52 protein-coding genes, 1 pseudogene and 1 riboswitch (2 of these 54 cut by a window edge) are annotated in these 57,262 nt (G+C 60.0%); of the genes and pseudogenes, 39 read left to right on the plus strand and 14 right to left on the minus strand.

Annotation, left to right across the window (positions count from 1 at the left end; translation table 11 throughout):
• Both ACSQ83_RS24680 and ACSQ83_RS24685 read right to left on the minus strand, forming a co-directional pair.
• Positions 1-252, minus strand: partial view of a Cof-type HAD-IIB family hydrolase gene (locus tag ACSQ83_RS24680; protein WP_414952361.1) — the start only. 582 nt of this gene lie to the left of the window's left edge; 252 of the gene's 834 nt are visible here — the first part of the coding sequence; it begins with the start codon at positions 250-252; the stop codon falls past the left edge of the window.
• Positions 253-291: 39 nt separating this feature from the next.
• Complete coding sequence (locus ACSQ83_RS24685; RefSeq protein WP_436229931.1) at positions 292-1,194, minus strand: BadF/BadG/BcrA/BcrD ATPase family protein; 903 nt, start codon at positions 1,192-1,194, stop codon at positions 292-294.
• Positions 1,195-1,493: 299 nt separating this feature from the next.
• Between ACSQ83_RS24685 and ACSQ83_RS24690 the strand changes: the two genes are divergently transcribed.
• Positions 1,494-2,135 carry a DNA-3-methyladenine glycosylase I gene (locus ACSQ83_RS24690; RefSeq protein ID WP_436229969.1) on the plus strand — a complete coding sequence of 214 codons (642 nt, stop codon included), beginning with the start codon at positions 1,494-1,496 and terminating at the stop codon, positions 2,133-2,135.
• 111 nt (positions 2,136-2,246) lie between these two features.
• On the opposite strand, the gene ACSQ83_RS24695 is transcribed toward ACSQ83_RS24690, so the two are convergent.
• Positions 2,247-2,444, minus strand: a complete 198-nt coding sequence (locus ACSQ83_RS24695; protein ID WP_436229932.1) for a hypothetical protein — start codon at positions 2,442-2,444, stop codon at positions 2,247-2,249.
• Positions 2,445-2,613: 169 nt separating this feature from the next.
• On the opposite strand from ACSQ83_RS24695, the gene ACSQ83_RS24700 reads away from it, so the two are divergent.
• Together ACSQ83_RS24700 and ACSQ83_RS24705 are read left to right on the plus strand one after the other, a co-directional pair.
• Positions 2,614-3,039 (plus strand): hypothetical protein, encoded by a 426-nt coding sequence (locus tag ACSQ83_RS24700; RefSeq protein ID WP_414952358.1) that lies wholly within the window; start codon positions 2,614-2,616, stop codon positions 3,037-3,039.
• Positions 3,040-3,210: 171 nt separating this feature from the next.
• On the plus strand, positions 3,211-3,570 hold the full coding sequence (locus tag ACSQ83_RS24705) for a hypothetical protein (RefSeq protein WP_414952357.1): 360 nt from the start codon (positions 3,211-3,213) through the stop codon (positions 3,568-3,570).
• Between the two features lie 196 nt (positions 3,571-3,766).
• Here ACSQ83_RS24705 and rpsU read toward each other — a convergent pair whose 3' ends face one another.
• Positions 3,767-3,979: a 30S ribosomal protein S21 gene (rpsU, locus tag ACSQ83_RS24710; RefSeq protein WP_031357080.1), complete on the minus strand. Its 213-nt coding sequence runs from the start codon at positions 3,977-3,979 to the stop codon at positions 3,767-3,769.
• 366 nt (positions 3,980-4,345) lie between these two features.
• On the minus strand, positions 4,346-5,293 hold the full coding sequence (locus ACSQ83_RS24715) for an aldo/keto reductase (RefSeq protein WP_436229933.1): 948 nt from the start codon (positions 5,291-5,293) through the stop codon (positions 4,346-4,348).
• A 256-nt stretch (positions 5,294-5,549) separates the two neighbouring features.
• Here ACSQ83_RS24715 and ACSQ83_RS24720 point away from each other — a divergent pair, with 256 nt between their 5' ends.
• The 3 genes from ACSQ83_RS24720 (at position 5,550) to fliT (ending at position 9,027) form a co-directional block, all read left to right on the plus strand.
• Positions 5,550-6,992 (plus strand): flagellin, encoded by a 1,443-nt coding sequence (locus ACSQ83_RS24720; protein WP_436229934.1) that lies wholly within the window; start codon positions 5,550-5,552, stop codon positions 6,990-6,992.
• Positions 6,993-7,131: 139 nt separating this feature from the next.
• Positions 7,132-8,697: a flagellar filament capping protein FliD gene (fliD, locus tag ACSQ83_RS24725; RefSeq protein WP_436229935.1), complete on the plus strand. Its 1,566-nt coding sequence runs from the start codon at positions 7,132-7,134 to the stop codon at positions 8,695-8,697.
• Between the two features lie 30 nt (positions 8,698-8,727).
• The gene (gene fliT, locus ACSQ83_RS24730) at positions 8,728-9,027 is read left to right on the plus strand and encodes a flagellar protein FliT (RefSeq protein ID WP_436229936.1); all 300 of its coding nucleotides are present in this window, start codon (positions 8,728-8,730) and stop codon (positions 9,025-9,027) included.
• A gap of 137 nt (positions 9,028-9,164) precedes the next feature.
• Here the strand turns inward: fliT and ACSQ83_RS24735 are convergent, their stop codons facing one another.
• Positions 9,165-10,175, minus strand: coding sequence for a sodium:calcium antiporter (locus ACSQ83_RS24735; protein WP_436229937.1), 1,011 nt, complete (start codon positions 10,173-10,175; stop codon positions 9,165-9,167).
• Positions 10,176-10,311: 136 nt separating this feature from the next.
• Positions 10,312-10,489: riboswitch (yybP-ykoY riboswitch) on the minus strand.
• Between the two features lie 267 nt (positions 10,490-10,756).
• Here ACSQ83_RS24735 and ACSQ83_RS24740 point away from each other — a divergent pair.
• A complete protein-coding gene (locus ACSQ83_RS24740; RefSeq protein ID WP_436229938.1) occupies positions 10,757-12,343 on the plus strand; it encodes an ABC transporter substrate-binding protein in 1,587 nt (528 codons plus the stop codon).
• Positions 12,344-12,398: 55 nt separating this feature from the next.
• Here ACSQ83_RS24740 and ACSQ83_RS24745 read toward each other — a convergent pair whose 3' ends face one another.
• Positions 12,399-13,478 carry an MBL fold metallo-hydrolase gene (locus ACSQ83_RS24745; RefSeq protein WP_436229939.1) on the minus strand — a complete coding sequence of 360 codons (1,080 nt, stop codon included), beginning with the start codon at positions 13,476-13,478 and terminating at the stop codon, positions 12,399-12,401.
• A 111-nt stretch (positions 13,479-13,589) separates the two neighbouring features.
• On the opposite strand from ACSQ83_RS24745, the gene ACSQ83_RS24750 reads away from it, so the two are divergent.
• From ACSQ83_RS24750 to ACSQ83_RS24815, 14 genes are all read left to right on the plus strand, one after another.
• Complete coding sequence (locus ACSQ83_RS24750) at positions 13,590-14,042, plus strand: MerR family transcriptional regulator (protein WP_436229940.1); 453 nt, start codon at positions 13,590-13,592, stop codon at positions 14,040-14,042.
• A gap of 144 nt (positions 14,043-14,186) precedes the next feature.
• Positions 14,187-15,986: a bifunctional isocitrate dehydrogenase kinase/phosphatase gene (gene aceK / locus ACSQ83_RS24755; protein WP_436229941.1), complete on the plus strand. Its 1,800-nt coding sequence runs from the start codon at positions 14,187-14,189 to the stop codon at positions 15,984-15,986.
• Positions 15,987-16,007: 21 nt separating this feature from the next.
• Positions 16,008-16,793: a carbonate dehydratase gene (gene can, locus ACSQ83_RS24760; RefSeq protein ID WP_414952347.1), complete on the plus strand. Its 786-nt coding sequence runs from the start codon at positions 16,008-16,010 to the stop codon at positions 16,791-16,793.
• Positions 16,786-17,979, plus strand: a complete 1,194-nt coding sequence (locus ACSQ83_RS24765; RefSeq protein WP_436229942.1) for an acetyl-CoA C-acetyltransferase — start codon at positions 16,786-16,788, stop codon at positions 17,977-17,979. Before can ends, ACSQ83_RS24765 begins: the two co-directional genes overlap by 8 nt.
• A gap of 19 nt (positions 17,980-17,998) precedes the next feature.
• Positions 17,999-18,676 carry an SDR family oxidoreductase gene (locus tag ACSQ83_RS24770; protein ID WP_436229943.1) on the plus strand — a complete coding sequence of 226 codons (678 nt, stop codon included), beginning with the start codon at positions 17,999-18,001 and terminating at the stop codon, positions 18,674-18,676.
• 55 nt (positions 18,677-18,731) lie between these two features.
• Positions 18,732-19,340: a glutathione S-transferase family protein gene (locus ACSQ83_RS24775; RefSeq protein WP_414952344.1), complete on the plus strand. Its 609-nt coding sequence runs from the start codon at positions 18,732-18,734 to the stop codon at positions 19,338-19,340.
• Positions 19,337-19,762 (plus strand): YchJ family protein, encoded by a 426-nt coding sequence (locus tag ACSQ83_RS24780; protein ID WP_436229944.1) that lies wholly within the window; start codon positions 19,337-19,339, stop codon positions 19,760-19,762. Before ACSQ83_RS24775 ends, ACSQ83_RS24780 begins: the two co-directional genes overlap by 4 nt.
• 372 nt (positions 19,763-20,134) lie before the next feature.
• The gene (locus ACSQ83_RS24785) at positions 20,135-21,376 is read left to right on the plus strand and encodes a dienelactone hydrolase family protein (RefSeq protein ID WP_436229945.1); all 1,242 of its coding nucleotides are present in this window, start codon (positions 20,135-20,137) and stop codon (positions 21,374-21,376) included.
• 1,281 nt (positions 21,377-22,657) lie between these two features.
• Positions 22,658-23,443 (plus strand): enoyl-CoA hydratase/isomerase family protein, encoded by a 786-nt coding sequence (locus ACSQ83_RS24790; RefSeq protein ID WP_436229970.1) that lies wholly within the window; start codon positions 22,658-22,660, stop codon positions 23,441-23,443.
• A 65-nt stretch (positions 23,444-23,508) separates the two neighbouring features.
• Positions 23,509-24,870, plus strand: a complete 1,362-nt coding sequence (gene bioA, locus ACSQ83_RS24795; RefSeq protein WP_436229946.1) for an adenosylmethionine--8-amino-7-oxononanoate transaminase — start codon at positions 23,509-23,511, stop codon at positions 24,868-24,870.
• A complete protein-coding gene (gene bioF / locus ACSQ83_RS24800) occupies positions 24,867-26,099 on the plus strand; it encodes an 8-amino-7-oxononanoate synthase (protein WP_436229947.1) in 1,233 nt (410 codons plus the stop codon). Before bioA ends, bioF begins: the two co-directional genes overlap by 4 nt.
• Positions 26,096-26,821, plus strand: a complete 726-nt coding sequence (gene bioD, locus ACSQ83_RS24805) for a dethiobiotin synthase (RefSeq protein WP_414967102.1) — start codon at positions 26,096-26,098, stop codon at positions 26,819-26,821. Before bioF ends, bioD begins: the two co-directional genes overlap by 4 nt.
• 35 nt (positions 26,822-26,856) lie before the next feature.
• Positions 26,857-27,918 carry a biotin synthase BioB gene (gene bioB, locus ACSQ83_RS24810; RefSeq protein ID WP_414947544.1) on the plus strand — a complete coding sequence of 354 codons (1,062 nt, stop codon included), beginning with the start codon at positions 26,857-26,859 and terminating at the stop codon, positions 27,916-27,918.
• Between the two features lie 164 nt (positions 27,919-28,082).
• On the plus strand, positions 28,083-28,316 hold the full coding sequence (locus tag ACSQ83_RS24815) for a hypothetical protein (protein ID WP_436229948.1): 234 nt from the start codon (positions 28,083-28,085) through the stop codon (positions 28,314-28,316).
• Positions 28,317-28,337: 21 nt separating this feature from the next.
• Here the strand turns inward: ACSQ83_RS24815 and ACSQ83_RS24820 are convergent, their stop codons facing one another.
• Entirely contained in the window at positions 28,338-29,354 is a 1,017-nt protein-coding gene (locus ACSQ83_RS24820; protein WP_436229949.1) for a sulfate ABC transporter substrate-binding protein, read from the minus strand.
• 84 nt (positions 29,355-29,438) lie between these two features.
• Positions 29,439-30,059, minus strand: coding sequence for an RBBP9/YdeN family alpha/beta hydrolase (locus tag ACSQ83_RS24825; RefSeq protein WP_436229950.1), 621 nt, complete (start codon positions 30,057-30,059; stop codon positions 29,439-29,441).
• Between the two features lie 268 nt (positions 30,060-30,327).
• On the opposite strand from ACSQ83_RS24825, the gene ACSQ83_RS24830 reads away from it, so the two are divergent.
• Genes ACSQ83_RS24830 through ACSQ83_RS24850 form a run of 5 tightly spaced genes read left to right on the plus strand, consistent with a single transcriptional unit; the run spans position 30,328 to position 34,269 of the window.
• Entirely contained in the window at positions 30,328-31,269 is a 942-nt protein-coding gene (locus tag ACSQ83_RS24830) for a 2-hydroxyacid dehydrogenase (RefSeq protein WP_436229951.1), read from the plus strand.
• 32 nt (positions 31,270-31,301) lie between these two features.
• The gene (locus ACSQ83_RS24835; RefSeq protein WP_436229952.1) at positions 31,302-32,225 is read left to right on the plus strand and encodes a hydroxymethylglutaryl-CoA lyase; all 924 of its coding nucleotides are present in this window, start codon (positions 31,302-31,304) and stop codon (positions 32,223-32,225) included.
• Positions 32,226-32,255: 30 nt separating this feature from the next.
• Positions 32,256-32,756 (plus strand): YbaK/EbsC family protein, encoded by a 501-nt coding sequence (locus tag ACSQ83_RS24840; protein ID WP_436229953.1) that lies wholly within the window; start codon positions 32,256-32,258, stop codon positions 32,754-32,756.
• 41 nt (positions 32,757-32,797) lie between these two features.
• Entirely contained in the window at positions 32,798-33,355 is a 558-nt protein-coding gene (locus ACSQ83_RS24845; protein WP_436229971.1) for a DUF1289 domain-containing protein, read from the plus strand.
• Entirely contained in the window at positions 33,352-34,269 is a 918-nt protein-coding gene (locus ACSQ83_RS24850; protein ID WP_436229954.1) for an MBL fold metallo-hydrolase, read from the plus strand. The genes ACSQ83_RS24845 and ACSQ83_RS24850 overlap by 4 nt, the downstream gene beginning before the upstream one ends.
• Before the next feature lie 210 nt (positions 34,270-34,479).
• Here the strand turns inward: ACSQ83_RS24850 and ACSQ83_RS24855 are convergent, their stop codons facing one another.
• The gene (locus ACSQ83_RS24855) at positions 34,480-35,373 is read right to left on the minus strand and encodes an alpha/beta fold hydrolase (protein ID WP_436229955.1); all 894 of its coding nucleotides are present in this window, start codon (positions 35,371-35,373) and stop codon (positions 34,480-34,482) included.
• A 297-nt stretch (positions 35,374-35,670) separates the two neighbouring features.
• On the opposite strand from ACSQ83_RS24855, the gene ACSQ83_RS24860 reads away from it, so the two are divergent.
• Complete coding sequence (locus ACSQ83_RS24860) at positions 35,671-36,645, plus strand: NAD(P)H-dependent flavin oxidoreductase (RefSeq protein WP_436229956.1); 975 nt, start codon at positions 35,671-35,673, stop codon at positions 36,643-36,645.
• Positions 36,646-36,755: 110 nt separating this feature from the next.
• On the opposite strand, the gene ACSQ83_RS24865 is transcribed toward ACSQ83_RS24860, so the two are convergent.
• Positions 36,756-37,778 (minus strand): porin, encoded by a 1,023-nt coding sequence (locus ACSQ83_RS24865; RefSeq protein WP_414947924.1) that lies wholly within the window; start codon positions 37,776-37,778, stop codon positions 36,756-36,758.
• 723 nt (positions 37,779-38,501) lie between these two features.
• A complete protein-coding gene (locus ACSQ83_RS24870) occupies positions 38,502-38,945 on the minus strand; it encodes a hypothetical protein (RefSeq protein WP_414967095.1) in 444 nt (147 codons plus the stop codon).
• Between the two features lie 534 nt (positions 38,946-39,479).
• Here ACSQ83_RS24870 and ACSQ83_RS24875 point away from each other — a divergent pair.
• The 9 genes from ACSQ83_RS24875 to ACSQ83_RS24915 all read left to right on the plus strand — a co-directional run bounded on the left by ACSQ83_RS24875 (position 39,480) and on the right by ACSQ83_RS24915 (position 47,517).
• Positions 39,480-40,502 (plus strand): bile acid:sodium symporter family protein, encoded by a 1,023-nt coding sequence (locus tag ACSQ83_RS24875; protein ID WP_436229957.1) that lies wholly within the window; start codon positions 39,480-39,482, stop codon positions 40,500-40,502.
• Positions 40,503-40,878: 376 nt separating this feature from the next.
• Positions 40,879-41,922 (plus strand): acyl-CoA dehydrogenase, encoded by a 1,044-nt coding sequence (locus ACSQ83_RS24880; RefSeq protein ID WP_436229958.1) that lies wholly within the window; start codon positions 40,879-40,881, stop codon positions 41,920-41,922.
• Positions 41,910-42,686 carry a PIG-L deacetylase family protein gene (locus tag ACSQ83_RS24885; RefSeq protein WP_436229959.1) on the plus strand — a complete coding sequence of 259 codons (777 nt, stop codon included), beginning with the start codon at positions 41,910-41,912 and terminating at the stop codon, positions 42,684-42,686. The genes ACSQ83_RS24880 and ACSQ83_RS24885 overlap by 13 nt, the downstream gene beginning before the upstream one ends.
• Positions 42,683-43,333 carry an SAM-dependent methyltransferase gene (locus tag ACSQ83_RS24890; protein WP_436229960.1) on the plus strand — a complete coding sequence of 217 codons (651 nt, stop codon included), beginning with the start codon at positions 42,683-42,685 and terminating at the stop codon, positions 43,331-43,333. The genes ACSQ83_RS24885 and ACSQ83_RS24890 overlap by 4 nt, the downstream gene beginning before the upstream one ends.
• A 257-nt stretch (positions 43,334-43,590) precedes the next feature.
• Entirely contained in the window at positions 43,591-44,616 is a 1,026-nt protein-coding gene (locus ACSQ83_RS24895) for a LacI family DNA-binding transcriptional regulator (RefSeq protein ID WP_414947560.1), read from the plus strand.
• A complete protein-coding gene (locus ACSQ83_RS24900; RefSeq protein WP_436229961.1) occupies positions 44,613-45,914 on the plus strand; it encodes an AGE family epimerase/isomerase in 1,302 nt (433 codons plus the stop codon). The genes ACSQ83_RS24895 and ACSQ83_RS24900 overlap by 4 nt, the downstream gene beginning before the upstream one ends.
• A 38-nt stretch (positions 45,915-45,952) precedes the next feature.
• Positions 45,953-46,876: a carbohydrate kinase family protein gene (locus tag ACSQ83_RS24905; protein ID WP_414947562.1), complete on the plus strand. Its 924-nt coding sequence runs from the start codon at positions 45,953-45,955 to the stop codon at positions 46,874-46,876.
• Positions 46,877-46,974: 98 nt separating this feature from the next.
• The gene (locus ACSQ83_RS24910; protein ID WP_414947563.1) at positions 46,975-47,205 is read left to right on the plus strand and encodes a hypothetical protein; all 231 of its coding nucleotides are present in this window, start codon (positions 46,975-46,977) and stop codon (positions 47,203-47,205) included.
• A 66-nt stretch (positions 47,206-47,271) separates the two neighbouring features.
• Complete coding sequence (locus tag ACSQ83_RS24915; protein WP_414947564.1) at positions 47,272-47,517, plus strand: hypothetical protein; 246 nt, start codon at positions 47,272-47,274, stop codon at positions 47,515-47,517.
• Between the two features lie 25 nt (positions 47,518-47,542).
• Here the strand turns inward: ACSQ83_RS24915 and ACSQ83_RS24920 are convergent, their stop codons facing one another.
• Positions 47,543-48,196, minus strand: a complete 654-nt coding sequence (locus tag ACSQ83_RS24920) for a glutathione S-transferase family protein (protein ID WP_436229962.1) — start codon at positions 48,194-48,196, stop codon at positions 47,543-47,545.
• 250 nt (positions 48,197-48,446) lie between these two features.
• Between ACSQ83_RS24920 and ACSQ83_RS24925 the strand changes: the two genes are divergently transcribed.
• Positions 48,447-52,016 carry an indolepyruvate ferredoxin oxidoreductase family protein gene (locus tag ACSQ83_RS24925; protein WP_436229963.1) on the plus strand — a complete coding sequence of 1,190 codons (3,570 nt, stop codon included), beginning with the start codon at positions 48,447-48,449 and terminating at the stop codon, positions 52,014-52,016.
• Positions 52,017-52,120: 104 nt separating this feature from the next.
• Here the strand turns inward: ACSQ83_RS24925 and ACSQ83_RS24930 are convergent, their stop codons facing one another.
• Complete coding sequence (locus ACSQ83_RS24930) at positions 52,121-53,440, minus strand: sensor domain-containing phosphodiesterase (RefSeq protein ID WP_436229964.1); 1,320 nt, start codon at positions 53,438-53,440, stop codon at positions 52,121-52,123.
• A gap of 438 nt (positions 53,441-53,878) precedes the next feature.
• Between ACSQ83_RS24930 and ACSQ83_RS24935 the strand changes: the two genes are divergently transcribed.
• Both ACSQ83_RS24935 and ACSQ83_RS24940 read left to right on the plus strand, forming a co-directional pair.
• On the plus strand, positions 53,879-55,558 hold the full coding sequence (locus ACSQ83_RS24935) for a Na+/H+ antiporter (protein ID WP_436229965.1): 1,680 nt from the start codon (positions 53,879-53,881) through the stop codon (positions 55,556-55,558).
• Between the two features lie 861 nt (positions 55,559-56,419).
• Positions 56,420-57,262: pseudogene (locus ACSQ83_RS24940) on the plus strand (transposase) (its annotated part continues 486 nt past the right edge of the window); the annotation flags it as partial.

Below are 57,262 nucleotides of genomic sequence, written 5' to 3' on the forward strand. Positions count from 1 at the left end.
CGCGAGGTCGCGAGCGTAGATACGCTCGTTGTCCGGAGCGTGAATACGCGCGCCATTCGATGTAATCAGATAAGCGTCAATGCCAAGCACTTTTCGGATTCCAACCACGTCGCGATAATGCCGCCCCGTCGCGATGATGAAACGCACACCGCGCGCTTCCAGTTCACGGACCGTTTCGACGGTGAACGGGTCGACCTGATGGTCGCTGTTGAGCAAAGTGCCGTCGAGATCGGTAGCGATAATGGAATACATGGGAAGCACTTTCCTTTAAGCCGTTAGGAACCTCGCATTTTAGCCCTCATGAGCCGATCTTCGGCTCGCGGCTTGGCGGGCCAGTTGCAGAGCGCCTGCAGCGGAGTCCGCGAGCGGCAGACGCAAGCGGCTACGCAGTTCGTCCGGAACAAACGGAGTCAGTGGCACGGCCAGCCCGCCACACAACGCGACCGGCAGCAACTGACCCGGGTCCAGCGCCGACACCATTTTCGCGATCTCAAGCCCCGCCTCCTCAAGAAGGCGCGCCGCGAACAGATGGTTTCTATGTTCGAAAACCGTTGGCGCCAGAGTTGCATAGGCCGTTTGATTCGCCGCGCTCAGCCATACGACGAGGCTGTCCCGATCAGTTGCTTCCGTACCCGCGAGCAACGCCGCGGACCAGTTGTCGGCGGGTGCCCGACCGTCCAGCACTTGCTGCAAATGCACGACCGCCCGCATGCCCAACCAGGCCCCGCTTGCCTCATCACCGCTCGGAAAACCGTAGCCACCCGCGATCGCCAGCCGCCCGCCCGCATCCAGCGATGCCGCTATGCTGCCTGTTCCAAGCGCCACGATCACACCCGGCGCGCCGCCATGGGCGCCGAGCAATGTGGTCAAGGCGTCGCTTTCGACGGCAAGCGCGCATCCGGCCGGCGCGGCTGCGTGGAACTGCGCCAGCCAGCCCGCGTGATTCACGCCAGCGAGGCCACAACCAAGCGCACAGGTGCTCCACTCGAACGGCAGGCCAGCTGCTTCGAACGCGCGCAAACACGCCGTTTCGATAGCCTCCCACGCGCGCTCGACGCCGAGCGCCAAGCCTGACGGGGCGCCCGTCGCGCGTGCCAGTTCGATGCCGTCCGTGTTCGCCAGAACGACGCGCGTGCCGCTGCCGCCGCCGTCGACGCCGATCAGGTACTTGTGTGTGTAGGTTGAAGTAGTCATGTGCGCAAGCTTAGCGGGACGACCGGCTCGCCGCCACTCGGCCGAACGGGCTACGCGTCCTGACCTGCCGAGGCGCATCGGGCAAGCTTCTACCTTGGTTCAGCTGCCATCGAGACCGGACGATACGCCGGTTCGTTATACCCATGCGTCCGGGACGCCGTGCTGTACCGGTCTCGCCGCTGGGGAAACCGTATATGGGCCGCGACTCGCCAGAGAAACAGGCCGATCGGCTGACTGTTCTCCCCCTGTCCTTCCGCCTATGCTGGTCGTACGCCAACCATGCACTCCCTGAATCCGACATGACAGATCCTAAGAAAAGCAGCGCCGACGACAACACCGAACCGCACCGTTGCGGCTGGGCAACCACCGAATCACTCGCCCGCTATCACGACGAGGAATGGGGCGTTGCGTCCCATGACGATCGCCATCTGTTCGAAATGCTTATACTGGAAGGCGCACAGGCAGGCCTTTCATGGTCGACGATTCTGAACAAGCGCGAGGGTTACCGGGATCTGTTCCACAACTTCGACATCGACCGGGTGGCAGCCTTCAGTGAAGACGACGCAGCCCGGTTGCTGCTTGACGCCCGCATCATCCGTAATCGCGCGAAGATCTCGGCGGCTGTTGCTAACGCCCGCGCCGTGCAGCGCATCCAGGCGGAACACGGTTCGCTTGCGGATTTCGTGTGGTCGTTCGTTGGCAATAAGCCTATCGACACCCCTCGCGCGACCTATGCACACGCCCCCGCCTCGACCGAAGTCTCTGACGCCATGAGCCGCGCTCTCAAGAAATACGGCTGCAAGTTTGTCGGAACGACCATCTGCTACGCGTTCATGCAGGCAACAGGCATGGTCAACGACCACGAGGCCGCGTGTTGCTGCCGGTTCCGCGACAGCGCATCCCACCCGAAGCGCGCAACGGCCAAACGCCGAACAAATTAGGCAATTTACTCCACCGATTTCCGATACGCGCATTGCGTTTTTCGCAACATTTTTCGCGGTTTACGCACCCGTCAGGGAAAATCCTAACAATCACCCCGCCCGCGGGGTGAATCACGCTCTGAAGCCTTTACTACAAAGCCTTGAGGGCACTCCTGGCCTGTGCAGGAAGTCAGACATCATGTCAAAATTGCGGCCAACCGCACACAGCGCCTCTTTTTTACCGGGAAGAACCGCTATAAATACGGTGTAGGCGGCTTTTCCGGTGAGCCAGTTGACCCTTGAAACGACTGCCGCTTCTTGCTGCTTCACCAGCGTATCCAGACCTTGCGACGATCGTAGCAAGGCCAGCAAGACGGTGAAGTTGCTGTTTTTATGTGGTCGACCGCGCTATGGCGACTGATTCCGCGTCCGATACTGATATCGCTGTTAGATGAACACCCACGAAGCACCGCAGTTGTCGGTGCAGGGGAGAACCAGAATGAAAAACCTCAACTTTTTAACGCACCAGGAAATCTTCGACCGTGCCGTGCTTCATCTGTTTGGCCAAGGCCAGGCAGCGTTGTTGCCCCACGGCGGCGGTGCATATCGCGGCTATTGCGGCGGTTGTCCTGTCGGCAGCTTCATCAAGGCGCGCGATTACATGACCGCCATGGAAGGCGTGCCTATTCGCTACGTCAGCAAAGGGCCGGAAATCGTGCCGGCATACATGGACGTCGGTGTGGCCGCACTGAAGCGCGCGCTCTTGCGATCGAACATCAACGTCTACGATCCCACGACCGTCGAACTGCTCAGTTGCCTGCAAAACGTGCACGACGTGTTCGGCAAATGGGAGTGGCGTGAACGCTTTGCGTCCATTGCCCGGCAGTTCAACTTGTCTGCGAATCGACTTAAGTCGGCAGCCTGAGAGCGGGTTTGGACAGGGTTTCGGGACTCTACCGAGCGGTCACGATTCTGAACCGGTTCTGAATCAATCCCCCTCGCACTGACCCACGAATAGACCGTATCCGCGCCGGTGAAGCACAAACAAATAAGCGCGCAAGCGAGCAACGCAATAGTCAAAGTAACGAGCGATGCCATGTTAACAGCGAGAGACATCTACGAACGCGTGAGCAACCATCTGCTGACGCAACGGGCTGTATCAGAAGATGAAAACGGATCATGCCGGCTGCGCAGCGGCAATGGGCGCAAGTGCGCTATCGGGTCGCTGATCGCCGACGAGCTGTATCGGCCGGAGATTGAAGGCGTCGGGATCTCGTACTACCGCCACGCGAAGGACGGCTCGTTGTTGCGCGTGCTGTACGCGTCGGAAGTCAATGCCTACGATCCGGACATTGTCGAATTGTTGATCGAACTGGAAGAAGTCCACGACGATTTCAGTGTGGACGAATGGCCCCAGCTTCTAGCGCGCGTGGGCGAACGGCACGCATTTGTCTAGGCCGCAAGCCGCAGTCGCCCGCCCCGCCAACTCGCGCCGAATCATCTGAACCGCGAGTCGATGTAACAGGGTTTGGAACAAGCAAATCCGATTATCGAATCAAACTATAAAAAGCAAAACGGCGATGCAACCCTTGCGGGCGGCATCGCCGTTTTGCATGGTGCAACCTAAACAATCAGGCTGCACCTGCCAAGATTTAATGAAGCTTCTTGGGCAACATCTGGCTGCGCAGACGCTTGCGCAGACGGCTGACTGCTGCCGCCTTCTTGCGCTTGCGTGCCGTCGTCGGCTTTTCATACGACTGACGTTCGCGAAGCTCGGCGATCAGGCCGTTCTTTTCGATGGTCCGGCGAAAGCGACGGATCGCGACGTCGAACGGCTCGTTTTCTTTCAAAACAATAGTGGTCATGGAAGTCCTAAATCGCTGATACGTTTTTCTGACTGCGCGGCGAAGCGTACTGCACAAGGCAACGCCGCGCGCCGGCACTCCGATCGTCCACCCAAACAACAGCGGACACGAGCAAAGCGGCCACGGAGGCCGGAAAAGAGAGAGGTGGGATTTCACCGCCGATCACGGCATGCGCAGTCTGTCGAAAAACGGAACAGCGCACTTCGGGCCGCCCGGCGTCGCTTAAAAATAGCTGCGCCATCGGGCAAAAATCTCGATTCGGGCGAGATGTTATCAGATCGTCGCCCCGTCGCCAACCCCGAAACACCGATTTGCGGAGGTTTGCAGCGAGGCAACCCCATGAAGATGCGTGCTTTTTCCCGATTTTCAGTCCGGATTGCTCGCTTCGTCGAGGAGCGCGATGTCCTCAGGCGCCAAGCTGATCCGGGTTGCGTGTGCCAAGGTTTCGAGTTGCTTGACCGATGTCGCGCTCGCGATCGGCGCGGTGACGCCAGGCCGCGCGATCAGCCATGCTAGCGCGATTGCCGCCGGCTCGGTGTCGTGACGTTCCGACACTTTAATGAGTGCCTTAACTATTCTCAAGCCCCGGTCGTCCAGGTAACTCGACACCTTTGCGCCGCGGGCACTATTCTCGGTATCGGCTTTGGATCGGTATTTTCCGCTCAGGAAACCGCTAGCCAGGCTGTAATACGTCACAACCGATACCTTGTGCGCCTTGATAACCGGTTCCAGATCGTTCTCATAGCCGGCGCGATCGTAAAGGTTGTATTCGGGCTGAAGCACCTGATAACCCGCAATACCCTCTTTCGCCGATATCTTCAGCGCCTCTTCCAGCCTTTCACCGATGTAGTTCGACGCACCGATCACGCGAACCTTTCCCGCCGTAATCAGCTTTTGATATGCGCCGAGTGTGTCGATGAGGGGCGTTTTATCGTCGTCTCGATGAGAAAAGTAGACGTCGATGTAATCCGTCTTCAGGCGTTTCAGCGAGTCGTTGACTGCCGCCTCGATATTCGCCGCCGTCAGCCCCGTCCGCGTGCTCAGCATGCCGACCTTGGTGGCCAGCACGATCTTGTCGCGCTTGCCGCTTTCCTTGAGCCACTTGCCGATGATCGTCTCCGACTCGCCGCCCTGGTGGCCGTCGACCCAAGCGGAATAAACGTCGGCGGTATCGATGAAATTAAGTCCGTGGTCAACGAAGGCATCCAGGATAGAGAACGACGTGCGTTCGTCGGCTGTCCAGCCGAATACATTTCCGCCGAAAACAAGCGGCGCGACTTTGAGGTCTGACGTACCAATAGTGCGGTGCTGCATGGTTGCTCCCGGGCTGTGATGGGCGAAGACGAAAAAGGATCGAAAAAGAATACCCGCGAATCCGCTTACTCGCAGGCGGCGCCTCGACAACTCCCGGCGACTATTCTCCCTACGAATTCTTACCTAAGTCCTCAAGTTTTTTTTTCATGGGCCGCTAACCCATGTAGGCGGCCGGCTACCACGCTCGGGAACCGCCAAGCAACAGGACCGCGCAGTAGCCATAACAGCCCTTTAAGTTCTTTCAGGAGAAATCCAAATGCTCGGCATTAATAGCAATCTCAACTCGCTGGTCGCTCAGCAAAACTTGAACACCTCGCAAAGCGCTCTGTCGCAAGCTATCACGCGTCTGTCGTCGGGTAAGCGCATCAACAGCGCGGCTGACGATGCAGCAGGTCTGGCGATCTCGAACCGTATGCAAACGCAGATCAACGGCCTGAACCAAGGCGTGTCGAACGCGAACGACGGTGTGTCGATGATCCAGACGGCATCGAGCGGCCTGGCACAGATCACCTCGAGCCTGCAAACCATTCGTACGCTGGCTGTTCAGGCGTCGAGCGGCTCGCTCTCGTCGAGCGACCAGGCAGCACTGCAACAAGAAGTTGCGCAGCAAATCGCTGAAGTGAACCGCGTTGCTTCGCAAACGACGTACAACGGCAAGAACGTACTGGACGGCTCGGCCGGTAACGTGAGCTTCCAGGTCGGCGCGAACGTTGGCCAGACGATCAGCTTGAACCTTACCAACAGCTTGTCGGCATCAGCGCTTGGAACGGGCAAAGTGCAAGCGGGTGCGACGCTTGGCACGATCGCCGTGTCGCTCGACTCGACCGGTGCTGCATGGAACGCCTCGTCAAGCACGGGTTCGGAAACAACCGCAATCAACGTCCTCTCGGACGGCAAGGGCGGCTTTACCTATACCGACCAAAACAACCAGACCCTGTCCAACACGATCGCCGCCGCCGTGCTTGACACGACGACCACGCCGGGCGTGCTTGCAGCCAAAACGGGTAGCCCGCTCGATCCGGCAACGGAGCTTGCAGCAATTTCCACCGCTAACAAAGCGAACCCGCCTACGGCGGCCGGGGTCGCTCTTGGCACGGTAGGCGGCATCAGCATTAGTGGGACCACGGGCCTGGATGTTGCAGCCGGCACATCAGGCGCCATCACGTCGCTTACATTCAAGTCGGACGGTAGTGGCAACCTGAACGTCTTTGATCAAAACGGTAACCAAGTGTCGTCCGCCGTATCTGCGGCCCTCTTCGGCGCTACTTCGCCTGGTAACGGCCAAGGTGGAGCACTTACCGCTACCAACGGCGCAACGATCAGCTTTACTGGCGGCACCGCTCCTACCAGCAACTTCGGCGCAATCAACGCTAACAACAACCCGCCGGCAGTTTCGAATATCGACGTCAGCACGGCAACGGGCGCGAACGCTGCGATGGAATCGATCGATAACGCACTCGCCACGGTGAACAACATCCAGGCAACCCTGGGTGCGGCTCAAAACCGTTTCACGTCGCTTTCGTCGGCACAGCAAGCACAGTCGACCGACCTGGCAGGCGCCCAGTCGCAAATCACGGACGCCGACTTCGCGCAAGAAACGGCTAACCTGAGCAAGGCGCAAGTGCTGCAACAAGCAGGTATCTCGGTGCTGGCACAAGCTAATTCGTTGCCGCAGCAAGTTCTGAAGCTTCTCCAGTAATAGCCTCAAGCAGTAATGGCAGACGCATCGAAAGACGCGTCTGCCAAATCCGTTTTCCGGGGAGGCATGCCTCCCCTACACGTTTTACAAACGTTTATCATTCAGGCTCGAAAGCAAAACCGACGTACGGAGCATCTCAATGTCGACGATTCCCAGCGCTTCCAGCACCGCCGCGGCCTCAGCAGCTGCCACTTTAGCCGCCACCCAGGCAGCCGAAGCGTCCGCCGCACAATCCATCATCAGCGGTTCCACGGGCAATTCGTCGCTGGATGTCTCGTCGCTCGTCACGAGCCTCGTCAATGCGAAGGTGGCAGGTCAGACCGCTACGCTTTCCGCACAACAGACGAACGACAACACCCAACTTTCGGCTATCGGCGCATTGCAAGCGGCACTGTCCGCGTTGCAGGCCGGTATCGCCTCGCTATCGAACGGCACCGCGCTCGGCCAGTTCACCGCGACCGCGGACGGTACCGGACTGACAGCAACCACCGACAGCACCGCGTCCGCGGGTTCTTATTCCGTCGCGGTCACGCAAATTGCCAGCGCCCAGACGCTGTCGTCGGCGGCGTTCGGCTCGACCGCGGCACTCGGCACCGGCACGATGAGTGTCTCCATCGGCGGCAAGTCGATGAACCTCGCCATCACGTCGGCGAACAACACGGTGAGCGGCATTGCCAGCGCGATCAACTCATCGGCAAGCAACCCCGGCGTCACGGCCACGGTCGTCACCGGCACGGACGGCGCGCATCTGGTCCTGCGCTCCACGGCCACGGGCGCGTCGAACACGATCAATGTTTCGGTGAGCAACGTGTCGGGCGATGCAGGCCTGTCCAGCCTCGGCGTTACGTCCAATGTCGGCGCCAATGGCGCCGCATCGACCTTTACGTCAGCGGTGGGCACGAGCGCGTGGTCACAGACCGTGCCCGCACAAGACGCCGAGTTCAAGATCGACGGGACAGCCGCGACAAGTTCCAGCAACACGGTGACCACTGCACTCCAGGGCGTCACGCTGAACCTGACGGCTGCTGCAATCGGCACACCGCCCGGCACGCCACAGAATCTGGTCGTGGCACAGAACACTACGTCTGCCTCCACCGCGATCAACAGCTTCGTCAGCCTCTATAACACCTTGGTCACCACGTACGGCCAGGTGGGCAACGACAATTCGCAGGCAGCGAGTACGCAAGGCGGCATCTTGTCGTCCAACCCGATGCTTGCCACTATCCAGAACACGCTGGCGGCTATTGTCGGCAGTGGTGTAAAGAACGGCAGCTCAACAATCTCGCTGGGTGCGCTTGGCATCTCGCTGCAGGGACAAGCCACCGCGACGCAGCCGGCCGGCTCACTGGTGGTCGATCCCACGAAGCTCGCCGCTGCGCTCCAGAGCAACCCGTCGGGGGTTGCAAATCTATTCAATTCGAAGACCGGCATCGCAGCGCAGATGACGAGCAGCCTGAACTCGTTCCTGAGCCCAGGCGGCTTGATTGCGAACAGCCAGAGTGCGGTGAATACCGACCTCAAGAGCATCACGTCGCAACAAGCCACGCTGGCCACCTACACGGCACAGCTGACGAGCCAGTATCAGGCGCAGTTCACGGCACTCAATACGTTGATGGCCACGATGAACAACAACTCACAGTACCTGACGCAATTGTTCGGCGGCGCCAACAGCGCGGGTGCACTCGCAACCGGAGCGAGCAGCTAAGCTTCTAAGGTCCGCTAAGGATAAATCGACATGGAACAGAACAGCCTGATAGACCGCCTGCTCAAGTTGACGCTCGCGATCCAGCACGCAGCGGCCATGGCCGACTGGCAGAAAGCCGCGCGCCTGACTGAAGAGCGGACTCCGCTTTTCATGGAATTGACGCCGGAGCAAGACGCCGCGGCAATGGAAGTGATCAACCGGATCCAGGCAATCGATGCCGCCATTGCCGTCGATGCAAAGACAACGCAATCGGAATTGCAGATTGAGTACAGTTCCGCGATGAAGAGGGTTCAGGCGGCCGGCAAATACCATCAGGCCGCGAAGTTCTGACCGGGGGAGCATCACCGAGGCGGGGTTACTCCGTCTCACCGGCTCGACAAAGACAACAACAAAAACCACGCGCTTCGCGCTTTGGCTGTTTTCAACACCCCGGCGCACTGCGTGCTTCCGGGGTGTTTTCTTATGGGCTAACGCCCGAGCGTCAGCCCCAGATACAGCGCATAAAGCCCGCCGTTCACGAGCAGCGCCCACAGCACGATCCCGCCCTTCTTCGCGTTGAAGCGCAGCCACGCGGCCGCCGCGAGCGTGATGAAAACGCCCGTCATCACTTCCACGCGCGGCTCCCACGGTGTCAACATGATGCCGATACCCGGCAGCAGCGTGCCCTGGAACACCATCGCTCCAGTGATGTTGCCGAACGCCAGCGTATCCTTGCCGCGCCGCGCCCAGATAATGCTGTTGACCTTCTCGGGCAGCTCGGTGGCGATCGGGATGATGATCAGCGACAGCAGCAGCGCCGATATCCCCAGCACTTGCGACACCCCTTCCACGCCGGCGATAAACCCCTTCGCACCGCCAACCAACAGCACCACGCCCAGAATCATCTGCAATACGATGGTGGAAAGCGAGGTCGGCAAGCCAACGCGCGAGATTAGCAGCCGTTCGGGAGCTTCCGTGCCATGGCCCTTCTCGACAAGACTCGCGGATGCTCGGAACGTCGACACCACATAGGTGACATACACGCCGACCAGCCCCACGGCGAACAGCGCTCGCACTTGCCACGCGTGATGCGGCACGAACATAGCGCCCGCCGCGATCAGGAACGCACACAGGAAGAAGTTGAGATCGCGGGTGAAGCCGCTATGTTCCGGCGCGACGACCCCCTTGAGCCCACGCGTCTTGAGCACCGCGATAGCCATCAGGCAGGTCGACAGTGTCGCGAGCATCAGCGGTGCGCCGAGGATCGCGCCGACGCCGATTTCCTCGTTCACCGCGCGACTGGCGGTGCCGCCCATCAATGCGATGATCGGCACCGTGGTTTCCGGGAGCGCCGTGCCGATAGCCGCGAACAGCGATCCGGTCACCCCTTCGGAGATGCCGAGTTTTTCGCCGAGATGTTCGAGCGCGTTGGTGAAGAGTTCCGATGCCGCGAGGATCACCACGAGCATCAGCGCAAGTTGCAGGAAAAGCATCGTCATGCGGCACCTCGCGATGAAGCCGGCGAGCAGGCGACGCAATGAGAAGGGCAGAACAACGGCAGAGAAACCGGCGAACGCGAGAGGTGACCTGGGGCAGGCCTGAGGTGTTTTTGTTTTGGAGACACGATAATTTCACGGTCGGACGTCAGCAAACCAGGATGCAATCCCGCGCCGTCCGACCGTGAACGACAAGATGCACCCATGGTCTCGCCAAACCTGACCGGTCGAACGCGCCACGGCTAGCAAGCCGAGTATGTTGACGCGTCCTCCTCCCATTGCGGAAGGAAGGCTACTCCCCAAAGACGGCCACGAGTTTAGCGTGCGTCCCCGGATTAGGCAACCGGCCTCGGGAATGTTCAAAAAACGGTCACCAATCCCGTCATTAACCCCATATGGATATCCCGAATCGGTCGTTGTAGCGGAAATAACGGTTCAGTAAGCTACGGCCGCAGAGGCTTTTTGGATGCTCTTTCGTTGCGCTGACGCATCGACGAAGCTCACCGTACAATAAGTTGCAACTACCGTAATAAGAAACATCTGACTGACTAACACTGACCGCCACGTCCGTAACGGGAGATCCCATGCGCTTCAGAATGCTCGCAACCGCTGTATTGGCCATCGTGCCGGTGCTCGCGATCGCGAAACCGCTCACTGTGTGCACCGAGTCGAGCCCGGATGGCTTCGACGTCGTGCAATTCAATTCGCTGGTGACGACCAACGCGTCGGCGGATGTGATTTTCAACACGCTCGTCTCCTACGATGAAGTCGCGAAAAAGGTCACGCCCGCGCTCGCCGAAAAGTGGGACGTGAGCGCCGACGGCCTGATCTACACGTTTCACCTGCGACCGAACGTGGCGTTCCAGACGACGGACTACTTCACGCCATCGAGGAAACTGAATGCCGATGACGTCGTGTTCTCGTTTGACCGCATGCTCTCCGACAGCAACCCGTGGCACAAAGTAGCCGGTGCGAGCGGTTTTCCGCACGCGCAGTCGATGGGTCTCGTCAAGCTGATCAAGTCCGTTTCCAAGGTCGATGACAACACCGTCAAGTTCGAGCTCAACACGCCGAACGCGACCTTCGTGCCAATCCTCACCATGGGTTTTGCATCGATTTATTCGGCCGAATACGCCGACAAGCTGCTCAAGGCCGGCCACGAAACCGACCTGAACGCGAAGCCGATTGGCACGGGTCCATTCGTGCTGAAAAGCTATACGAAAGACGCCGTGATCCGATATGACGTCAATCCGACGTATTGGGGCCCGAAGCCTAAAGTGGATCGGCTGATCTACGCCATCACGCCCGACTCTTCTGTGCGCGCACAGAAGATCAAGGCGGGTGAATGCCAGATCGCGTTGTCGCCGAAGCCACAAGACGTGGTCGATGCGAAGAAGGACAGTTCGTTGAAAGTGGTCGAGACACCGGCGTTCATGACGGCGTTCGTCGCGTTGAACACGCAGAAGAAGCCGCTCGATAACCCCAAGGTGCGCCAGGCGCTGAACATTGCATTCGATCGCACGACTTACCTGAAGACCGTCTTCGAAAACACGGCCACGGCCGCTGTGAATCCGTATCCGCCGAATACGTGGAGCTATGACAAGCAGATCACGGCGTATCCGTATTCCGTCGATCGCGCGAAGAAACTACTCGCCGAGGCAGGCTTCCCGAATGGCTTCGATACAACCATCTGGGTGCGTCCGAACGGCAGCGTATTGAATCCGAATCCGAAGGTCGGCGCGGAATTGCTGCAAGCGGATCTGGCGAAGATCGGCGTGAAGGCGCAGGTGAAGGTGATCGAATGGGGCGAACTGATCAAGGAAGCGAAGCAGGGTCAGCACGACATGTTGTTCATGGGCTGGGCCGGCGACAACGGCGATCCGGACAACTATCTGTCGCCGCTATTCAGTTGCGCCGCAGTGCGCTCGGGCATCAACTTCGCGCGTTTCTGCGACCCGACGCTGGACCGCATGATCGATGAAGGCAAGGAGACCGCGGACTTAGGCAAGCGGACCAAGTCTTATACCGAAGCTCAGCAGATTATTCATGATCAGGCGCTGTGGATTCCGCTCGGTTATCCGACGGCGTCAGCGCTGACACGCAGCAATGTCAGCGGGTATCGCGTGAGTCCGTTCGGACGGCAAAACTTCGCGAACGTCACGGTGCAGTAGCCTCAGTTGAGCTTTAGTTCACCGTCAAAGCCGGGCGCGCAAACGCCCGGCTTTTTTACTTCGGCGCGAAGCGGATCACGCCGTCGTCATCGTCGGTATGGCGCACCAGTTCACCCTCGAGCCATAGCAAATGCAAATGCGCCAGCGCTTCGCCGAGCGCGAACGTCATCTGGTGTACATCGAGCGGACGCTTGAACATGATCGGGACAATATCGGCGGCGCTTTGCGGCTTGATCGCGCAAGCCTCGCGCACCTCCCGCAAACGCGCTGCGTGATGATCGCGAAGCTGCCCGATGCGTGTATGCATGCCGCGAAACGGCTTGCCATGCGAAGGGAGCACGAGGGTATCGGCGGGAAGGGATTCGTAGCGGCCCAGTGAACCCAGGAACAGCGCGAGCGGATTGCCCTCCGGTTCAAGAGCAAACACCGAGACATTCGTCGATATGCGCGGCAGGACCATATCGCCGGAAATCAGCACATTCGTCTCCGCGCAGAAGAACGCGCAATGCTCAGGGGAATGACCGAACCCCGTCACCACTTCCCAATCGCGGCCGCCAATCTGCACCGTATCGCCATCACGCAGCCGACGATAAACCGGCGGGATGGACGGCACGAGCTTCGGGTAATACGTATCGCGCTTGCGCAGCGCTTCAAGCGATGCCGGGTCCGTCATGCCATGCCGCGCAAAGTGCCGTGCAGCGCGCTCGCCGCCTGCGTCGGAGCCATCGCCGGCGGACATCACGCGGCCCATTGCGTACTCACCAAGCGACATCCAGAGCCGCACCGGGTCCCATCGTTTCTGGTCGCCGCCATTGCAGATCCAGTCGGCAAGGCCCAGGTGATCGGGGTGGCAATGCGTGACGATCACGCGCAGTACCGGCAGGCCGTTGAGCAGCGAGTCAAAGGTGCGTTCCCAGTTTGCCCGGATGGTTTCGTCCGATATACCGCAATCGATAATGGTCCAGCCGGACACGCCGTCGATCTCGTCGCGCATGACCCAAACGTTAATGTGATCGAGCGCGAACGGCAGCGGCATGCGAACCCAGAAGACGCCGGGCGTGACTTCCATCGAGTGGCCGCTTTCAGGAAGACGGTCGGCGAAAACGTAATCGAGTTGCTGTTCGAGCGGGTTCATGCGGGTCGGCTCTCCGGGTTGTCAGTTGTTGCATTGCCGCCAAGTTGACGCTAACGTTAACCTGCATTTTAACGTCGGCTTAAGAAAAGCGCTCGCCACCTTGTAATTTCAATGACAGACACGCGCTACACCATCACCGAACTGGCCCGGGAATTCGACATCACGCCGCGCGCGATCCGGTTCTACGAGAACCAGGGCTTGCTCACGCCGGCGCGCGAAGGCACGAACGGCGTGCGTCGCGTGTATTCGTCGCGCGATCGCACGCGGCTCAAGCTGACACTGCGCGGCAAACGGCTCGGATTCACGTTGCTGGAGGTGAGCAGGCTGCTCGATCTCTACGATTCGCCGACCGGGACGGTTGCCCAGTTGCATGCGTTTCTTGACACCATCGCGGCACATCGCGCGGTGCTGGAGCGGCAATTGGAGGACTTGAACGCAACGCTCGCCGAACTCGCCGCGTACGAAAAGCAAGGGCGTGCACTCCTTTCAGCGAACGCTGAAAAACGCTTGCGGCGAGCGGCAGGAGCACCGGGCGCCAAGGAGCGAAGCGCAAAGGTGCCTTGAGCTGGAAATCGGCGGAAACGGCCAACGTCCAGGAAGCGGAATCGCCTGGCGATACAATATCGGCCGGATTTGAAGCCAGAATTGAAACCGGGCTGGACGCTTGATCACTAACGCAAAGACGGTGTCACGAAGCGCAGAGTCGATATGAATCACTTTCCCAAGTTACTGTCGTCGCAGATTGGCTTCGATGTCGCGGAAACGCTGCTCGAAGGCTTCGACCGTCACTATCGCGTGTTTCGCGATGCGGCCATCGCGGCGAAGGGGCTATTCGAAGCGGGCGACTGGCATGCGCTGCAGCGGCTTGCGCGCGATCGCATCGCGTCGTACGACGATCGGGTGCAAGAGTGCGTGATGCGTCTGGAAGACGAGTACGACGCCGAGCACATAGACGATGAAATCTGGCAGCAGATCAAGCTGCATTACATCGGCTTGCTGACGTCGCACCGGCAGCCTGAGTGCGCGGAGACGTTTTTCAACTCGGTGTGCTGCAAGATCCTGCATCGCTCGTACTTCAATAACGACTTCATTTTCGTGCGGCCCGCTATTTCGACGGAGTACATCGAGAACGATGAACCCGCGGCCAAGCCGACGTATCGCGCGTATTACCCAAGCAAGGACGGACTCGCCGCGACGCTCGAACGGATCGTGACGAACTTTCAGCTCGAGCCGCCGTTCGAGGATTTGCAGCGCGACGTTCAATGCCTGATGCGAGCGATTACGGAAGCGTTCGGCGAGTTCAAGGCCGCGCCCAATTTCCAGATTCACGTGCTGTCGTCGCTGTTCTTTCGCAACAAGGCGGCGTACATAGTGGGCCGGATCATCAATGGCGATCTGGTGATCCCGTTCGTGGTGCCGGTGCGTCACGCGCAACCCGGCCTGCTCGCGCTCGACACCGTCCTGCTGCAGCGCGAACAAGTGTTGATCATCTTCAGCTTCTCGCACTCGTATTTCCTCGTCGATATGGAAGTGCCGTCCGCGTATGTGCAGTTCCTGCGTTCGATCATGCCGGGTAAACCGAAGGCGGAAATCTATACGTCGGTGGGCTTGCAAAAGCAGGGTAAGAACCTGTTTTATCGTGACTTGCTGCATCATCTCTCGCATTCCAGCGATAAATTCGCTATTGCCCCGGGCATCAAGGGACTCGTGATGCTGGTGTTCACGCTGCCCTCGTTTCCGTACGTGTTCAAGCTGATCAAGGACACCTTCCCGCCGCCGAAGGAAACCACGCGCAAGAAGATCCAGGACAAATATCAGCTCGTCAAACGCCATGATCGCCTTGGGCGCATGGCCGATACGCTCGAGTATTCGAGCGTCGCATTGCCGCTGTCGCGCCTGGACGATGCGCTGCTCAAGGAGCTCACCAAGGAAGTGCCTTCAATGATCGAATATGAAGGCGATAAGCTCGTGATCAGGCATTTGTACATAGAGCGCCGCATGACGCCGCTGAACCTGTATTTGCAGAACGGCACGTTGCCAGAAATCGAGCATGGCATCAAGGAATATGGCAACGCGATCAAGGAACTGATCCAGGCGAACATCTTCCCCGGCGACATGCTCTACAAGAATTTCGGCGTCACGCGGCATGGCCGCGTGGTGTTCTACGACTACGACGAAATCGAATACCTGACCGATTGCAACGTCCGGCAAGTGCCGCAAGCGCGCAATGAGGAAGAAGAGATGTCGGGCGAGCCGTGGTACGCCGTCGGGCCGCATGACATCTTCCCCGAAACATACGGCACTTTCCTGCTCGGCGACCCGCGCGTGCGCGACGTGTTCATGAAACATCACGCCGATTTCTTCGACCCCGCTCTCTGGCAAAAGCACAAGGAACAGATCCTTAACGGCGAGCTCGCCGAGTTCTTCCCGTACGAACGCGGTATCCGTTTTTGCGTTCGTTATCCTGAGCGTTTTCTGTCCGGCACACCCGCAGCACGCGCCGCATGAAACCTATCCGCACTGAGCTCCATGTCCAATATCGACAACACTGAAAACCACGACAACAACCCGCTTTCGCACCTATTCGATAACAATCTGAAGTGGGTCGATCGCAAGCTCTCGGAAGACGCCGAGTATTTCTCGCGCCTCGCGCATCAGCAAGCGCCCGAATATCTGTGGATCGGCTGCTCGGACTCCCGCGTGCCGGCGAACCAGATCATTGGCCTGCCGCCGGGCGAGGTGTTCGTGCACAGGAATATCGCGAATGTGGTCGTTCACTCGGACCTCAATTGCTTGTCGGTGATCCAGTTCGCGGTCGACTTGCTGAAGGTCAAGCACATCATGGTGGTCGGGCACTACGGCTGTTCCGGCGTGGGCGCGGCGCTTATGAGCCGGCGCGTAGGCCTGGCCGATAACTGGCTGCGCCACGTGGAAGACGTGCGCGACAAACATTCCGCGCTGCTCGAAGAATGGCCGATGGGCGAGGCGCGAAATCGTCGGCTGGTGGAACTGAACACCATCGAACAAACCGTGAACGTGTGCCATACGACCATCCTGCGCGATGCGTGGGCGCGTGGTCAGGAGATCACGGTTCACGGCTGGACCTACGGCGTGCACGACGGCCGTGTGCGCAACATGGGCATGATGATCAACGGGTCGGAAGAGGTTGAGCCGACCTATCAGCATTGCATCGCGGCGCTGGCGCGCGGTGGCGCGCATTCATCGGAGAACGATGTGCTCGCCTCCGATGCCGCCCGTCTCGGCGATGTCCCGGCTATTGTGAAAGGTGTGATCAAGGAGCTGAAACATGACTGATTTTGCAGATGATCCGGTGGTGATCGTATCGGCGGTTCGTACGCCGATGGCCGCTTTTCAGGGCGACTTCGCCACGGTGACGGCGCCGCAACTCGGCTCGGCCGCGATCCGCGCTGCGGTCGAGCGCGCCGGCCTCAAGCCCGAGCAAATCGATGAAGCCGTGATAGGTTGCGTGCTGCCCGCAGGACTCGGTCAGGCGCCCGCCCGGCAAGCCGCGCTTGGCGCCGGATTGCCGCTGTCCGTTGGCAGCACGACGGTCAACAAGATGTGTGGTTCCGGCATGCGCGCCGCCATGTTCGCGCACGACATGTTGTTGGCCGGATCGGCGGACGTGATTGTCGCGGGCGGTATGGAAAGCATGACCAATGCGCCGTATTTGCTGCCCAAAGCGCGTGGCGGCATGCGCATGGGCCACGGCCAGGTGCTCGATCACATGTTCCTCGATGGCCTCGAAGACGCGTATGAAAAAGGCCGCTTAATGGGCGCGTTTGCCGAGCAATGCGCCGGGTCGTACAAGTTCTCGCGCGAAGCGCAGGACGCGTTTGCGGTGGAGTCGCTGCGTCGTGCGAAGCGGGCCAACGAAGACGGTTCCTTCGATTGGGAAATCGCGCCGGTCACCGTGGCAGGACGCAAGGGCGATACCGTTATCGATCACGACGAACAGCCGTTCAAGGCGAATATCGACAAGATTGCAACGCTCAAACCCGCGTTCGCCAAAGACGGCACGGTGACGGCTGCGAATGCATCGTCTATCTCCGACGGCGCCGCCGCGCTCGTCATGATGCGTGCATCCACGGCTAAACGCCTCGGCGTCACGCCGCTCGCGCGCGTCGTCGGACACAGCACGTTCGCGCAGGAACCGGCGTTGTTCACGACGGCGCCCGTCGGTGCGATCCGCAAGTTGCTCGATAAGAACGGCTGGCGCGCGAACGAAGTTGATCTCTTCGAGATCAACGAAGCATTCGCGGTTGTCGCGATGGCCGCCATGCGGGAACACGACTTGCCGCACGACAAGGTCAACGTCAATGGCGGCGCGTGTGCGCTGGGGCATCCGATTGGCGCGTCGGGCGCGCGGATTCTCGTGACCTTGATCGGCGCGTTGCGTCAGCGTGGATTGAAACGCGGCGTGGCGAGCTTGTGCATCGGCGGCGGAGAAGCGACAGCGATGGGGATCGAACTCGTTTAAAGCGTTGCAGGAGAACATCATGAAAACCGTATTGATCGTTGGCGCGTCGCGCGGGCTCGGCCACGAATTCGCCCGAGGATATTGTCGCGATGGCTGGCGCGTGCTCGCCACCGCGCGCGATGAAGCGTCATTGAAAGCACTCGAAGCCAGTGGCGCAAAAACCTTCTCGGTCGACACCACGCAACCCGATCAGATCGCGGCGCTGGGATGGCAACTCGATGGCGAGAAACTGGATGTCGCTATCATCGTGTCGGGCGTGTATGGTCCACGAACCGAACACGTGGAAACCGTGCTGCCTGAGGATTTCGATCACGTCATGCACACCAATGTCCGCGGCCCGATGCAACTGTTGCCCATTCTCTTGCCACTCGTTGACGCAGCGCACGGCGTGCTCGCCGTCGTGTCGAGCAAGATGGGCAGTATCGCGGAGATGAACGGGACAGCGGGCTGGTTGTATCGCGCGAGCAAGGCGTCTGTGAATGCCGCGTTGAAAGCGGCATCGCTGGAAGCGCGCGGCTCGACCTGCATCGCGTTGCATCCGGGATGGGTGCGCACCGAGATGGGCGGGGCATCGGCGGCAATTGATCCGGCTCACAGCATTTCCGGAATGCGCGCGGTGATCGCGTCGGCTGCGGCGAACCCCAAGAAATTCAACGGCACATTCGTGCAGTACGACGGCACGCCGCTCGAGTGGTGAGCGAGTGAGTGAGCGCCGCAGACAAACAATTTCAGACAACCGGAAAGGACATGAAGTGGCGTATCAAGTACATGGCGTGGCGTCGTCGGGGAATTGCTACAAGGTCAGGCTTGCGCTCGAGCAACTGAACAGGCCGTATGTCTGGCACGAAGTCGACATGATGAATGGCGCCACGCGCACCGCCGCGTTTCGCCAGTTGAATCCGAACGGCAAGGTGCCGGTGCTTCAGATCGATGAGCACACGTGCCTGTTCGAATCGGACGCAATCCTGTTTTACCTCGCCGAAGGCACGCCGCTGCTGCCGACCGACCGTCTTTCCCGGGCGCGCGTGCTGCAATGGATGTTCTTCGAGCAATACAGTCACGAGCCCAACGTCGCGGTTGCGCGCTTCATCCTTCAGTTCGTCAAACACCCTGACGATCCTCGTTTGCCCGAGAAAACCGCCGGTTCATATCGCGCGCTGGACGTGATGGAAACGCATCTCGCGGCGCGGACCTATTTCGTCGATGAGCAATACACCATCGCCGATATTGCGCTGTACGCATACACCCATGTCGCCGATGAAGCCAACCTCGACCTCGGCCGATATCCGGCGATTCGCGCCTGGCTTGCGCGCGTGAAGGCGCAGCCGCGGCACATCGAGATGCCTGGCGTCGACCTATGAAGGCGGTGGAGGAATGCCCATGCGGGGGTGCATCACCGGGATCGAACAGCGTTGTTAAGCATCCGCCTCATTACGCGCAATGTTGCGGACGCTTCATAGAAGGCGGCGCGCCGGCAGGCAATGCGATGGAACTGATGCGCTCGCGTTACACCGCCTACGTGCTTGGCAACGTGCCGTATTTGCGCGCGACCTGGGCCGAGGCGACCTGCCCTCGCGACCTGGAAACCTCAGCCGATTCCACCACCCGCTGGCTCGGCCTGCAAATCAAACGCCATACGCCTTTGGACGCCGATCACGCCGAAGTCGAATTTGTTGCCCGATACAAACTTGGCGGACGCGCTTTCCGGCTGCATGAGACAAGCCGCTTCGAACGCGATGCTGCCGGAGTGTGGCGTTATGTCGACGGTGATGTTCGCGATTGAAACGTCGTAGCGACAAATGTTGCTGCGTCGCGGCAATAATTTCCTTAACGACTGCTTTCGCCTCGAAATTAGTGTTGCGCGCGGGTACTTTCTAATTGCGCCGATTCATTTTGTCCGGGTACTCTACCTTTTCGCCAGTCGCTGGCGAATGATATTAAGTTACTGTTTATTAAGCCAAATATCTGTCAGCGCGCCGGTGTTGCTTGTTTTGCGTATTGAAGCCCATTGTCGTGTCTATTCGGGACATGACTTGACGATCCGACCAGCGATACTGTTTGACAGTACGAACGTCGGGATCGATGGATTGTGACAATAAGCTGGCTCGTGCTGTCGGAAAATTAGCCGGGTCGAGAAGCGGGTGGAGTTTCGGGGATGGCATTCAGGCAAGTGTTGTCAGGTTGTGTAATGGTGTGTGCGCTCGCGGCGGTGTCCGCCTCGGCGCTTGCAGAGCCGTTCCCGGGTGCGCAGCAGTACGCGAAACTCGAGGCACCCGCCTTCGGCACGGTGCCGCAGTCGTTTGACCCGTCGCTTCCCGCTGTGGATTCGAACCTCAACGAGTCAGTCATCGAAGTACCTTCGGGCGATGTCTCGCTTGAAACCACCATTTTCAAACCTGATGGCCCGGGTCCGTTCCCGATGGTCGTCTTCAATCACGGCAAACTCCCTGGCAATGCGCATGACCAGACGCGCGCGCGTCCGATCGCGCTTGCGCGCGAGTTCGTGCGCCATGGGTATGTGGTTGTCGTGCCGAATCGCCGTGGCTTTGCGGAATCGGGCGGAGAATATACCGGCAACGGTTGCGATGTCGAAGCTAATGGTTTCACGCAAGCGCGCGATGTGGCCGCTACGGTGGCTTATATGGAGAAGCAGCCGTTTGTCGATAACCAGCATGTGGTCGTGGCGGGCGCTTCGCACGGTGGACTGGTGACGATGGCGTATGGCGCGCGCGACGCGCGCGAAGCGAAGGGCGTGCGTGGCCTGATCAATTTCTCTGGTGGCCTTCGTCAGGATGAGTGTCCTGGCTGGCAGAAAAACCTGACGAGTGCGTTTGGTGAATACGGTGAGCATGTGAAGTTGCCGTCGTTGTGGATGTACGGGAGCAACGACTCCGTGTGGCAGGGGAACTTGCCGGATGAAATGTTTGCGTCGTATAGCGCGCATGGTGCCAGGGCCGATATGGTGAATTTCGGCGCTTATAAGAACGATGCGCATCGGCTGGTTGGGGATCGCGATGGTGTGGCGATCTGGTGGCCGCGTGTGAAGACGTTCCTTGAAGAGGTTGGTATGCCGACGGATCGGCAGTATCAGGTTTCGGATCCGCAGGCGCCGACGCCTACGGGTTATGCGAATGTGGATGCGGTGACTGCAGTGCCTTTCCTTGATGAGCGTGGCCGCGAGGGTTACGAGAACTTTCTGCATCAGTTTTCGAGCCGCGCGTTCGCGGTGTCGGATTCGGGTGCGTGGTCGTGGGCGGAAGGGGGTGACGACCCCGTGGCGGTGGCTTTGGCAGGGTGCCAGAAGCAGAGTAGCGATCCATGCCGGTTGTATGCGGTTAATAACGCTGTGGTCTGGAATGAGCGCAATGCGGCGCAGACGCAGACGGCTTCGAGATAGTCCTTGGGTTTTGCCTTTGAGGCAGCCAAAGGCTGGTAGCTGGGGCGGTTGGGCTGGTTGGTTTGTGGCTTCGTTCTAGCGCCGGGTGCTGAGTTCTCGTTAGCGGTTCTAGGTCTATGCCGGGTTGCTTCTTTCCAGGTTTTTGCGGGTTTAGCGTTAGCTGATCTTTTTCGCTCTATTAGCCACTGCGCGTGGCAGCGCGTCATTTCTTGGTCCAAAGCGACAAAGAAACGAAGCAAAGAAAACGCTTTCACCGCTCTACCCTAAGTGTCCACAGCGTGCAGTTCCATTTCATGGGTGCCCCAAAAGCACGGTGCTCGCCAGAGCTTAAGATGTTTGAACCCCTCCTTCTCGCGAATCCTGACAGTAAAACGCTTCGCCCCGTACGCTCTCGGGCTAGCACTAGCGACTGAACCTGCCCAAGGAGCGCCCCGCGCTATCCGCGGAAAACCAACCTCCGAATTTGTATGCAGGCCGAAACATTTTGGCAACCCATCGAGACACAATGCTGCAGAATGTGTAAAGCCCAATCCCTAAAATAACAGTGCGAACCGACCAGCTAACCCGAGAAGAACCACACCCATAAAAGCGCGTGAGGCCGTGCGGGTTCGTAGGGCAAGGGTGCTTGCCCGAGAGCGTACGGGGCGAAGCGTTTTACTGTCAGGATTCGCGAGAAGGAGGGTTTCACACATCCGTGGTTCCAGCGAGCACCGCGCTTTTCGGGTACCAATGAATAAAAACTGCACGCTGTGGACACTTAATTTTTAGAGAGTTTAAAGCGTTTTCTTTGCTTCGTTTCTTTGTCGCTTTGGACAAAGAAATGACGCGCCGCCACGCGCAGTGGCTAATAGTGATTAAGAAAACAGCTAACACTGAACGCGCGAAGACCTGAAAAGCACCAACCCGGCATTGAACCAGACCGCTAACGCCAGAACCTAGCATCCCGGCATAGATCCGACCGCTAACCCCAAAACCAATCGGCCCGCCAACCCCACCCCCGAGTGCCAACGAAACCCCACCCCCGAGTGCGAACGAAAGGCCGCCAAAAAGTCCAAACAAAAAACCCCAGCCCGCGCGCCAGCGCAAAATAGCCCCAGAACCCGCCCCAGACCCACCACGATAAGCGAAGTTAGCCGCGTCGCCACGCAAACTCCCAAAGCGTCCCACGCCCGCCGGAGGCCTCCGGCCCTCTCAAAATCGAATCCCGCGACAAATTTAGAGATAATTGGTGCTCAGCGAAACACCAAGTCGCGCACATCGAGAAACCCCATGACCGATGCAATGAACCTGCAGCGCCTGAAAGTCACCGTCGACGGCTACGTAGCACGGGTCACGCTCGATCGTCCCGACGTCCGCAACGCCTTCGACGACGCCACCATCGTCGAATTGACCGCAGCTTTCCGCGCGCTCGCCGACGACAACGCCATCCGCGTCATCATCCTCGCCGCCAACGGCCCGGCATTCTGCGCCGGCGCCGACCTCAACTGGATGAAACGCATGGCAACGTACTCGGACGCAGAAAATCGCGCCGACGCACTCGGCCTCGCCACCATGCTCAACACCCTCTACGCCTGCAACAAACCCGTGATCGCGCAAGTCCAAGGCGACGCGTACGCAGGCGGCATGGGCTTGGTCGTCGTCGCCGATATCGCAATTTGCGCGGAATCAGCGCACTTCTGCTTGTCAGAGGCGAAGCTCGGGCTGATGCCGGCCACCATCGCGCCCTACGTGATCCGGGCAATCGGCGCGCGCGCATCACATCGGTACTTCGTGACCGCCGAACGTTTCGATGCCACCGAAGCACTGCGCATCGGCCTCGTGCATCAGGTCGTGTCAGGAGAAGCGCTGGGCGCCACCGTCGATGCAGTCGCAGCAGCAATCGTTGCCAATAGCCCAAACGCCGTGCGCGAATGCAAGCAACTCGTCGTCGATCTGGCGGACAAAGCAATCGATGAAACACTGATCGCGGATACCGCCGACCGTATCGCGCGAATTCGCGCCTCGGACGAAGGGCGCGAAGGCGTGCGCAGTTTTCTGCAAAAGAGCAAGCCGTCGTGGCTTGCCTGAATGTATTCGGGAGCGTTGCCTGAATTCGCCCAAGCGCACGACTGGCCGTTCCCCCTGGAGTCGTTTTGAACCTGAACAAGCAGCCAAAGCCCGCACCCGATGACTGGGTCGCACGCTCGCTACGCGCCGTATGGCACCCGTGTACGCAAATGAAACACCACGAGCGCACGCCGCTCGTGCCCATCGCTCGCGGCAAGGGCGCGTGGCTTTATGACCACGACGGGCATCGTTATCTCGACGCCATCAGCTCCTGGTGGGTCAACCTCTTCGGCCACGCGAATCCTCACATCAATGCTGCGCTGAAAGATCAGCTCGACACGCTCGAACACGCGATGCTCGCCGGTTGCACGCACGAACCCGCCGTCCTGCTCGCCGAGCGTCTGCACGCCCTGACGCAGCACACGCTGGGCCATGCGTTCTTCGCATCTGATGGCGCATCGGCAGTCGAAATTGCCTTGAAGATGAGTTTCCACTTCTGGCGCAACAGCGGCCGCGCGGAGAAACGCGAGTTCGTCTGCCTCGCGAACAGCTATCACGGCGAGACCATCGGCGCACTCGGCGTAACCGACGTCGCGTTGTTCAAGGACGCCTACGATCCGCTGATTCGACATGCGCACGTGGCGACATCGCCGGATGCTCGACAAGCCCGCGAAGGAGAGACCGCGCGGGACGTCGCACAGCGCGCGCTCGCCGATATGAAAACGCTCTTCGACGCCAAAGCCTCGCAACTTGCAGCCGTTATCGTTGAACCGCTGGTTCAATGCGCGGCCGGCATGGCGATGCACGATCCCTCGTATTTGAAGGGCTTGCGTGCTTTGTGCGATGACTACGGCGTACATCTCATCGCCGATGAAATCGCTGTCGGATGTGGTCGCAGCGGCACGTTCTTCGCGTGCGAACAGGCTGCTATCTGGCCAGATTTCTTGTGTTTATCGAAGGGAATCAGTGGTGGATATTTGCCGTTATCCATCGTGCTGACACGCGATGAAATCTACGCCGCCTTCTACGACGACGACATGACGCGCGGGTTCCTCCACTCGCATTCGTACACAGGCAATCCGCTCGCCTGCCGCGCCGCCCTGGCAACGCTCGACCTGTTCGACAGCGCGAATGTGCTTGAAGAGAATCGCCGCAAATCGTCCGTGTTGCGCACTGCGTTCAGTCCGCTTCAAGATCATCCGCATGTCACGAACCTGCGCGAACGCGGCACGATCTTCGCCTTCGATGCTCTTATTGAAGACCCCGCTCAAGCACGCTCGTTCTCGCGGCGTTTCTTCGAAAATGCCTTGAAACACGAGCTATTATTGCGACCGATAGGCAAAACCGTCTACCTGATGCCGCCGTACATTCTCAGCGACGACGAGCTCACGCTGCTCGCCGAACGCACGCGTACTGTCTTCGACGCCACGTTATCGGAGGCTGCATGAGCATCACATCGCGCGCTCTTTTCGACACCCTGAAACAAGGTCTTGCCGATATCGAACGCAACGGTCTGCGCCGTCGTCGCCGTATCGCCGACAGCGCCTGCGCCGCGCACATGACGGTGGACGGACGCGAGATCATCGGCTTTGCGAGCAACGATTACCTCGGTCTCGCCGCGCACGAAACCTTGCGCGAAGCACTCGCGGAAGGCGCGCAAAAATACGGCGCGGGCAGCGGTGGATCGCATCTGCTCGGCGGCCACTCACGCGCGCACGAGAAGCTTGAGGATGACCTCGCGGCGTTCTCCGGCGGTTTCGTCGACCAGCCGCGCGCGCTGTATTTCAGCACCGGCTACATGGCGAACCTCGCGACGCTGACAACGCTCGGCACCTTGGGCACGTCAGGCGGCCGCGACACGCTGATGTTCTGCGACGCGTTGAACCATGCATCGCTGATCGATGGCGCACGTTTGTCGCGTGCGCAAATTCGCATCTATCCTCATGCCGACGCCGAAGCGCTCGGCGCCATGCTCGAGGCATCGGCGAATGAGGGCGGGAATGAGAACGTCACGAAGATCATCGTGACGGATTCGGTCTTCAGCATGGACGGCGACATTGCGCCGCTTGGATCGTTGCTCGCTCTGGCTGAGCGATACGGCGCGTGGCTCGTGGTAGACGATGCCCACGGCTTCGGCGTGCTCGGTCCGCAAGGACGCGGCGCGCTGGCCGAAGCGGCGTTGCACTCGCCGCATCTCGTGTACGTCGGCACGTTGGGCAAGGCAGCGGGCGTGTCAGGCGCCTTCGTGATCGCGCACGAAACGGTGATCGAATGGTTCGTGCAGCGCGCGCGGCCGTACATCTTTACGACGGCATCGGCACCGGCCGTGGCGCACGCGGTATCGGCGAGCCTGAAGATTATCGAAGGGCAGGAAGGTGATCAACGGCGCGCACATCTGGCTACGCTAATCGAGCGCACGCGGGCCATTTTGCAAAACACGCGATGGTCGCCCGTGGATTCGCATACAGCAGTTCAACCGTTGGTTATCGGCGGCAATGAAGAGACGCTGAAGCTTGCCGCCGAACTCGATGAATACCGCATGTGGGTGCCTGCAATCCGGCCGCCGACCGTGCCTGTTGGCACTTCGCGCCTGCGCATTTCGCTGTCAGCCGCGCATGGCCTCGACGACCTCGCCAAGCTCGACGATGCACTGCAAACCCTGAGCAACCGACCATGACCGCGCCGCTCTCACTCTTCGTCACCGGCACCGACACCGAGATCGGCAAGACGCTCGTATCGGCTGCGTTGCTGCATGGTTTCGCTAACCTCGGCCTGCGCGCCGCCGCGATGAAACCCATCGCCGCGGGCGCGTTCGAACGCGATGGCGAGTGGCACAACGAAGACGCCGATCAACTCGATGCCGCCGCGAACGTCGCGTTGCCGCCATCGATACGCACGCCGTTCATGCTTAAGGACGCCGCCGCGCCGCACATTGCAGCGGCGCGCGAGAATGTGTCGCTGGACATTGCGCGGATCGTGGAAGCGCACAAGTTCGCCGTGCAGCAAGCGGACGTGGTCGTGGTGGAAGGCGTGGGCGGATTCCGCGTGCCGCTCACCGATGTCCACGATACCGCCGACCTCGCGTTCGCGTTGAACCTGCCAGTCGTGCTCGTGGTCGGCATGCGCCTCGGCTGCATCAGCCATGCGTTGCTGAGCGCTGAGGCTATCGCGGCGCGGGGGCTGCATCTCGTGGGCTGGGTGGCCAACCAGATCGATCCCGCCATGCTCTTTCCTGCTGAAAATATCGAAGCAATCCGGCTGCGGCTCGACAGTCAATACAATGCGCCGCTGCTCGGCACGATTCCTCGCCTCGCGCCGCCGGACGCTCGGACGGCGACGACTTTCATAGATACCTCCCTGCTGCTGGACACGCTTCGTTCAGCCGGCGCGGGCCAGTAAATTATCGTTATCTGCAATACGAAAAGGATCCTCACATGACGCAAGTGCAATCCATCGACAAGACCACTCAACCTGCCGCTCAACCCGCTGCTCTGCAAACGCTGGCTCGCTGGCGCGTGGCGGATATCGTCGCGCTCTACGACCTGCCGTTCAACGACCTGCTGTTTCGCGCCCAGGGCGTGCATCGTGAACACTTCGATGCCAACACGGTTCAGCTCTCCACGCTGCTGTCGATCAAGACCGGCGGCTGCCCGGAAGATTGCGCGTATTGCCCGCAGTCGTCGCATCACGACACGGGCTTGAAGGCCGAAAAGCTGATGGCCGTCGATGACGTCCTGAAGGCCGCTGAAATCGCCAAGGCGAACGGCGCGACGCGTTTTTGCATGGGCGCGGCGTGGCGCAATCCGAAGGACCAGCATCTGGAACCGATCGCCGACATGATTCGCGGCGTGAAGGCGATGGGTCTGGAAACCTGCGTGACGCTAGGCATGCTGGAAGGCCATCAGGCGGCGCGTCTGCGCGATGCCGGGCTGGATTACTACAACCATAACCTCGATACATCGCCGGAGTTCTACGGCCAGATCATCTCGACGCGGACGTACCAGGATCGTCTGGATACGCTTGAACACGTCCGCGATGCTGGTATCAATGTGTGTTGCGGCGGGATTGTCGGCATGGGTGAATCGCGGCGTGAACGCGCTGGATTGATCACGCAACTGGCGAACATGGAGCCGTATCCGGAATCGGTGCCTATCAACAACCTGGTGCAGGTTGAAGGCACGCCGCTGACGGGTACCGCGCCGCTGGATCCGTTCGAATTCGTGCGCACGATCGCGGTTGCGCGCATCACGATGCCGAAGGCAATGGTGCGGTTATCGGCTGGGCGGGAGCAGATGGATGAAGCGCTGCAGGCGCTGTGTTTCCTCGCGGGCGCGAACTCGATTTTCTATGGTGATCAATTGCTGACGACGAGCAATCCGCAGGCTGAAGCCGACAGGAAACTGCTGGAGCGTTTGGGGATGCAAGCGCAAGCGTCACAGCAGTTGGAGGCGGCGGAAGCGTGTGAGGTGAAATGCGGGCACGCGCAGGTGCAGTGACCGGCAAACCAGTTTGCAGTGACGGCGCGGTGAAGCGCTGTTGATGTACAAAATCCCTCGCGATCGTAAGATTTCGGGGGATTTTATTTTGGATTGTTCCGGCTTCTGCTATTTGTCGCGTAGCAGCGAAAAAACTTCAGTCATTCCCTCGCGTCAGCGGAAAAATGTCGCTTTCCAGCGAAGAAGGAGCCCAACAATCGCGAGAAATGTCGCCGGGCGTCTTCAGAACCAGCCGTTTTTGTCGCGTAACATCGCAAGAACCGATTGTGCTCGATGCCGCGGCAGGCTGCTCGCGCGACTATGAACGTATCGCGTACGCCCATCATCTGATGGTGCTGGCCGCAAACATGGTCACATCCGAGTGCCGGCTGCTGAAGGAAGAGAGCAATACCTTGTAGGTATTGCCCGGCGCACTTACCTCAATTCTTATCCACAATCACTTGATCGAACGTGCCGCCATCGGAGAAATGGGTTTGCTGGGCTTTCTGCCAGTTGCCGAAAACCTGTTCCACCGTGAACGTCTTGATCGGCTTGAATTCGCTCGTGTGCTTCGCCAGCACCTCGGCGTTACGCGGCCGCAGATGATGTTGCGCGATGATTTCCTGCGCCGCAGGCGTCCACAAATAATCCAGGTACGCCTGCGCTTCCTTGCGCGTCCCGCGCTTGTCCACAACCTTGGCAACCACCGCCACCGGCGGCTCGGCTAACAAACTCACCGACGGATACACCGCGTCGAAATCCTTGCCGCTCGCGCCCTCGTTCATCAACGCGACTTCGTTTTCAAACGTCACGAGCACGTCGCCAATACCGCGTTGCGTGAAGGTAGTCGTTGCGCCGCGGCCGCCCGTATCCAGCACCGGCACGTTCTTGAAGATGGCTTTCTCGAACGCCTGAGCCTGTTCATCGGTTGCGCCTTGCTGCTTCTTGTAACCCCACGCAGCCAGATACGCATAACGCCCATTACCCGATGTCTTCGGATTCGCGATCACGACCTGCACGCCGGGACGCGCGAGATCGCTCCAGTCCTTGATGTTCTTCGGGTTGCCCTTGCGCACCAAGAACACCATGGTGGTCGTGTACGGCACAGCGTTATTCGGCAAAAGCGTGCGCCAGTTAGCCGGCACGAGGCCACCGCGCTCGACCAGCAAGTCGATGTCATTCGGCTGGTTCATCGTGACCACGTCAGCCTGCAGCCCCTGCATCACCGACAAAGCCTGCGCACTCGACGCCCCATGCGACTGGCGCACGGAGAGCGTCTCGCCGGTCTTCTTCTTATAGTCGGCGATGAATGCGGTATCGATGTCCTTGTACAACTCGCGCGTGACGTCATACGAGACGTTGAGCAACGCCGTCTCCGCGTGAGCGAACGGTGTGAACGTAGCGAAGGTAGCAACACCCAGCGCCGCGATTGCTGCCCAATGCTTCAAACCCGCCATACATCCCCCGATGATTCGAATAGTGAAAACCGCTATGAAGCGGCGATTCTATCGAAAAGCCGGGGTTGTAATGCATCGGACAACTCATCCATACGCCGCCTGTTCGATGGGCTCGAGGCGCTCGAACACATCGGGCTGCTCCGTAAAACGCGCCGGGGCCGCGCAATGAATCAGGGTATCGATAAAATATTTTGCGCGCGGCCACGGACCAAAACCCGCCGCCGTGTTGATGTGCCCGGAATCGCCGAGATTCACGAACGCGCTGCCGAACTGGCTTGCGAGGCGCATCGCCTGATCGAAGGGCATCCACGGGTCGGTCATGCTGGCAATCAGCACCGATGGCACGCCAAGCCGACGCGGTTCGAACTCCCCCGCGAACTTGAACTTGTCCGGGCTGGCGGGCGCGACAAACAGCACCCCGGCCACGGCGTCGCCCGTCAGCCCCTGTGCGATCGCGTGTGCGGCCGCGAGGCAACCGAAACTGTGCGCGGCAAGAATCACCGGACCACGAACGCTCGTCACTGTATCAGCGACGGATTGCGCCCACGCGTCGAGTTGAGGCGCGTCCCAGTCGTCCTGCTCGACGCGCCTTGATCTTGGCAATTGCCGCTCCAGCCACGTTTGCCAGTGCGCGCCCTCGCTGCCGTGCAAGCCCGGGACGGTAACGAGCCGCGGCGGCCAGGCGGATGTGCTGCATGAACTCATGTGAACCTCGCTGCCAGCTCGTAGCCAGCATGGTGAGGAACAATTCTGCTGTGGAAGCGCGCCCGCGCGAACCAAGTTTTCGTCATTTGGTTATCGGAGGCGATCGGGCGACTATCAGGCTAAATCAGTGGCGTTATCGCCCGCGTTGCGCGTGCTAATCGGCGGAACTACGGCGAAATCGCCGCGAAACCGTAAAATAGGCTTAATTTCGGACACAATTCAACGCTCGGTCCGCCTGCCCTTCCCCGCGAACAAACACGAACCTTCGATGAAGATCATTCTCTACGAACACCAAGCCGAGGCCCCGCTTTGGCTCGACGATCTCACCCGCGCGCTTCCCGGCGCCGATGTACGCCTGTGGCAGCCCGGCGACAACGCCCCGGCCGACTATGCGGTCGTCTGGCGCGCGCCATCGGCGCTGTTCGCGAACCGGCCGGATCTGAAGGCCGTGTTCAATCTGGGCGCGGGCGTCGATGCAATCCTCGACGTCGAACGCAAGCAACCCGGCACGCTGCCGCCCAACGCGCTGCTCGTGCGCCTGGAAGATAGCGGCATGGGCCATCAGATGGTCGAATACGCGACCCATGCGGTGCTGCGCTACTTGCGTCGGCTGGACGAATACGATGCGCTCCAGCGTGAACATCGATGGCAAAAACTGCCGCCCTATGCGCTCAAGGACTTCACGGTCGGCGTGCTGGGCTTGGGCGTTCTCGGCGCGCAAGTTTCGCAGGCGCTCGCAGCGTTCGGCATGCCGGTGCGAGGATTCAGCCGTACCAGGCGCGATATCGCAGGCATCAAGACGTTCGCCGGCAACGAGCAGTTCGACGCCTTCCTCGACGGCGTGAGGGTGCTCATCAACCTGCTGCCGCATACGCCGGATACCGAGGGCATCCTGAACCGGCGCACGTTCGAACGGCTCGCACCCGGCGCGTATCTGGTCAATCTGGCGCGTGGCGGGCATCTGGTCGATGACGACCTGCTTCACGCGATGCGAACCGGCCAGATCGCCGCCGCGACGCTCGATGTATTCCACGCCGAACCGCTGCCGGACAATCATCCGTTCTGGACCACGCCGCGCCTCACGATCACGCCGCATATCTCGGCGGAAACGCTGCGCGAAGAAAGCATTGAGCAGATCGCGGGCAAGATCATGGCGCTCACGCGCGGCGAGCCGATATCCGGCATAGTCGATGTGAAACGAGGCTATTAAGCAGCTATCAAGGCATTAAAAAGGAGACAGGCATGCTACCCGCCAAAGTAAAGATCGTCGAAGTGGGACCGCGCGACGGCCTGCAGAACGAGAAGGAATTCGTCGCGACCAACGTCAAGGTCGAACTGGTGAACCTGCTCGCGAACGCGGGTCTGCAGAATGTGGAATCGGCATCGTTTGTATCGCCGAAATGGGTGCCGCAAATGGCCGATGGCGCGGCCGTGATGGCCGGTATCGAGCGGCGTCCGGGCACGATTTATTCGGCGCTCACACCGAACCTGCGCGGCTTCGAAGCGGCGCTGGAAGCGAAAGTCGATGAGATCGTCATCTTCGGCGCGGCCAGCGAAGCGTTCTCGCAGAAGAACATCAACTGCAGCATCGCGGAAAGCATCGCGCGCTTCGAACCTGTCGCGAAGGCCGCAAAAGAAGCGGGCTTGCGCGTGCGCGGCAGCATTTCCTGCGCTCTGGGCTGCCCGTACCAGGGCGATGTGCCAGTCGATGCCGTCGTCGATGTCGTGCAGCGCATGAAGGCGCTAGGTTGCGATGAAATCGATATCGCCGACACTATCGGCGTGGGCACGGCGGGCCGCACGCGCGAGGTGATGGCGGCGGTATCGAAGGTATTCCCGCGCGAACGGCTCTCCGGCCATTTCCACGATACCTACGGCCAGGCGGTCGCGAATATCTATGCGTCGCTGCAGGAAGGCATCGAGATTTTCCACGCCTCCGTGGCAGGACTCGGCGGTTGTCCGTACGCGAAAGGCGCGACCGGCAACGTCGCGACCGAGGACGTGATCTTCCTGCTGAACGGACTCGGTATTCAAACCGGCGTCGATCTCGATCAACTCGTGGATATCGGCGATTTCATTTCGCAGGCGATCGGCAAGCCGAGCGCGTCGCGAGTGGGACGCGCATTGCTCGCGAAGAAGCGCGACGGCGTGGCGCCTTGCGTTTGATGACCGGTTTATTATTTGGATAAATATACGATGAACGAAACACTCGACGCCCTGCCCGAATCCGCTCGCCGCGTGGCGTTGCTGCTGCAGGAACGCGGACACGCCAGTCCTGTCGTGATGCTTGCCGAAACCGGCAAGACATCGGCTGAAGCGGCGGCCGGCCTTGGCTGTTCGGTCGCTCAAATCGCCAAATCGATCCTGTTTCGCCGCAAAAAAGACGACACGCCGGTGCTCGTGATTGCGAGCGGCGTGAATCGCGTCGATGAGAAGAAGGTGGCCGAACGGGTCGGCGAACTCGCCCGCGCCGACGCCAAGTTCGTCCGCGAGAAAACCGGCTACGCAATCGGCGGTGTGTGCCCAATCGGCCATGCCACCACGCCGCTTACGCTCATCGATGAAGACCTGCTCGCGCTCGACAGCCTTTGGGCCGCCGCCGGTCATCCGCACGCGGTGTTCAACCTGACGCCGCAGGAACTGGTCGCGCTGACGGGCGCGCCGGTCGCCGATATCGCGTTGCGCGAGACGGCGTGATGACCGAGGCCGTTGCATCGCCGTGTATCGATGTCTGCAGGATGAATCCATCGACAGGCCTTTGCGACGGCTGTTTTCGCACGATCGATGAAATAGCGAACTGGTCTTCCTTCGATAACGCGCAAAAGACCGATGTCCTGAAGCAAGCGCAAGCGCGGAAAAAAGCGCCGCGCGTGGTGCGCATCGGCGAGTCCATCGCGGCTTCGCTGAGCTTACCGCCCGATTCCATCAAGTCGTTCGCCACGCTGGTGAACGACCTCAACCCGTTGCATCACGACGATGCCTACGCCGAAGCCAGCCGTTTCGGTTCGCTGATCGCGTCGGGCACGCAACCCACGGCGCATTTGATGGCGGTGCTCGCCGCGCATTTTTCCACGTACGCCCAGCCGCTCGGCCTTGAATTCGGCATCAAGCTCACGCGCGCGGTCAAGGCAAACGACGTGCTCGCGATGAGCTGGCAAGTCATCGAAGCGCACTGGAAGCCGAGCTTGAACGGCGATCTCGTGAAGCTCGAAGGGCAGGCGCTGAACCAGCACGGCGAGATCGTGGTCAAGGCGAGCGCGACCATCGTTGTGATGCCGAAAGGCCCGCAACCATGATCACGTTGCCGGCGTCCATGCGGGTGTTTGAGCGCGGCTGGTTGTCGTCGAATAACGTGTTTTTTATAGACGGCGCCCGCACCGCGCTGGTCGATTCCGGCTACTCGACCCACGCGCCGCAGACGCTTGCGCTCGTTCAGCAAGCGCTAGGGAACGAACGCAATGAACGCACGCTCAACCTGATCGTGAACACGCACCTGCATTCGGACCATTGCGGCGGCAATGCGTTGCTGCAGGCGCATTTCTTCTGCGAGACGCTGATTCCACAAACAGAAGCTGACGCCGTGCGCGAATGGGACGAAGACACACTCACGTTCCGCGCGACCGGGCAGAGCTGCGAGCGTTTCAGTATCACCGGCACGATTGCGCCGGGAGCGACGCTGCGACTTGGCGGTATCGACTGGTCCGTGCTCGGCGCGCCCGGTCACGATCCGCATTCGCTGATGTTGTATTGCGCCGAGGAGCGCCTGCTGATCAGCGCCGACGCGCTGTGGGAAAACGGCTTCGGCGTGATCTTTCCTGAACTGGAAGGCGAAAGCGGTTTCGCGGAACAACGCGCGGTGCTCGACCTGATCGCCACGCTTGACGTGCGGGCGGTGATCCCCGGCCACGGCGCGCCGTTTACGGAGGTATCGAAGGCGCTGGATATCGCTTTCTCGCGAATCGATTATCTGCGTGCCGATCCGGTGCGCAACGCGAAGAATGCGCTGAAGGTGCTGATCGTGTTCAAGCTGATGGAGTTGCGTTCGATGCCAGTCAGCGCATTATTGCAGCTCGTGGATAACGCCAGAGCAATGCGCGCCGCCGCCAACCTGCTCTCCGATGACCGTCCGGGATTAGTGCGAAAGTATCTCGCCGAACTGGCGGCGAGTGGCGTGCTGAAGGCGGATGGCGAAACGGTGCGCGTGGCGTGAACATAACGGCACGGCACTGAACAACCAAAAGAAAAGCCGCTTGTCGGCTGTCGATTTATCGTCGAACAGCAAGCCCCAAGCGGCGGAATTTTGTTGACGTGATCAGCGCCGATTGCATCGTAGCGCGCTCATTTTTGAGACGCATCGGTGCTTTCCCTACAGACTTATGACAACCAGTTGAACGCGCGATGACGCGCGCACGCTGCGCCCTTATACGGCCTCGGTTGCCTCAAAAAATGCGAGCATTTCCGCGAGCAGTTCGTCGGGGACTTCTTCCGGAATATAGTGGCCCGAAGGCAACGCCCGGCCGCTGACATCGCGCGCAACCCGACGCCATTCGACCAATGGCTCGAAGCACTGTTCGATCACGCCTTCCTGCCCCCACAACACCCGCAACGGACACGCGAGCCGGTTGCCGCATTCGATATCGACCCGATCGTGCTCGAGATCGATGCTCGCGGACGCCCGATAGTCCTCGCACATTGCATGCACCGCGCCGGGCTGGCGCAGCGCGTCGCGGTAGGCCTGCAACGCATGGGGCGCAAACGGCGCGAGGCCGGCATGGCGACTGCCCATCACGCGCTCGACATACGCGTCCGGATGCGCGCCGATCAGCAATTCCGGCAGCGGCTCGGGCTGGATCAGGAAGAACCAGTGAAAATAAGCGGTGGCGAACGCGCGATCGGTGGCCTCGTACATGGCGAGCGTCGGGGCGATATCGAGCAGCATCAGGCGGTCGACAGCCGATGGAAAATCCAGCGCCATCCGATGCGCCACGCGCGCGCCGCGATCATGCGCGCAGACCATGAAGTGCTCGAACCCGAAGTGCCGCATGACCGCGACCTGATCAGCAGCCATCGCGCGTTTGGAATAGGGCGTGTGCTGCGCGTCGCTGGGCGGTTTCGCCGATGCGCCGTAACCGCGCAAATCCGTCGCGATAACAGTGAAATGCTGCGCCAGGGCGCCCGCCAGCCGATGCCAGATCTCATGCGTCTGCGGATGTCCGTGAAGCAGCAGAAGCGGCGGCCCGTTACCGCCCTTCACGCCGGCAATGTCGACGCCCGCGGCATCGAAGGTAAACGGCTCGTAGTCTTCGAACGACATGGCGTGATTATTCAGCGTGACGGGAAAAGCATTGTAGGCGTCCGCGGCGAACTAAACTGCTTGCAGGCAGGCGCTTTCGTAGAAGCTGAAGACTTCTTCCAATGTCCGCGATGATCGCGCATCGGAAGATTCGCCTATAATCGAACGGTCGTTCGCATGCTCCGCGTGCGGCGCTTTCGTTAAAGGTTCAAGCAATGCCCAAGTCCGGCAACAATCGCCAGCACGGTTGTTGCGACCCCACGCCAGATGGACGCGCGCGTATCGCCGGCTTTCACATTCAATCAGGAGACTCGTGTCATGGCACTCCCCGCCGCCCTGCAACACCTCGCGCTACCCGTCATTGCTTCGCCCATGTTCATCGTCAGCTATCCCGAGCTCGTGCTCGCGCAATGCAAGGCGGGGATTGTCGGCTCGTTTCCCGCGCTGAACGCGCGGCCGGCCGAGCTGCTCAATGAATGGCTGACGCAGATCAGCGAGGGAATCGAGGCGCATAAGGCGGCGAATCCTGGCGCTCCGGTCGGTCCGGTCGCGGTCAACCAGATCGTGCACCACTCGAACGCGCGGCTCGAGGCGGATGTGCGAGTGTGCGTGGAGCATCGCGTGCCGATCTTCATCACCAGCCTGCGCGCACCGGTCAAGGAAATGATCGACGCCGTGCATAGCTACGGCGGCATCGTTTTACACGACGTGATCAACTTGCGGCACGCCGAGAAGGCGCTGGAAGCGGGCGTCGATGGCTTAATCCTGGTCGCGGCCGGTGCCGGCGGCCACGCGGGCATGACGTCGCCGTTCGCGCTGGTGGGAGAAGTGCGGCGTATTTTCGATGGCCCTATCGCGCTGTCCGGCGCTATCGCCAACGGCGGATCGATTCTCGCCGCGCAAGCCATGGGCGCGGATTTCGCGTATATCGGCACACGTTTCATTGCCACGCGCGAGGCGCATGCGCTGGAAGACTACAAGAGTGCGATTGTCGGGTCGAAAGCGGCTGACATCATCTATACGAATCTCTTTACCGGCGTGCACGGCAACTACATTCGTCAGAGCATTCTCAACGCCGGGCTGGATCCGGATGCGCTGCCCGCATCGGATAAAGCAGCGATGAATTTCGGCGATTCAGCGATCAAAGCTAAAGCGTGGAAGGAAATCTGGGGCGCGGGGCAAGGCGTCGGCCTGATGGACGACGTGCCGACGGTCGCGGAACTCGTGTCGCGTCTCAGGCATGAATACGACGATGCCAAGACGCGGCTGGGTATCTCGGCTGATGCGGGATAAAGGAATGCTGCGGAGCGGGTTGTATCGCTGGCGCGGCTGAGAACAAAAACGCCGCTCTCCAAGTTGATAGGGAGCGGCGTTTTGTTTTGCCGAGATCTAATGTTTATCGATCAGAACTTCGTGCGAATGCCTACGCCGTAGGTGTCTCCGCTCGACATGCTCGTGTACTTGTCGTTCAGGTAGGCAGCATAGACGTCCGTGCGCTTGGACAGCGGATAGTCATAGCCGACGGCCCAGCTCTTGTGCGTCTGGTCGAGTCCGCCGTTGCTGCGCGAATACGCGTACGACGCCATCACCGAACCCACGCCGACCGGAATGGTCACGCCGCCCTGGCCCGTGTTGACATGGAACGAACCCTGGTCGATATCGTTGTGCGTGTACATGTACTGAGCGAAGAACTTGACGAACTTCATGTCGTACGACGCACCAAACTGGCCTACGCTCTGGCTCTTGTAACCGGCCACGAAAGACGTCAGGTCACCCGGCGTCTCGCTGAAATTCACGTATTGATACACGCCGGTCGCCGCAAAGGGGCCATGAAAATACAGGAATTGGGCGCTGTATTTCTTCGAGCCTTGATCTCCGGCCTGATTTCCGAAGCTGTACATTGCGCTACCCGACAATCCGCTGAAATCAGGCGTGGTGTATTGAACGGAATTGTCCCAACCTGAATCGCCGACCACACCCTGGTCCGTCGTGTAGGTTGGGAACGTGCTCTGACCGAGGAACACGTGATAAACCATCGGCGAGAACGTGTATGAATCGATGAACGGGTTAAACAGAATCGTCGATACAAACAACTGCGTGGTCAGCCGGCCAGCGGTAACCGTACCGTACGGCGACTCAATGCCGACATACGAGTTGCGCGCGAAAAATGTGTCGCCCTGGAAGCGTCCGTAATTGCCGTTCTGCGCCCGGAAAAAGCTTTCCAACGTGAAGATCGCCTTATAACCGCCACCGAGATCTTCGCTGCCTTTCATTCCCCAGTACGACGTCGACATACCGCCGCCGCCCACATTCCACGCCGTGGCGCTGCCCGGGAATTTAGTGGCGCCCACCCATTCATCGACCTGTCCGTATAACTGGACGCTCGATTGCGCTTGAGCCGAACTGGCGGCAAGCAGGCCGAACATGCTGGCAGTAACGGTAGCCTTGGCCGCGGCCTTCAGCACGCGGTTTACGGGTGGCTTCATGGACTCTCCTGTCGTATTAACGTTAAATCGGGATTCGGCGAGGGGCATTGCCTCGCTTTATCGGACTGTTCTTATAAATGTCCGCTATGCGTGCAGATGGCTTAGAGCGGGACCATCTTTACGGATCATTTTTCTGGACAAAAATAACTTTCCTTATGCCGTCTATAGCGATTTGAATACATTGCGCGTGACGAACTTTTATCGCCCGATGTAACGCGATGTGAAAAGGACGCTTGAGGTAAGGGCCGGCCGGCAATGCGATAGCCCGCGATGCTATATGCCACGGTGCACCCGGGCAATCTGCAATCCGGCAACAATAAAAATGCGATCAGAAACGCTCGCCGAACCCACTGTTAATGCGACTAATTTTGAGAGGAATGGACGCGGGCTTCTGGCGACAAGACTGTGGCGGGATTACGTCATTGCGACGCTCGCCATAGACGCGGGAATTGTTTTTTGTTTTGTACTCGCAAGCAAAGATGCGGCGAGGTGAATCAACGGTTGGAAGATTGTGTGGAGATACTTGCGGGGGGTGCCTTCGTTCTGGAGCGTAGGGGCGGTGCGGTACGCGTTTCGCCTACGCGCGTGCCGTGCGCGCTTGATTCGCGTCGGCACTACGCAAGCGTCCGGCTGTGCGCGGAGCACTTCCGCCGTTCGCCGCCACTAATTCCGATAAGGGGAGTTCGCCTGCGAGCGCGGGTCATCGCCCTGGCGTCCTGACGGACGCGGGCTGCTGCGCTCTTCGTTATAACGGGCGATGTCAGCGCGGATCGATCCGCCGGTGCGCAATTGCGCAGCCTGGTCGGCGCGCGCACCACCGCGCACTTCTGCGCTGATCGGCGTCAAGCCAGAACCTGCTGCAACACGTTGATAACGGAACGGCTGGGCTCCGCTCTCGACCTCGTCCACTCGCATCGCATGGCGATTCACCGAGTTCGCCGAATTTGCCCTCCATTGCCCCTGAGCCTGCCCGGCATTCCGATTAAACGTCCCGCCATTGTTTCCACCGGCGAAAGCCATCGACGCGCACAGCGCCGACGCCGCAACCAGTCCGGCAGCAGCGGCGAGGATCAAGCGAGCGATAGGTCGAAATCGGGTGAGCAACATGTCGATACTGCGAGTTGTCCGACTCTGTTCGAGCGTGTTGGCGGAAAGTAAATACCGCCGGGCATCGCCGATTGGTCATTTGTCGGACCATCAGGCCGGCGTCTCTCAACGCGCGCCTGCCAACCAATCTGTCGTTCAATTTATTGTGCCGCGCGACTGGAGTCGAGCCAAAAAGTGTTAGGCCTTCCTGAGGGTTGTAACACCATGTTACTTCACTGTTTTTTGGCTCTTTTTGGGATGGATTCACGAGGCTTCCGTCTTACCAAATTCGTCTGGTTTCGACCGCTGATCGCCGGCTCGCCGAAGGTCAATTTCGGCCCCGCTGCGGGCTTACTCCGGGTACCCAAAACCGACCATTCATGCATTTGTAGAATTAATAGATCACTTAAATGAATTTGCATCTTGAATCGATATGCACGCAAAATAGCGTTAGCGACGCTTTTCGCGCATGTCTATTCGCCTTTTGAACCTTTTAAAGGCAAAAACGTGATCGCCGGAAGTCGTCAAGCACTCTCATGAACATGCGAATCCCTGATGACCCGCCCCAAGTTTCTCCCCGATAACTTCACTCTCGCACTGGTAGGCACGGTGATTCTGGCCAGCCTGCTGCCCTGCCGCGGCGCTGCGGCGGTCGGATTTAACTGGCTGACCAACATTGCCGTCGGACTGTTGTTTTTCCTGCACGGCGCAAAGCTTTCCCGTGAAGCGATTGTGTCGGGCATGACGCACTGGCGTCTGCATATCGTCGTACTGCTCAGCACGTTTGCGTTGTTTCCCTTGCTCGGCCTGGCGTTAAAACCCGTTCTCACACCGCTCGTCACGCCAGCGCTGTACATGGGAATCCTGTTCCTGTGCACGCTGCCGTCCACCGTGCAGTCGTCCATTGCGTTCACATCCATTGCGAAGGGCAATGTGCCAGCGGCGGTTTGCGCCGCTTCGGCGTCGAGCCTGCTCGGCATTTTCATCACGCCCGCGCTGGTCGGCCTCGTGGTGACGGACGGTACCGGCCACGCTGGTTCCGCGTGGCACACGGTCGGCAATATCGTGTTGCAATTGCTCGTGCCGTTTATCGCAGGGCAGTTGCTGCGGCCGGTGATCAGCAAATGGCTCGACAAGAATCGCAGCATCCTGCGCTTCGTCGACCAGGGCTCGATCCTGCTGGTCGTGTACGTGGCGTTCAGCGAAGCGGTAAATGAGGGCATCTGGCACACCATTTCCTTGCAAACGCTCGGTGGACTGGTTGTGGTGAACGTAGTCCTGCTGGCGCTCGCGCTTGGAATCACGGCGTTCGCCAGCAAACGGTTGGGCTTCAACCGGGCCGATCAGATCACGATCATTTTTTGCGGATCGAAGAAGAGTCTCGCTTCGGGTATCCCGATGGCGAAGGTGATTTTCGCCTCGCATGCGGTGGGCGCGGTCGTTCTGCCGCTGATGCTCTTTCACCAGATCCAGTTGATGACGTGCGCTGTACTGGCGCAACGCTGGGGCGCCCGTGACACATCGGGTGAGCAGACGGCGCAGCCAGAAGCAGAAGGCGCTGGCGTGCGAGCGCGTTAGGTCCACTGGGACCATTAGGACCGCCAGTGAGCGCTGCGCCCACGCCGCCTCTGGCAATAGTAGTGGTGTGAAAACGCGCTGCATGACTGACTCCCCGACTCATATCCAAGCATGAAGCCGCCCTGTGCGGCTTTTTTGCTATTTGGAGCTCATTCAGCCGTTCTGTCGATTCGTCCTGAAGACCTATGACTTGATGCGGCAGCCGGCAACTGCGTTTCGTTTCTCCACAACCCGTTTTCACAACTCCTATGCCGTCTGGCTGACTGGTGGTCGGGCATGTGCCTTGCCACACTTGAGTCCAGAAGCTGTTACTGGCACCAGGTACGGACAACAACATGCCTGACTTCATCCATGCAAGCGGTTAGGAGCGACCACCATGCAACCACTGACCGGCGGGGCCGCGAGCGAATCCATTCTCGAGTCGTTTTTGCGTGACCTCCGTTTCGAGCGCGGCTCGAGCACTGATACGGCCCGCGCGCTTCACGCCCTGATCGATGGCGGCTTTGATCGCCTGCCACTTCCCGGCCACGGCGCCACACTTGAACGCTGGCAAATTCTCGCTGCGGTTGCGGCGTGCGACCTCGCGCTGGTCAAACTGTTCGAAGGCCATACGGACGCGCTCGCGATCATGGCCGAGCTGGGCGAAGCACACGTTCCTGAACGCGGTCAGGCATGGGGGGTTTGGGCAGCAGAACCGCCCACGGCTCGCCTCGCCGCGAGTGCGGCATCCAACGCAAACAGCATCACGTTGCACGGTACGAAGGCCTGGTGTTCCGGAGCGGCCTCGATTACCCATGCTCTCGTCACAGCCTGGAACGAAAAGGACGAGCCCATTCTCGCCGCCGTCGATCTCCACCAACCGGGCGTGCGCATCACGCGTGATGGCTGGATGGCTGTCGGCATGGCGGCGAGCGCGAGCGTAGACGTCCATTTTGATCACGCCAGAGCTATCAGCATCGGTGCGCCGCGCGCCTATCTGGAGCGAGCGGGCTTCTGGCATGGCGGCGGTGGGATCGCAGCATGCTGGTTCGGGGCGGCGGCGGCAATCGGGGAATTCGTGAAACGGGACGCAGGCCGCCGCGCCGATCCGTACAAGCTCGCCCACTTGGGCGCAATTGACACGGCGCTCTCCGGGACCGCCAGCCTGCTGCGCGAAGCGGCAGCACGAATTGATCGCGAGCCGCAATCCGATGCAATGCCGGATGCTTTTCGAGTTCGATTGGCAGCGGAACGTTCAGCGGTTGCGGTCATCGAGCGTGCTGGCCGCGCACTGGGCGCCGCTCCTCTCTGCCGTGACCGTCATTTCGCCAGCCTGATGGCCGATCTACCTGTTTTTATCCGGCAGAGTCATGCCGAACGCGATGAAGCCGCGCTTGCTGAACGACTTATCAATGGGGAATGCGGCACATGGAACCTGTAGTAACTCACTCGGCAAACGCCCGCGCCATCAAGGGAAATGGCACGCCGGAAGCAACTTGGCAAAACTCCGGGCGGCTTTGGAGCCTGCCCGAAGTTGATTCGGCGATCCTCGTGCCGCCCGGATCACGCGCCGTGATTGTTTCGCCACATCCGGATGATGAAATTTTGGGCACGGGCGGCCTGCTCGCCCAATTGTCCGACTTGGGTCGCAAGGTGCTGATCATCGCTGTGACGGACGGTACTGCGAGCCATCCTGCGTCACCGGAATGGCCCGCAGCGAGACTCGCCGCGACTCGGCCGCAAGAAACGCACGAGGCGCTACAACGTCTGCGTATGAAGCATGTCGCGCTGGAGCGACTCCACCTTCCAGACGGCGGCGGAGAAGCGTTCGAATCGGAACTGGCGGAAGCGCTGAAGGCGCGTCTCGAACCGGGCGACATTGTATTTGGAACCTGGCGTTTCGACGGTCATCCCGACCACGAATCGGTCGGCCGGGCCGTGACCGCGGTGGCGGGTGCGCTTGACCTGCCGTTCGTAGAAGTTCCCGTGTGGACGTGGCACTGGGCGACGCCCGAAGACTCCCGCGTGCCGTGGAGCCGAGCGCGCCGCATCGTGCTGGATGAAGCAACGCTTGCGCGCAAGATTCAAGCGATCCAGGCTTTTCGGAGCCAGATCGAAGCCGACAATTCGACAGGTCGCGCACCCATCCTGCCCGCGCATGTGCTCGAGCGTCTCACGCGTCCCTACGAGGTCGTACTGATATGAAGAAGGAACCGAAACCGCCAGGATCATCCGCGCAGGAATCAACAACGCAAGGGCCGAACGCGCAGGATTATTTCGCCGGTCTCTATGAAGGCAGTGACGACCCCTGGCTGCTTCGCGAGCGCTGGTACGAGCGGCGCAAGCGCGCGCTCACGTTGGCGGCCCTCCCCGACGAACGCTACCGTCGCGGGTATGAACCCGGTTGCGCGAACGGCGAACTGACCGTTGAACTGGCCTCCCGATGCAAGAAGCTGCTCGCGGCGGATTTGAATCTGGCTGCGGTCGAACTCGCGCGGCAGCGTGTCTCGCATCTTGAGAACGTCCGGGTCGAACAGCGCGCCATGCCTGACGACTGGCCGGATGGCGAGTTCGACCTGATCGTCATCAGCGAGGTGGCGTATTACCTGGATGACGCGCAACTCGCCAAACTTGTCGCAAGGATTGAGGTTTCGCTCGCCGACGGCGGCACGGTGCTCGCCTGCCATTGGCGGCGGCCGATCGAGGGATGGCCGCATTCGGGCGATCATGTACATCGGGAGCTTCGCGCAAAACTCACGCTGCCGCAGTTGTCCTTCTATCAAGACGACGACATGGTGCTTGACGTGTGGTCATCGGATGCGAAATCAACTCATCAGCGAGAAGCGCGCTAATGCACACCACCCCGCAGCAAATTGAATCTCATAGCCGAGGTTTCCCACCACACCTACTAAACAATCAAGCCAACTGCAAGCCTTACCTACAAATGGTTTAGGGGTTTTCTCTAGGTTTTTTCGAGCAGGATTTCACCTCGTTTTACTATACAATCGCCAAAATCGTGCGAACTTGGCGGCGTTAGTAAACACATCACGTGCATAAAACGCGTCATCCGCGAACAACATCCTACTCACCGGCGGAGACGAGAAACCCGATGGCCACAACCATTCGCGATGTCGCGCGCGCAGCCAGTGTGTCGATCGGCACGGTATCGCGGGCGCTTAAAAACCAGCCGGGCTTGTCGGAAACGACGCGTGAGCGCGTGGTCGAAGCAGCGCGACAACTTGGCTACGACGCCGCCCAGCTTCGAACCCGAATCCGGCGCGTCACATTCCTGCTTCATCGCCAGCATAATAATTTTGCGGTCAGCCCGTTCTTTTCCCACGTTCTGCACGGTTTCGAAGAAGCCTGTCGCGAGCGGCGGCTGGTGCCGTCAGTCCTCACGGCCGGTCCCACGCACGATCTCGCCCAGCAAATGCGCCTTCACGCACCCGACGCCGTAGCGGTTGCGGGATTTATCGAGCCGGAGTTGCTGACCCATCTGCGGTCCATGAACCGCCCGGTCGTACTGATCGATTTGCGCGCGCCGGGTTTCCGCTCGGTGAACGTCGACAACGCGCGCGGCGCCGCGCTCGCCATGCAGCATCTGTTTGCGCTCGGTCGCAAGCGGATTGCCTTCATTGGCGGATCGCTGGCGCACTACAGCATCTCGCAGCGGGCAATGGGATACCGGCTGGCGTATTTTGAAGCGGGATTGCTGTTTAACCCGACGCTTGAAGTCACCACGCAGCCCGCTATCGACGCCGACATAGCTGCCGCCGACGCAATGGAGCGCCTGATCGCGCAAGCGCGCGCGCAATCCGCGCCGCTGCCCGACGCCGTTTTCGCCTATAACGATGCAGCGGCCCTCGCTGCCATGCGCGTCTGTCTCGCGCACGGTTTGCGGGTGCCGGAAGACATCGCGTTTGTCGGTTTCGACGATATTCCTGCCGCGGCTCAAAGCACGCCGCCGCTCACCACGGTTACGGTCGACAAGGAAGCACTTGGCAGGCGTGGCGTGGAGTTGCTGCTGGAAACCGCTCAGAATCACGATGACGCGAACACAACCGACACGCTCGTGCCCGTGCGCCTGATTCCTCGCGCGAGCTCGGCCATAACACGGACACAGACATCGGTATGAACTCAACCGCTCTGCACGTGGCGGGTTCGGCAGAACCGAACTTTCGAAGCCGCGATTTCCTCCTCGACCACGTTCGCCACACACTTGCGTTCTACGCACGAACCGCCCGCGACGACTCGGGCGGTTTTTTTCATTTTTTCAAGGACGACGGCACGGTCTACGACCGCACCACGCGGCACCTTGTCAGCAGCACGCGCTTCGTCTTCAACCACGCGATGGCCTTTCGTCATTTCGGCGGCCAGCAACATCAGGACAATGCCCGTCACGCGTTCGCGTTCTTGCGCAATGCGCATTGGGACACGGTGAATGAAGGCTACGACTGGGAAATCGAATGGCGTGACGGTGCGAAACGCACGCTCGACGGCACGCGGCATTGCTACGGCCACGCGTTCGTTTTGCTGGCGTACGCGCACGCGGCAATGGCGGGTATCGATGAAGCCAAACCCTTGATCGATGAAACTTTCCAGCTGATGGACAAGCATTTCTGGGACGCGAGCGCCGGTCTTTACGCCGATGAAGCCACGCCCGACTGGCAGTTGTCGTCGTATCGCGGGCAGAACGCCAACATGCACGCGACCGAAGCGTTGCTGGCCGCGTACGAGGCGACCGGCCACGTGCTGTATCTGGATCGCGCGGAGAAAATTGCCGGCAATATCACGTTGCGTCAGGCTCGGAAGAGCCACGGCCTGGTCTGGGAGCACTTCAACGCCGACTGGTCAGTCGACTGGCATTACAACGAATCCGACAGTTCCAACATCTTCCGCCCGTGGGGTTTCCAGCCCGGCCACCAGACCGAATGGGCGAAGCTGCTGCTGATCCTGGAGCGGCACCGCGCGTTGCCGTGGCTCGCACCGCGCGCGATCGAACTATTCGACGCCGGTTTCAACCGCGCATGGGACGACCAGCACGGCGGCCTGTATTACGGCTTCGGCCCGGACAACACCATCTGCGACCACGACAAATACTTCTGGGTGCAGGCCGAGACCTTCGCCACTGCTGCATTGCTCGGCAAGCGAACAGGTCTGGAGCGATTCTGGGATTGCTACGACGAACTCTGGCGTTATAGCTGGGCGCACTTTGTCGATCACGAATATGGCGCGTGGTTCCGCATCCTGACCTGCGACAACCGCAAGTACGGCGACGAAAAGAGCCCCGCCGGCAAGACCGATTACCACACGATGGGCGCGTGCTACGAAGTGCTGAACGCAATCAGCGTAGCGGACGCGCCCCACAGCCGCGACACAACGAAAACAGCAACGCAAACAGCGACGAAAGAAGCAGCGAATGAAGCAAGCTAAAGAAGCAAGCTAAAAAGACAAGCTAAACGGTGAGTACGATGACTTCCAACGCAACTTCCAATTCAACCTTTCCCCAATTCGTCTCAGCTGGCGACATCCTCACCGACCTGATCCGAACGGGCCCGTCGGACTGGTTGTCCCGTCCGGGCGGCGCGGGCTGGAATGTCGCGCGTGCGGTTGCGCGCCTCGGTTTGCCGACGGCATCGGCCGGTTCACTCGGCACGGACAATTTCTCCGATGAACTCTGGGATGCGAGCGTCGCGGCAGACCTCGACATGCGCTTCATGCAGCGCGTCGAGCGGCCGCCGCTGCTGGCCATTGTCCACAAGACCCAACCACCGACCTATTACTTCATGGGTGAAAACGGCGCCGATCTCGCGTTCGATCCCAACCTTCTGCCGACCGGCTGGATGGACTCGGTGAAATGGGCGCACTTCGGCTGCATCAGCCTCGTGCGCCAGCCGCTTGGCGACACGCTCGCTCATCTCGCCGCGCAACTTCGCGAGCATGGCGTGAAGATCAGCTTCGACCCGAATTATCGAAACCTGATGGAGCACGGCTACGAGCCCACTTTGCGCAAAATGGCCGCACTGGCCGACCTGATCAAAGTCTCCGATGAAGACCTGCAAAAGCTCTTCCCATCAATACCGGCTGAAACCGGCGCCATTGCCGAAATCCGTGCGATGAATCCGCAAGCCACCGTGCTTGTCACACGGGGATCAGCTGAAGCTACGCTGTATGTCGGCGACGAAAGCTGGCAGGCACGCCCGCCAAAAGTCGATGTCGCCGATACGGTCGGCGCCGGCGATGCATCCATTGCCGGCTTGCTCTACAGCTTGATGGCCCGCGCCGGCGGCTGGCCGGACCATCTTCGTTTTGCACTCGCAGCGGGCGCGGCGGCGTGCCGGCGGTCCGGGGCGCATTCGCCGTCGCTGAAAGAAGTCGAGGATCTGCTGGCCTGAAACGTGCGCCTACGGTGCAACGATTGACAGCGATAGACGGACATACGCGCGATAAATGCGCGTGCTAGCATCGTTTCAACCCTTGCCGGAGGTGCATCATGGAAGACACGATCTACACGAAAGGCATCTACACCGCGACGATCCGCGCTCACGCCGTAGACGGCGGCCAGTTTCGAGGCGCTGTCACGCTAGTGCGGGACGACGGCGAAGACGGCGAGGATTCGGAGCCGAAACAGTACGACGTCCCGGCCACATCGTTGTCCGAAGATGAGGCGCTGGAAGAAGCCCGCGCGCTCGCTCACCGGATCCTCGGCGAACTCGAGTTGTGAACAACAGCGGCGCGCAGATTGCTTGCCGCTGTTGTTGCTTCACTTCGCTTGAACGGGAGAATTACCATGGCTGAACAACTCTTCCTCTACGGCGTCTACTCCATCCACGTTCGGCCCATCGAACTACAGGGTGCGCGCTGGGACGCCGAATACGAAATCCGCCACCACGACAAAGCCGTGCAGTCGTGGAAAACCATTGGCGGCGATAACGGCTTGTCGGCTCCCAAGGACGCCATTGATGCCGCGCACGTCCAGGCGGTTGCCGATATTGAAGCCGGCGCAGGCATTCCCAAACCCAAGACCTTCCCTTGAATCAAAGAGACGAATCAAAGAGACCTTACGGTTTCAAGGTGACCGTGCCCGTCTGCTGCTGCGCGGCGGCTGACGGCACCTTCTGCGCTTCCTGTTTATCGATCGATGCGGCGTGTTCATGCGCCTCCCGCGACGTCGCACGCGCAACATAATCCGACAGCGCCCCGCCCGGCTCGATCAGCTTCGCCATATAGGCGATCTGCAGCGTGCTCGAAACGAGGATATCGGCTGCTGTAAAACGCGCGCCAAGCAGCCACGGGCCATCGGCCAATGCCGATTCAATCGCCTTTTCCACGCGGCCCAAATCGCCCCAGCCGAAACTCACGCTGTTGCTCGGAGCGCCCGTCATCCGTTCGGCCATAGCCGGTTCAAGACAAGCGCTCGTGAAAAACATCCATTGGAGGAAACGGCCTCTCAGCGGATCATCAAGCGGGACACCGAGCCCGGCTTGAGGGTATTTATCGGCGAGATAAAGCAGCACCGCGCCCGACTCGGCGACGCACACCCCATCGTCATCCAGCGCCGGCAGTTTCGACATCGGGTTCACCGAGCAAAACGCCGGCGCATTCTGCTCGCCGGCCCGGATGTTCACGTAGGCGAACTCGTACGGCACGCGCAATTCCTCCAGCATCCACAACGCGCGAAAAGCGCGCGTCTTCGGCCAGTAATAGAGCTTCATGGGCAAATTCCTTTTCGTCACGCGGCGTTGTCAGAGAGCGTCCAGATTACCCGCTCCTGAGTGTTTCGAGACGCGGGTTAACCACACGTTAGCCATTCGGCAGGTGTTTTCCGCTCATTCATCTCAATAAAGATCGGTTTTGTTTCTGGTACGAGCGTTCGATCGCCAAGAACGCAAAAACCTTCCGGTTATGTCGGGGAAGAATGGCGACATCCTCTCAATTCATCGATAAAACGCTGGAGCCTCATCCATGAACGCGCGTGTGCCTTTTTCAGATAACCCTCCGCTAGCAAGCTACCAACTCACCGATAACCTCAACGCCGAGCACGGCCGCATTTTCATCACCGGCACGCAGGCATTGGTTCGGCTCGTCCTGATGCAACGCCAGCTCGATCGGGCAGCCGGGCTGAACACGGCGGGATTTGTCAGCGGTTATCGTGGATCGCCGCTTGGCATGGTCGATCAGCAATTGTGGAAAGCGAAAAAACTGCTCGCGTCGCATGACGTGCGTTTTCTTCCCGCGATCAACGAGGAACTTGGCGGTACGGCCGTGCTGGGCACGCAACGGGTGGAGTCGGACCCGGAGCGGACCGTGGAGGGTGTCTTTGCGATGTGGTACGGCAAGGGCCCGGGCGTCGATCGCGCCGGCGATGCGCTCAAGCACGGCAACGCATACGGTTCGTCGCCGCACGGCGGCGTGCTGGTGGTCGCGGGCGACGATCACGGCTGCGTGTCGTCGTCCATGCCGCATCAGTCCGATCAGGCGATGATCGCCTGGCACATGCCGGTGGTGAATCCATCGAATATCGCCGATATGCTCGAGTTCGGTCTCTACGGCTGGGCGTTGTCGCGTTTTTCGGGCGCGTGGGTGGGATACAAGGCGATATCGGAGACGGTGGAATCCGGGTCGACCGTCGACCTCGACGCGTTCCAGACCGTCTGGCCGGCGCCGGAGGGTTTCGTCGCGCCCGAAGGCGGCCTGCACAATCGCTGGCCCGACTTGCCGAGCTTGACCATTGAAGCGCGTCTTGCCGCGAAACTCGACGCCGTGCGGTACTTTTCGAAAACCCGTTCCATCGATAAATGGATCGCTCCGAGCCGTCACGCGAACGTCGGCATCGTGACGTGCGGCAAGGCGCATCTCGACTTGATGGAAACGTTGCGTCGGCTGGATCTGACCGTCGATGACCTCGATGCCGCCGGCGTGCGCATCTATAAAGTAGGTTTATCGTTTCCGCTCGAAACCACGCGCCTCGATATCTTCGTCGAAGGTCTTTCCGAAGTCCTGGTGATCGAAGAAAAAGGCCCCGTGATCGAGCAGCAGATCAAGGACCATTTGTATAACCGGACGCAAGGCGCGCGGCCGATCGTGGTCGGCAAGAACGCGCAGGACGGCGCGACGCTGCTGAGCGCTTTGGGCGAATTGCGCCCATCGCGCGTGCTGCCTGTGTTCGCGGACTGGCTCGCGCGGCACAAACCCGCGCTGGATCGCCGCGATAAAGTCGTCGATCTCGTCGCGCCGCAAATCCTGTCGAACGCCGCCGATGCCGTCAAACGCACGCCGTATTTTTGCTCGGGCTGTCCGCACAATACATCGACGAAAGTGCCTGAGGGTTCGATTGCGCAAGCGGGAATCGGCTGCCACTTCATGGCGTCGTGGATGGAACGCGATACAACCGGCTTGATCCAGATGGGCGGAGAAGGCGTGGATTGGGCGTCGCATTCCATGTTCACGAAAACGCCGCACGTGTTCCAGAATCTCGGCGATGGCACTTACTTTCACTCAGGAATCCTTGCTATTCGTCAGGCGGCTGCGGCGAAGGCGAACATCACGTACAAGATCCTGTACAACGACGCCGTCGCGATGACCGGCGGCCAGCCCGTCGACGGCAGCATTTCCGTGCCGCAAATCGCGCGGCAAGTCGAAGCGGAAGGGATTGCGACGCTCGTTGTAGTCAGCGATGAACCCGAGAAATACGACGGTCATCACGATCAGTTTCCGAAGGGGACGACGTTCCACCATCGGCGCGAACTCGACGATGTCCAGCGGCGTTTGCGCGATATCAAGGGCGTTACCGTCCTTATCTACGATCAAACCTGCGCGGCGGAAAAACGCCGTCGCAGGAAGAAAGGCGAGTTTCCCGATCCCGACAAGCGCCTGTTCATCAATGAAGCCGTGTGCGAAGGCTGTGGCGATTGCGGCGTGCAGAGCAATTGTTTATCGGTGGAACCGGTTGAAACCGAACTCGGACGCAAGCGCCGGATCGACCAGTCGTCGTGCAACAAGGACTACTCGTGCGTGAACGGTTTCTGCCCGAGCTTCGTCACGCTCGAAGGCGCGAAGCTCAAGAAAGCAGCGGGCAATGTCTTCGATCCTGACGCGCTCTCGGCACGCGTCGATGCGTTGCGGGAACCCAGGCTCGAACTCGATAATGCACCGTACGATATCTTGATTACCGGCGTTGGCGGCACGGGCGTGGTGACGGTCGGTGCGCTGATCAGCATGGCCGCGCATCTGGAGGGCAAGAGCGCGTCGGTGCTCGACTTCATGGGCTTTGCGCAGAAGGGCGGCGCGGTGCTGTCGTTCGTGCGCTTCGCGTCAACCGATGCCTTGCTGAACCAGGTGCGCATTGATACGCAACAAGCCGACGTGCTGCTCGCCTGCGACATGGTCGTCGGTGCAAGCGCTGACGCGCTGCAAACGGTGCGTCACGGGCGCACGCGGATTGTCGTGAACACGCACGCGATTCCGAACGCGACGTTTGTGCAGAACCCCGACGCGAACCTTCACGCCGGATCGCTGCTGGAAAAGATGCAGCATGCGGCGGGCGCTGAGCGCATGAACACGTGCGACGCGCAGGCTTTGGCGACGCGTTTTCTCGGCGACACCATCGGCGCGAATATCCTCATGCTGGGTTACGCGTGGCAGCTTGGACTAGTGCCGGTCTCGCATGCCGCGTTGATGCGCGCGATTGAGTTGAACAACGTCGCCGTGCCGATGAACAAGCTGGCGTTTGCTATCGGACGACTGGCTGCAGCGGATATGGACGCGTTGGAAGCGTTGCGTAAATCTGCAGTTACGCCACGAGTCGAGATGGCTGCGATGCCGCTGGACAAGTTGATCGCGGATCGTGAAGCGCGGTTGCTGGCTTACGGCGGTTCGAGTTATGTGACGCGATATCGCGCGTTGGTGTCGGCTGCGGCGGCGCATCACAACGATGCCGTGACGCGCGCGGTGGCTTCGACGTTTTATCGGCTGCTGGCGGTGAAGGACGAATACGAAGTGGCTCGGCTTCACACTGACCCGGCATTCCGCGCTGCACTGGAAGCGCAGTTCGAAGGCACGGCCGGTCAGGATTTCGCGGTGAAATTCAATATGGCGCCGCCGGTTTTATCGAAGGCGAAGAATGGCGGCCAGCCTCGCAAGATGACGTTCGGGCAATGGTTGTGGCCGGTGCTTGGAATGATGTCGAAGGTGCGTGGATTGCGCGGCACTGTTATCGATCCGTTCGGTAAATTGCTTGAACGGAAGATGGAACGCGAGCTGGCCGGAGACTATGAAATCACGATTCGCCATGCGCTTGACGTCATGAAGCCGGATAACGCGAAAGATGTCGAAACGCTTGCGTTATTGCACGAACGCATTCGCGGTTATGGACATGTGAAGCTGGCGAATCTGTCGATGGTGAAGCGCCGCGAGCGGGATATTGGGGTGAAGCTGGGGATTGAAGTGCAGACTGGGCAGTACGTGAAAGCATCGCTCGATGAAGTCAAAGGCGCCGGCGCATTGAGAGGCATTCCGGTGGTGGTGGCGAAATAAAACCATCCCGTCGGCGATTAGATAGCCGAAGCCGCGTCTCACGAAAATGAAAAGCCCGCGAATCGCTCGCGGGCTTTTTCGTGAAACAATTGAACACGAACGCCCTACTCTTCCTCCTCCGCGAACCAATCGATATCCCCACAAAGCACGCACCGTTGGCCGCCCATGCGCGTCTCCACCGACAGCGTCACGCACGGCAGCGCTTCGTTAATCGATAAATACGGCTTCGTCACATGAACCCTATCCGGATCCCCTAACGCAGCCCGAAAATACGGCCGCCGCAGCCAGTTCGCCCCTTGCGCATCGATAAGCGGCAACAACCGCGCCTCATGCGCCGCGCGATCGGCCCTCAGCACCACATTGCGCCCGGCTTGCCGGCCGTTTGCATCGAGGAGAAAACACCGCGCCGCGTTATCCAGTGCGAGGAAATTCCAGCACACCTCCTCCAGTTGTTCCCCCGCCGCCAGCCGCTCCGCCGCGCGCTCAAACGCCCGCACATACGGCTGCAGCCGCGTCGCCACGCGCCGTTCCTTCGCCTCCGTCTGCATCCGAAAACGGTCTGTCAACTCGCTCATCAACGTGTGGGCCTGCGGGGCATCGGCGAGACCTGGATTTGGCCGGCCAAAGAAGAACCCTTGCACAAAATCAGCGCCGCTCGACAGCGCCAGTTGCGCCTCGTGCTCAGTCTCCACGCCTTCGATCAACACCAGCTTGCCGGCCTCGTGCAGCAGCGACACCACGCCGCACAGAATGGCTTCCATATTGCGCCGATGTTTCAAGTGGCTCGTCCCATGCACGGCATGCGCCGAATGCGCGGCGTGCGACAACATCACGCGATCCAGCTTGACGATATCCGGATCAAGTTGCCAGATCCGTTCGATATTGGAATGCCCCGCGCCGAAATCATCGAGCGCGATCAGGAAGCCATGCTCGCGAAAATGCTGTACGGCGTCCGCGAGCTTTTCGACGTCGTCAGCGCGCTGCTCCAGCACCTCCAACACAACGCGACGCGGCTCGATCTGCAAGCGCTTGAGATTCGCCAGCAACGCGGCCATGTGATACGGCTCGGTCAACGCAGCCGGATGAACGTTGAGAAACAGCCACTCGTTCTCCGCACCGAGCACATTGAAATTCTCGAGATGCAGCGCCTGCGACAGCCGATCGACCTGCATCGCTTCGCCCACGCGCGCGGCCTGGCCGAAGACATCGAGTGGAGACACAACGCGATCAAGCGCGTCGTGCGCTCGCAGCAAACCTTCGTAGCCCACTGCCCGCATATGCGACAGGCTGAACACCGGTTGAAACACGCTCGACAGCGTCCACGCGCCGTGCTCGACTGAGTAACGGTCGAACCCCGACGTCACGCTCAATTCGAATGTCCGCGGCGAGACCGGCTTCACCTTGTCAGGATTCGCTATTGCCATCTTGCCTTCCCCGTCCCGATGCCCGCATGCGTTCCTTGTTCATGCAACCGGTCTTGATCGCGGTCGTGGTCATTCAACGCAATCGATTGCGCTCGACATCGCTTAACCGGCGCGCTCAGTCCTGATTTCATACACTGCCCTCGATTATCCTGAAGCGGAATCTACCCGTCCCGTCGCCTTCGATAAAGCAAGCTCCGTGCTCACGCAAGCCCACGCGTTTCATGAGCGTTCGCTCGCATGTGCACCGCCACGAGACGCAGGGTTCGTAGCGCAGCGTGCGAATGCACCAGGAGAGTGCAATCCCTTTAGCCGCCTGAATCGTCAAAACACGCCTTCTGCGACCACTCAGCCCGGCCAAGCTAAACTTTGCCCCTTCTTTGTTAAAAAGGGGAGCGGCGCCAGCGACTCGCCGCGCTCCTGCCGGATGCGCATAAATCTATGGAAATCGTATTCACCGTCTTGATCCTGATGCTGGCGGTCGCCCTGTCCGGATTCGTGACCAGCCTGCTGCCCAGCGCATTGCCCTTCACGCTGCCGCTGCCGCTTATCCAGATCGCGATAGGCGCGTGTCTCGCGTGGCCGGGCTTAGGCCTGCACGTCACGTTCGATCCCGAGTTGTTCATGATGCTCTTCATCCCGCCGCTTTTGTTCGCTGACGGCTGGCGCATCCCCAAACGCGAATTTTTCATGCAGCGCCGCGCGATCCTGCTGCTCGCGCTGGGCCTCGTATTCATGACCGTGGGCGCGCTCGGCTGGTTCCTGCACGTGATGATCCCCTCCATGCCGCTGGCGGTCGCATTCGCGCTGGCAGCGGTGTTATCGCCGACAGACGCCGTCGCGCTCAGCGGCATCGCCGGCAAGGGCCGCATTCCGGCGAACCTGATGCACATCCTCGAAGGTGAGGCGCTGATGAACGACGCGTCCGGCCTGGTCGCGCTGAAATTTGCCATCGCGGCGGCGCTGACGGGCGTGTTCTCGTTGCGCGCGGCGGCAATCAGTTTCGTGATGATTGCGATCGGCGGCCTGGTGATAGGCGCGGCAATCAGCTGGCTCGTGACATCGATTCCGGGGCGGCTTGTGAAAATGTCCGAAGACGACGACCCCGCCGCCGGCGTCGTCCTGACGCTGCTGATTCCATTCGCGGCGTATCTCATTGCCGAGCGCTTCGGCTGCTCGGGCATTCTCGCGGCGGTATCGGCCGGGATGATGATGAACTTCCAGAGCTTGCGCGAGGGAATTCCCACGGCGGCCCGCATCCGCATGACGAGCACGTGGACGATGATCGAGTTCGTGTTCAACGGCATGGTGTTCATCCTGCTCGGGCTGCAGTTTCCGCACATCCTCGGACGGGCGTTGATCGAAGCGCATCACGATGGTCTTCAGCAAGTCGGCCTGCTGCTCGGCTATGTCGCCGCTGTGGTGATCGCGTTGTACGGGCTGCGGTTTGGATGGGTGTGGGTATTGCGCTGGGCCGCGAGTCGCGGCGCGGCGAAACACGGCGTCGCGAACGCAGTGCCGGGCGTGCGCACGGTCGCGATGACCACCATCGGCGGCGTGCGTGGCGCGGTCACGCTGGCGGGCGTGCTGTCCTTACCCGAGGTGTTGCCGAACGGATCGGAGCTACCCGGACGCGACCTCGCGGTCTTCATCGCGTCGGCAACTATCCTGATGTCATTGCTGATCGGCGTGATTGGTTTGCCCTTGTTGCTGAATGGCCTGAAAAAACGCGGCGATCCACACGCGGCCGAGGAACGCATCGCGCGCCGGCATGCGGCGCAGGCTGCGATCCGTGCTATCGATGCCGCACAGGAAAATCTCAGCGAGCAGATGGACGAAGCGGCATCGGCGCGATGCACCGATACAGCCGCGCGCGTGATGAGTTTGTATCGGCGGCGTCTTGAAGGGCTTGGCGAAGATGAGGAACCCCGTCGGGCCGCGCGTCAAAGCGAGATGGTGGAGACGAAGCTGAAAATGGCGGCGTTGAGGGCGGAGCGTTCCGAGTTGCTCAAGTTGCGCACGCGCCAGGCCATCAACGATGAAACCTTGAACAAGCTGATGCGCGAAATCGATTTGTCGGAGACGGCGATTGTGAACCGGAAGAAAGGCAGCACGGCTTAGCCGATTGTGATTCGCCATGCCCTGAACCGCTGCGTTTTTTAAGCCACGACACAATGAGCGTCAACGAATCAACCTGCTGAACTTTTAAGAGTTTTCGTATTTGCCCGCGAGGCTCAACATCGCATACTTCATCTCATGCGCAATCCATGAGTGTGCATGATGTCGTTGTAACTCTCCGATCTTGTCCGCTCACGGCCTCTGGCTCTGGGCGGTTTTTTTTCGATGTTTTTTCTGGATAACGAACGAGTTTTCGGCGTCCAACTGCGAGCGCAACGACAAAGAAGCCCGCACAGCTTGCGCCGTGCGGGCTTCTTAACATCACGTGCGACTTTAAGCAATCACTTGCATCGAGTTTAAAGCATTGGCTTGCATTTACGTGCGAGTCGCCGGCAGTATTTGGGCCCGGCTTTAAGTTTAAAACTGCACTTTGTCCGATTTATCAACAATCAACTGCACAGTGTCGTCGACACGCGGACCCAGTGATGGAAGCAAACCGAACGGCGCTTCCAAGCGGCTCACTGCGCCCTTCGACCCGTCGTTGTGACGATTCAAATTCAGCGCGGGTATGCTCGTGTGCTCCCGTATTCCTGGCACTCTGTTTTCGAACTTCTTGAGCAACCCGCAACAGAGTCTTAGCGCGGACGGAACGAACCGGCCCGAAATCGTCCGAGTTCTTAATTCGCAGCAAGGCCCCGTTGGACCCAGTGCATTCGATGCGGCTGTACACGCGAATTTCATTTCACTGGGTCCGTCCTGGGGGAAAAGCTGAACGTCCCAGTTCGGTCGATTCTGTTGAAAAAGTCGCCTTTATGCTAATGGTTAGGTATCCTTTATGTATTGATAAGCGAGGAGCGAATAGTCATGAAGGGTCAACTGGATAGCGGGCAGGACAAGCTTTTTTACTCGTTCAACCTCGATAATCACGTGCCTCAAACTCACCTGCTGCGAGGCATCGACCGGGCGCTCGATCTCGGCGACTTGCGTCAGCATCTCGCACCTTTCTACAGTCCGATTGGTCGACCTTCGATTGATCCAGAATTCATGATCCGCATGCTGATCGTGGGCTACTGCTTCGGCATTCGCTCCGAGCGCAAGCTATGCGAAGAGGTTCATCTAAACCTCGCATATCGTTGGTTTTGCCGCCTGGGTCTGGACGATGCCGTACCTGAACATTCGACGTTCTCTAAGAATCGCCATGGACGCTTTCGTGACAGCGATGTCTTACGCCATGTGTTCGAGTCCGTCTTGGGCCGTTGCATGGCCGAGGGGCTTGTGAGGGGTGAAGGATTCGCCATCGATGCAAGTATTATCAAGGCCGATGCGAGTCGCCCGAGCGCGATGCCGGGAACAGATCCCATCGACTGGGGGCCTACCGCAAGACAGAGCCGCGCCGTGCGGGAGTATCTCCAGGCCCTCGAAGAGAGCAATCCAGTAGCTTCCGACGCAGCTGAATCCGCAGAGTCGCTTACTCCCCCAAAGATGATATCCCTGAGCGATCCCGCCTCGAGCTGGACCGCTGCGCCTGGTGGCCCCGCGTTCTTCGCCTACTCGACTAATTATCTGATCGACCTGGAAGCGGGGATCATCATCGACGTTGAGGCGACGCCCGCAAACCGAACCCACGAGGTCGAATCAACGAAAACGATGATTGATAGAGTCGAACAACGGCGTTGTCTCAAGCCCGCTCGCCTTGTAGGCGACACC

Origin of the sequence: Caballeronia sp. LjRoot29 (genome assembly GCF_964252755.1) — a bacterium.
In the GTDB taxonomy this organism is placed as follows: domain Bacteria; phylum Pseudomonadota; class Gammaproteobacteria; order Burkholderiales; family Burkholderiaceae; genus Caballeronia.

Coding starts and splice junctions, on each gene's coding strand:
- ACSQ83_RS24685 (WP_436229931.1), bottom strand. CDS start 1,194: ATGACTACTTCAACCTACACACACAAGTACCTGATCGGCGTCGACGGC.
- ACSQ83_RS24690 (WP_436229969.1), top strand. CDS start 1,494: ATGACAGATCCTAAGAAAAGCAGCGCCGACGACAACACCGAACCGCAC.
- ACSQ83_RS24700 (WP_414952358.1), top strand. CDS start 2,614: ATGAAAAACCTCAACTTTTTAACGCACCAGGAAATCTTCGACCGTGCC.
- ACSQ83_RS24705 (WP_414952357.1), top strand. CDS start 3,211: ATGTTAACAGCGAGAGACATCTACGAACGCGTGAGCAACCATCTGCTG.
- rpsU (WP_031357080.1), bottom strand. CDS start 3,979: ATGACCACTATTGTTTTGAAAGAAAACGAGCCGTTCGACGTCGCGATC.
- ACSQ83_RS24715 (WP_436229933.1), bottom strand. CDS start 5,293: ATGCAGCACCGCACTATTGGTACGTCAGACCTCAAAGTCGCGCCGCTT.
- ACSQ83_RS24720 (WP_436229934.1), top strand. CDS start 5,550: ATGCTCGGCATTAATAGCAATCTCAACTCGCTGGTCGCTCAGCAAAAC.
- fliD (WP_436229935.1), top strand. CDS start 7,132: ATGTCGACGATTCCCAGCGCTTCCAGCACCGCCGCGGCCTCAGCAGCT.
- fliT (WP_436229936.1), top strand. CDS start 8,728: ATGGAACAGAACAGCCTGATAGACCGCCTGCTCAAGTTGACGCTCGCG.
- ACSQ83_RS24735 (WP_436229937.1), bottom strand. CDS start 10,175: ATGACGATGCTTTTCCTGCAACTTGCGCTGATGCTCGTGGTGATCCTC.
- ACSQ83_RS24740 (WP_436229938.1), top strand. CDS start 10,757: ATGCGCTTCAGAATGCTCGCAACCGCTGTATTGGCCATCGTGCCGGTG.
- ACSQ83_RS24745 (WP_436229939.1), bottom strand. CDS start 13,478: ATGAACCCGCTCGAACAGCAACTCGATTACGTTTTCGCCGACCGTCTT.
- ACSQ83_RS24750 (WP_436229940.1), top strand. CDS start 13,590: ATGACAGACACGCGCTACACCATCACCGAACTGGCCCGGGAATTCGAC.
- aceK (WP_436229941.1), top strand. CDS start 14,187: ATGAATCACTTTCCCAAGTTACTGTCGTCGCAGATTGGCTTCGATGTC.
- can (WP_414952347.1), top strand. CDS start 16,008: ATGTCCAATATCGACAACACTGAAAACCACGACAACAACCCGCTTTCG.
- ACSQ83_RS24765 (WP_436229942.1), top strand. CDS start 16,786: ATGACTGATTTTGCAGATGATCCGGTGGTGATCGTATCGGCGGTTCGT.
- ACSQ83_RS24770 (WP_436229943.1), top strand. CDS start 17,999: ATGAAAACCGTATTGATCGTTGGCGCGTCGCGCGGGCTCGGCCACGAA.
- ACSQ83_RS24780 (WP_436229944.1), top strand. CDS start 19,337: ATGAAGGCGGTGGAGGAATGCCCATGCGGGGGTGCATCACCGGGATCG.
- ACSQ83_RS24785 (WP_436229945.1), top strand. CDS start 20,135: ATGGCATTCAGGCAAGTGTTGTCAGGTTGTGTAATGGTGTGTGCGCTC.
- ACSQ83_RS24790 (WP_436229970.1), top strand. CDS start 22,658: ATGAACCTGCAGCGCCTGAAAGTCACCGTCGACGGCTACGTAGCACGG.
- bioF (WP_436229947.1), top strand. CDS start 24,867: ATGAGCATCACATCGCGCGCTCTTTTCGACACCCTGAAACAAGGTCTT.
- bioD (WP_414967102.1), top strand. CDS start 26,096: ATGACCGCGCCGCTCTCACTCTTCGTCACCGGCACCGACACCGAGATC.
- bioB (WP_414947544.1), top strand. CDS start 26,857: ATGACGCAAGTGCAATCCATCGACAAGACCACTCAACCTGCCGCTCAA.
- ACSQ83_RS24815 (WP_436229948.1), top strand. CDS start 28,083: ATGTCGCTTTCCAGCGAAGAAGGAGCCCAACAATCGCGAGAAATGTCG.
- ACSQ83_RS24820 (WP_436229949.1), bottom strand. CDS start 29,354: ATGGCGGGTTTGAAGCATTGGGCAGCAATCGCGGCGCTGGGTGTTGCT.
- ACSQ83_RS24825 (WP_436229950.1), bottom strand. CDS start 30,059: ATGAGTTCATGCAGCACATCCGCCTGGCCGCCGCGGCTCGTTACCGTC.
- ACSQ83_RS24830 (WP_436229951.1), top strand. CDS start 30,328: ATGAAGATCATTCTCTACGAACACCAAGCCGAGGCCCCGCTTTGGCTC.
- ACSQ83_RS24835 (WP_436229952.1), top strand. CDS start 31,302: ATGCTACCCGCCAAAGTAAAGATCGTCGAAGTGGGACCGCGCGACGGC.
- ACSQ83_RS24840 (WP_436229953.1), top strand. CDS start 32,256: ATGAACGAAACACTCGACGCCCTGCCCGAATCCGCTCGCCGCGTGGCG.
- ACSQ83_RS24845 (WP_436229971.1), top strand. CDS start 32,798: ATGAATCCATCGACAGGCCTTTGCGACGGCTGTTTTCGCACGATCGAT.
- ACSQ83_RS24850 (WP_436229954.1), top strand. CDS start 33,352: ATGATCACGTTGCCGGCGTCCATGCGGGTGTTTGAGCGCGGCTGGTTG.
- ACSQ83_RS24855 (WP_436229955.1), bottom strand. CDS start 35,373: ATGTCGTTCGAAGACTACGAGCCGTTTACCTTCGATGCCGCGGGCGTC.
- ACSQ83_RS24860 (WP_436229956.1), top strand. CDS start 35,671: ATGGCACTCCCCGCCGCCCTGCAACACCTCGCGCTACCCGTCATTGCT.
- ACSQ83_RS24865 (WP_414947924.1), bottom strand. CDS start 37,778: ATGTTCGGCCTGCTTGCCGCCAGTTCGGCTCAAGCGCAATCGAGCGTC.
- ACSQ83_RS24870 (WP_414967095.1), bottom strand. CDS start 38,945: ATGTTGCTCACCCGATTTCGACCTATCGCTCGCTTGATCCTCGCCGCT.
- ACSQ83_RS24875 (WP_436229957.1), top strand. CDS start 39,480: ATGACCCGCCCCAAGTTTCTCCCCGATAACTTCACTCTCGCACTGGTA.
- ACSQ83_RS24880 (WP_436229958.1), top strand. CDS start 40,879: ATGCAACCACTGACCGGCGGGGCCGCGAGCGAATCCATTCTCGAGTCG.
- ACSQ83_RS24885 (WP_436229959.1), top strand. CDS start 41,910: ATGGAACCTGTAGTAACTCACTCGGCAAACGCCCGCGCCATCAAGGGA.
- ACSQ83_RS24890 (WP_436229960.1), top strand. CDS start 42,683: ATGAAGAAGGAACCGAAACCGCCAGGATCATCCGCGCAGGAATCAACA.
- ACSQ83_RS24895 (WP_414947560.1), top strand. CDS start 43,591: ATGGCCACAACCATTCGCGATGTCGCGCGCGCAGCCAGTGTGTCGATC.
- ACSQ83_RS24900 (WP_436229961.1), top strand. CDS start 44,613: ATGAACTCAACCGCTCTGCACGTGGCGGGTTCGGCAGAACCGAACTTT.
- ACSQ83_RS24905 (WP_414947562.1), top strand. CDS start 45,953: ATGACTTCCAACGCAACTTCCAATTCAACCTTTCCCCAATTCGTCTCA.
- ACSQ83_RS24910 (WP_414947563.1), top strand. CDS start 46,975: ATGGAAGACACGATCTACACGAAAGGCATCTACACCGCGACGATCCGC.
- ACSQ83_RS24915 (WP_414947564.1), top strand. CDS start 47,272: ATGGCTGAACAACTCTTCCTCTACGGCGTCTACTCCATCCACGTTCGG.
- ACSQ83_RS24920 (WP_436229962.1), bottom strand. CDS start 48,196: ATGAAGCTCTATTACTGGCCGAAGACGCGCGCTTTTCGCGCGTTGTGG.
- ACSQ83_RS24925 (WP_436229963.1), top strand. CDS start 48,447: ATGAACGCGCGTGTGCCTTTTTCAGATAACCCTCCGCTAGCAAGCTAC.
- ACSQ83_RS24930 (WP_436229964.1), bottom strand. CDS start 53,440: ATGGCAATAGCGAATCCTGACAAGGTGAAGCCGGTCTCGCCGCGGACA.
- ACSQ83_RS24935 (WP_436229965.1), top strand. CDS start 53,879: ATGGAAATCGTATTCACCGTCTTGATCCTGATGCTGGCGGTCGCCCTG.